The sequence below is a fragment of the Sphingomonas sp. genome, from assembly GCF_036388435.1.
GTDB lineage: Bacteria > Pseudomonadota > Alphaproteobacteria > Sphingomonadales > Sphingomonadaceae > Sphingomonas.
This window is the reverse complement of sequence record NZ_DASVRV010000046.1, coordinates 55,595-111,963: the sequence shown is the minus strand read 5'-3', so window position 1 is coordinate 111,963 and position 56,369 is coordinate 55,595. Positions and strand designations below refer to the sequence as shown.

At 69.6% G+C, this 56,369-nt stretch carries 50 protein-coding genes, 2 tRNA genes, 1 pseudogene and 1 riboswitch (2 of these 54 running past the window's edge); of the genes and pseudogenes, 29 read left to right on the top strand and 24 right to left on the bottom strand.

The genetic code is table 11. The features are described from left to right. Nucleotides 1-842, bottom strand: the 5' portion of a protein-coding gene (locus VF592_RS10360) for a DEAD/DEAH box helicase (RefSeq protein WP_331005547.1). It extends 562 nt beyond the left edge of the window; 842 of the gene's 1,404 nt are visible here — the first part of the coding sequence; its start codon is at nt 840-842; its stop codon lies off the left edge, out of view. A gap of 91 nt (nt 843-933) precedes the next feature. Continuing rightward, nucleotides 934-1,383: a hypothetical protein gene (locus VF592_RS10355; RefSeq protein WP_331005546.1), complete on the bottom strand. Its 450-nt coding sequence runs from the start codon at nt 1,381-1,383 to the stop codon at nt 934-936. 72 nt (nt 1,384-1,455) lie between these two features. Here VF592_RS10355 and VF592_RS10350 point away from each other — a divergent pair, with 72 nt between their 5' ends. Together VF592_RS10350 and VF592_RS10345 are read left to right on the top strand one after the other, a co-directional pair. Further along, nucleotides 1,456-2,904, top strand: a complete 1,449-nt coding sequence (locus VF592_RS10350; protein WP_331005545.1) for an FAD-binding oxidoreductase — start codon at nt 1,456-1,458, stop codon at nt 2,902-2,904. 53 nt (nt 2,905-2,957) lie between these two features. Then, nucleotides 2,958-3,728, top strand: a complete 771-nt coding sequence (locus tag VF592_RS10345; RefSeq protein WP_331005544.1) for a SapC family protein — start codon at nt 2,958-2,960, stop codon at nt 3,726-3,728. Nucleotides 3,729-3,944: 216 nt separating this feature from the next. Here VF592_RS10345 and VF592_RS10340 read toward each other — a convergent pair whose 3' ends face one another. Further along, nucleotides 3,945-4,787 carry an N-formylglutamate amidohydrolase gene (locus VF592_RS10340; protein ID WP_331005543.1) on the bottom strand — a complete coding sequence of 281 codons (843 nt, stop codon included), beginning with the start codon at nt 4,785-4,787 and terminating at the stop codon, nt 3,945-3,947. A 145-nt stretch (nt 4,788-4,932) separates the two neighbouring features. On the opposite strand from VF592_RS10340, the gene cpdR reads away from it, so the two are divergent. The 8 genes from cpdR to alr all read left to right on the top strand — a co-directional run bounded on the left by cpdR (nt 4,933) and on the right by alr (nt 13,008). After that, entirely contained in the window at nt 4,933-5,307 is a 375-nt protein-coding gene (cpdR, locus tag VF592_RS10335; RefSeq protein ID WP_331005755.1) for a cell cycle two-component system response regulator CpdR, read from the top strand. Between the two features lie 44 nt (nt 5,308-5,351). Beyond that, a tRNA-Val gene (locus VF592_RS10330) sits at nt 5,352-5,426 on the top strand. 100 nt (nt 5,427-5,526) lie between these two features. After that, nucleotides 5,527-5,726: riboswitch (cobalamin riboswitch) on the top strand. A gap of 102 nt (nt 5,727-5,828) precedes the next feature. Beyond that, entirely contained in the window at nt 5,829-7,739 is a 1,911-nt protein-coding gene (locus VF592_RS10325) for a TonB-dependent receptor plug domain-containing protein (RefSeq protein WP_331005542.1), read from the top strand. After that, entirely contained in the window at nt 7,739-8,533 is a 795-nt protein-coding gene (locus VF592_RS10320; RefSeq protein ID WP_331005541.1) for an ABC transporter substrate-binding protein, read from the top strand. Before VF592_RS10325 ends, VF592_RS10320 begins: the two co-directional genes overlap by 1 nt. Beyond that, nucleotides 8,530-9,498, top strand: coding sequence for an iron ABC transporter permease (locus tag VF592_RS10315; protein ID WP_331005540.1), 969 nt, complete (start codon nt 8,530-8,532; stop codon nt 9,496-9,498). The genes VF592_RS10320 and VF592_RS10315 overlap by 4 nt, the downstream gene beginning before the upstream one ends. Continuing rightward, the gene (locus VF592_RS10310; protein ID WP_331005539.1) at nt 9,489-10,256 is read left to right on the top strand and encodes an ABC transporter ATP-binding protein; all 768 of its coding nucleotides are present in this window, start codon (nt 9,489-9,491) and stop codon (nt 10,254-10,256) included. The genes VF592_RS10315 and VF592_RS10310 overlap by 10 nt, the downstream gene beginning before the upstream one ends. A 51-nt stretch (nt 10,257-10,307) precedes the next feature. Continuing rightward, complete coding sequence (locus VF592_RS10305; protein WP_331005538.1) at nt 10,308-11,945, top strand: MFS transporter; 1,638 nt, start codon at nt 10,308-10,310, stop codon at nt 11,943-11,945. Between the two features lie 28 nt (nt 11,946-11,973). Then, nucleotides 11,974-13,008 (top strand): alanine racemase, encoded by a 1,035-nt coding sequence (gene alr, locus VF592_RS10300; protein ID WP_331005537.1) that lies wholly within the window; start codon nt 11,974-11,976, stop codon nt 13,006-13,008. An 88-nt stretch (nt 13,009-13,096) separates the two neighbouring features. On the opposite strand, the gene VF592_RS10295 is transcribed toward alr, so the two are convergent. Next, complete coding sequence (locus tag VF592_RS10295; protein ID WP_331005536.1) at nt 13,097-16,384, bottom strand: TonB-dependent receptor domain-containing protein; 3,288 nt, start codon at nt 16,382-16,384, stop codon at nt 13,097-13,099. A gap of 354 nt (nt 16,385-16,738) precedes the next feature. On the opposite strand from VF592_RS10295, the gene phaR reads away from it, so the two are divergent. Beyond that, a complete protein-coding gene (gene phaR / locus VF592_RS10290) occupies nt 16,739-17,299 on the top strand; it encodes a polyhydroxyalkanoate synthesis repressor PhaR (RefSeq protein ID WP_331005535.1) in 561 nt (186 codons plus the stop codon). On the opposite strand, the gene VF592_RS10285 is transcribed toward phaR, so the two are convergent. The 3 genes from VF592_RS10285 to VF592_RS10275 form a co-directional block, all read right to left on the bottom strand. Next, on the bottom strand, nt 17,283-18,083 hold the full coding sequence (locus VF592_RS10285) for a methyltransferase (RefSeq protein ID WP_331005534.1): 801 nt from the start codon (nt 18,081-18,083) through the stop codon (nt 17,283-17,285). The two genes, phaR and VF592_RS10285, sit on opposite strands and share 17 nt — an antisense overlap. Before the next feature lie 65 nt (nt 18,084-18,148). After that, nucleotides 18,149-19,333, bottom strand: coding sequence for an aspartyl protease family protein (locus tag VF592_RS10280; protein WP_331005533.1), 1,185 nt, complete (start codon nt 19,331-19,333; stop codon nt 18,149-18,151). A gap of 44 nt (nt 19,334-19,377) precedes the next feature. Then, on the bottom strand, nt 19,378-20,910 hold the full coding sequence (locus VF592_RS10275; RefSeq protein ID WP_331005532.1) for a CpaF family protein: 1,533 nt from the start codon (nt 20,908-20,910) through the stop codon (nt 19,378-19,380). A 131-nt stretch (nt 20,911-21,041) separates the two neighbouring features. Between VF592_RS10275 and VF592_RS10270 the strand changes: the two genes are divergently transcribed. After that, nucleotides 21,042-22,565: a hypothetical protein gene (locus VF592_RS10270; RefSeq protein ID WP_331005531.1), complete on the top strand. Its 1,524-nt coding sequence runs from the start codon at nt 21,042-21,044 to the stop codon at nt 22,563-22,565. On the opposite strand, the gene VF592_RS10265 is transcribed toward VF592_RS10270, so the two are convergent. Further along, on the bottom strand, nt 22,566-23,597 hold the full coding sequence (locus VF592_RS10265) for a methylated-DNA--[protein]-cysteine S-methyltransferase (protein WP_331005530.1): 1,032 nt from the start codon (nt 23,595-23,597) through the stop codon (nt 22,566-22,568). It lies immediately after the preceding gene. A 207-nt stretch (nt 23,598-23,804) separates the two neighbouring features. On the opposite strand from VF592_RS10265, the gene VF592_RS10260 reads away from it, so the two are divergent. The 7 genes from VF592_RS10260 (at nt 23,805) to VF592_RS10230 (ending at nt 30,901) form a co-directional block, all read left to right on the top strand. Next, nucleotides 23,805-24,389 carry a F0F1 ATP synthase subunit delta gene (locus VF592_RS10260; protein ID WP_414714203.1) on the top strand — a complete coding sequence of 195 codons (585 nt, stop codon included), beginning with the start codon at nt 23,805-23,807 and terminating at the stop codon, nt 24,387-24,389. A gap of 2 nt (nt 24,390-24,391) precedes the next feature. After that, the gene (gene atpA / locus VF592_RS10255) at nt 24,392-25,921 is read left to right on the top strand and encodes a F0F1 ATP synthase subunit alpha (protein WP_331005529.1); all 1,530 of its coding nucleotides are present in this window, start codon (nt 24,392-24,394) and stop codon (nt 25,919-25,921) included. A 121-nt stretch (nt 25,922-26,042) separates the two neighbouring features. Next, complete coding sequence (locus VF592_RS10250; RefSeq protein WP_331005528.1) at nt 26,043-26,927, top strand: F0F1 ATP synthase subunit gamma; 885 nt, start codon at nt 26,043-26,045, stop codon at nt 26,925-26,927. Nucleotides 26,928-26,931: 4 nt separating this feature from the next. After that, nucleotides 26,932-27,525: a DUF6030 family protein gene (locus tag VF592_RS10245; RefSeq protein ID WP_331005527.1), complete on the top strand. Its 594-nt coding sequence runs from the start codon at nt 26,932-26,934 to the stop codon at nt 27,523-27,525. A gap of 51 nt (nt 27,526-27,576) precedes the next feature. After that, on the top strand, nt 27,577-29,028 hold the full coding sequence (gene atpD / locus VF592_RS10240; RefSeq protein WP_331005753.1) for a F0F1 ATP synthase subunit beta: 1,452 nt from the start codon (nt 27,577-27,579) through the stop codon (nt 29,026-29,028). Next, on the top strand, nt 29,029-29,283 hold the full coding sequence (locus VF592_RS10235) for an ATP synthase F1 subunit epsilon (RefSeq protein WP_331005526.1): 255 nt from the start codon (nt 29,029-29,031) through the stop codon (nt 29,281-29,283). A 175-nt stretch (nt 29,284-29,458) separates the two neighbouring features. Further along, nucleotides 29,459-30,901, top strand: coding sequence for a hypothetical protein (locus VF592_RS10230; protein WP_331005525.1), 1,443 nt, complete (start codon nt 29,459-29,461; stop codon nt 30,899-30,901). Here the strand turns inward: VF592_RS10230 and VF592_RS10225 are convergent. After that, nucleotides 30,898-33,066: a primosomal protein N' gene (locus tag VF592_RS10225; protein WP_331005524.1), complete on the bottom strand. Its 2,169-nt coding sequence runs from the start codon at nt 33,064-33,066 to the stop codon at nt 30,898-30,900. The two genes, VF592_RS10230 and VF592_RS10225, sit on opposite strands and share 4 nt — an antisense overlap. Nucleotides 33,067-33,141: 75 nt before the next feature. Here VF592_RS10225 and VF592_RS10220 point away from each other — a divergent pair, with 75 nt between their 5' ends. After that, entirely contained in the window at nt 33,142-34,032 is an 891-nt protein-coding gene (locus tag VF592_RS10220; RefSeq protein WP_331005523.1) for a tyrosine recombinase XerC, read from the top strand. Here the strand turns inward: VF592_RS10220 and VF592_RS10215 are convergent. From VF592_RS10215 to rsmI, 4 genes are all read right to left on the bottom strand, one after another. Further along, a complete protein-coding gene (locus VF592_RS10215) occupies nt 34,014-34,625 on the bottom strand; it encodes a DedA family protein (RefSeq protein WP_331005522.1) in 612 nt (203 codons plus the stop codon). The two genes, VF592_RS10220 and VF592_RS10215, sit on opposite strands and share 19 nt — an antisense overlap. 39 nt (nt 34,626-34,664) lie before the next feature. Next, complete coding sequence (gshB, locus tag VF592_RS10210) at nt 34,665-35,627, bottom strand: glutathione synthase (RefSeq protein ID WP_331005521.1); 963 nt, start codon at nt 35,625-35,627, stop codon at nt 34,665-34,667. Nucleotides 35,628-35,755: 128 nt separating this feature from the next. Further along, complete coding sequence (locus VF592_RS10205) at nt 35,756-36,124, bottom strand: YraN family protein (protein WP_331005520.1); 369 nt, start codon at nt 36,122-36,124, stop codon at nt 35,756-35,758. Beyond that, nucleotides 36,121-36,963, bottom strand: coding sequence for a 16S rRNA (cytidine(1402)-2'-O)-methyltransferase (gene rsmI, locus VF592_RS10200; RefSeq protein ID WP_331005519.1), 843 nt, complete (start codon nt 36,961-36,963; stop codon nt 36,121-36,123). Before rsmI ends, VF592_RS10205 begins: the two co-directional genes overlap by 4 nt. A gap of 67 nt (nt 36,964-37,030) precedes the next feature. Here rsmI and VF592_RS10195 point away from each other — a divergent pair, with 67 nt between their 5' ends. Beyond that, nucleotides 37,031-38,182, top strand: a complete 1,152-nt coding sequence (locus VF592_RS10195; RefSeq protein ID WP_331005518.1) for a penicillin-binding protein activator — start codon at nt 37,031-37,033, stop codon at nt 38,180-38,182. Here the strand turns inward: VF592_RS10195 and hemW are convergent. After that, nucleotides 38,179-39,339, bottom strand: a complete 1,161-nt coding sequence (hemW, locus tag VF592_RS10190) for a radical SAM family heme chaperone HemW (RefSeq protein WP_331005517.1) — start codon at nt 39,337-39,339, stop codon at nt 38,179-38,181. The genes VF592_RS10195 and hemW overlap by 4 nt on opposite strands. A gap of 110 nt (nt 39,340-39,449) precedes the next feature. Between hemW and VF592_RS10185 the strand changes: the two genes are divergently transcribed. Beyond that, a complete protein-coding gene (locus tag VF592_RS10185) occupies nt 39,450-39,971 on the top strand; it encodes a superoxide dismutase family protein (protein ID WP_331005516.1) in 522 nt (173 codons plus the stop codon). A gap of 32 nt (nt 39,972-40,003) precedes the next feature. On the opposite strand, the gene VF592_RS10180 is transcribed toward VF592_RS10185, so the two are convergent. The 3 genes from VF592_RS10180 to thpR all read right to left on the bottom strand — a co-directional run bounded on the left by VF592_RS10180 (nt 40,004) and on the right by thpR (nt 44,520). After that, a complete protein-coding gene (locus tag VF592_RS10180; protein ID WP_331005515.1) occupies nt 40,004-41,575 on the bottom strand; it encodes an MFS transporter in 1,572 nt (523 codons plus the stop codon). 529 nt (nt 41,576-42,104) lie between these two features. Next, nucleotides 42,105-43,892 (bottom strand): autotransporter domain-containing protein, encoded by a 1,788-nt coding sequence (locus tag VF592_RS10175; RefSeq protein ID WP_331005514.1) that lies wholly within the window; start codon nt 43,890-43,892, stop codon nt 42,105-42,107. A gap of 64 nt (nt 43,893-43,956) precedes the next feature. Then, nucleotides 43,957-44,520 carry an RNA 2',3'-cyclic phosphodiesterase gene (gene thpR, locus VF592_RS10170; RefSeq protein ID WP_331005513.1) on the bottom strand — a complete coding sequence of 188 codons (564 nt, stop codon included), beginning with the start codon at nt 44,518-44,520 and terminating at the stop codon, nt 43,957-43,959. A gap of 130 nt (nt 44,521-44,650) precedes the next feature. Between thpR and VF592_RS10165 the strand changes: the two genes are divergently transcribed. The 3 genes from VF592_RS10165 to VF592_RS10155 all read left to right on the top strand — a co-directional run bounded on the left by VF592_RS10165 (nt 44,651) and on the right by VF592_RS10155 (nt 46,555). After that, nucleotides 44,651-45,388, top strand: coding sequence for a Bax inhibitor-1/YccA family protein (locus VF592_RS10165; protein WP_331005512.1), 738 nt, complete (start codon nt 44,651-44,653; stop codon nt 45,386-45,388). A gap of 118 nt (nt 45,389-45,506) precedes the next feature. Next, the gene (locus tag VF592_RS10160; protein ID WP_331005511.1) at nt 45,507-45,806 is read left to right on the top strand and encodes a hypothetical protein; all 300 of its coding nucleotides are present in this window, start codon (nt 45,507-45,509) and stop codon (nt 45,804-45,806) included. A gap of 194 nt (nt 45,807-46,000) precedes the next feature. Continuing rightward, complete coding sequence (locus tag VF592_RS10155) at nt 46,001-46,555, top strand: hypothetical protein (protein ID WP_331005510.1); 555 nt, start codon at nt 46,001-46,003, stop codon at nt 46,553-46,555. Nucleotides 46,556-46,558: 3 nt separating this feature from the next. Here the strand turns inward: VF592_RS10155 and VF592_RS10150 are convergent, their stop codons facing one another. From VF592_RS10150 to VF592_RS10140, 3 genes are all read right to left on the bottom strand, one after another. After that, nucleotides 46,559-47,287 (bottom strand): extensin family protein, encoded by a 729-nt coding sequence (locus VF592_RS10150; RefSeq protein ID WP_331005509.1) that lies wholly within the window; start codon nt 47,285-47,287, stop codon nt 46,559-46,561. Beyond that, nucleotides 47,287-48,042, bottom strand: a complete 756-nt coding sequence (locus VF592_RS10145) for an NUDIX hydrolase (RefSeq protein WP_331005508.1) — start codon at nt 48,040-48,042, stop codon at nt 47,287-47,289. Before VF592_RS10145 ends, VF592_RS10150 begins: the two co-directional genes overlap by 1 nt. Before the next feature lie 154 nt (nt 48,043-48,196). Continuing rightward, nucleotides 48,197-48,272: transfer RNA gene (locus VF592_RS10140), tRNA-Ala, on the bottom strand. Nucleotides 48,273-48,431: 159 nt separating this feature from the next. Between VF592_RS10140 and VF592_RS10135 the strand changes: the two genes are divergently transcribed. Further along, on the top strand, nt 48,432-49,421 hold the full coding sequence (locus tag VF592_RS10135; protein WP_331005507.1) for an NADP-dependent oxidoreductase: 990 nt from the start codon (nt 48,432-48,434) through the stop codon (nt 49,419-49,421). A 165-nt stretch (nt 49,422-49,586) separates the two neighbouring features. Here the strand turns inward: VF592_RS10135 and VF592_RS10130 are convergent, their stop codons facing one another. Further along, nucleotides 49,587-51,182 (bottom strand): isocitrate lyase, encoded by a 1,596-nt coding sequence (locus VF592_RS10130; protein WP_331005506.1) that lies wholly within the window; start codon nt 51,180-51,182, stop codon nt 49,587-49,589. Between the two features lie 148 nt (nt 51,183-51,330). Continuing rightward, the gene (ypfJ, locus tag VF592_RS10125) at nt 51,331-52,272 is read right to left on the bottom strand and encodes a KPN_02809 family neutral zinc metallopeptidase (protein ID WP_331005505.1); all 942 of its coding nucleotides are present in this window, start codon (nt 52,270-52,272) and stop codon (nt 51,331-51,333) included. A gap of 86 nt (nt 52,273-52,358) precedes the next feature. On the opposite strand from ypfJ, the gene VF592_RS10120 reads away from it, so the two are divergent. After that, entirely contained in the window at nt 52,359-53,144 is a 786-nt protein-coding gene (locus VF592_RS10120) for a 3-hydroxybutyrate dehydrogenase (RefSeq protein WP_331005504.1), read from the top strand. Nucleotides 53,145-53,281: 137 nt separating this feature from the next. Beyond that, nucleotides 53,282-53,665: pseudogene (locus tag VF592_RS10115) on the top strand (DUF4893 domain-containing protein); the annotation flags it as partial. Nucleotides 53,666-53,685: 20 nt separating this feature from the next. On the opposite strand, the gene VF592_RS10110 reads toward VF592_RS10115, so the two are convergent. Further along, the gene (locus tag VF592_RS10110; RefSeq protein ID WP_331005503.1) at nt 53,686-54,348 is read right to left on the bottom strand and encodes a hypothetical protein; all 663 of its coding nucleotides are present in this window, start codon (nt 54,346-54,348) and stop codon (nt 53,686-53,688) included. Between the two features lie 183 nt (nt 54,349-54,531). Between VF592_RS10110 and VF592_RS10105 the strand changes: the two genes are divergently transcribed. Continuing rightward, nucleotides 54,532-55,947, top strand: a complete 1,416-nt coding sequence (locus tag VF592_RS10105; RefSeq protein ID WP_331005502.1) for a helix-turn-helix domain-containing protein — start codon at nt 54,532-54,534, stop codon at nt 55,945-55,947. A 48-nt stretch (nt 55,948-55,995) separates the two neighbouring features. On the opposite strand, the gene VF592_RS10100 is transcribed toward VF592_RS10105, so the two are convergent. Next, nucleotides 55,996-56,369, bottom strand: partial view of an EAL domain-containing protein gene (locus tag VF592_RS10100; RefSeq protein WP_331005501.1) — the final stretch only. The gene runs 1,693 nt beyond the window's last position; only the last 374 of its 2,067 coding nucleotides appear in the window; its start codon lies off the right edge, out of view — the gene reads right to left on this strand; its stop codon occupies nt 55,996-55,998.

The window sequence follows — 56,369 nt, the reverse complement described above, 5'->3', positions numbered from 1 at the left end:
GCCTGTTCCATGTCGCCGTGGATCTCGCCCGACTTGAAGCCATGCTGCCGCAGCGACTTGTTGAGCTCGCGCACCGTGGTCTTGCGGTTGCAGAAGATGATCGCGTTGGTCACCTCCTCCCGGCGCAGCAACTCGCGCAGCCGCACGCGCTTGTCCACCGCCGAGGCGGAGACGGGCACGATCAACTGCTTGATGTTGACGTTGGCGCTGGCGGGGCGCGCGACCTCGATCATCTTGGGATTGGACAGGAAACGGTCGGCGAGCTTCTTGATCGGCGGCGGCATGGTCGCCGAGAAGAGCAGGGTCTGGCGCGCGGTCGGCAGCTTGGTGCAGATTTCCTCGATCGCGGGGATGAAGCCCATGTCGAGCATCCGGTCCGCCTCGTCGATCACGAGGAGCGAGCAGCCGGTCAAGAGGATGTTGCCGCGCCCGAACAGGTCCATGAGACGGCCCGGCGTCGCGATCAGCACGTCGACGCCCTTTTCCAGCGCCTTGATCTGGTCGCCCATCGACACGCCGCCGATGAGCAGCGCCATGGAAAGCTTGTGGTTGGCGCCGTATTTCTCGAAATTCTCGGCCACCTGCGCGGCGAGTTCGCGCGTCGGCTCCAGGATCAGCGAGCGCGGCATCCGCGCGCGGCTGCGGCCTTGGGCGAGGATGTCGATCATCGGCAGCACGAAGGACGCGGTCTTGCCCGTGCCCGTCTGGGCGATGCCGATGATGTCGCGCATCATCAGCACGCTGGGGATGGCCGAGGCCTGGATCGGCGTCGGATCGGTGTAACCGGCGTCGGTCACGGTCCGTAATAGTTCGTCGGAAAGGCCGAGATCGGCAAAGCTCATGCAAATATTACCGGATAAGACCCGGGCGCGCGAACATGCGGCAACCCTAAGCGCGCTTACGCGCTTGCGGAAAAGGGCGCTAAAGTCAAGATCACGTCCGGGGTTGGAGCTTGCGGAACCGCTTCACCGGGCATTTGGCGCCCGAGCGCGACCGTACCACGTCGCGGCCGGCGCACACCATCCCATCGGCCGCGGGCTTCAGATAGAAGCCGCGGTAGAAATCGAGCCCGGGGCAGTCGTCGTCGAACTCCGCGCGGACGCGCCTGCCGCCGCGCAGAACCAGGTCGATCCGGTCGCGCGCGGTGACGATCGCGCCACCCAGATCGGCGATGGGGACGCACTTCGGCCCCTTCTTTTCTTTCCACTCGATCGCTTTTGGCGGGGCTACCGGAGGAGGCGCCACGCTCGGCACGCGGACGATCACCCGCTGGCGCAGGATCAGCTGCGCGAGCACGACCCGGTCCTCGCCGACGACGAAGGTCGGGGCGGCGAGCGCGGGCGCGGAGAGCGCGAGCAGGGTGAGGGGAAGGGCGGCGTGCATCTGGATCCCATGCCTCTAAGGCCGGTCGTTGAATAGGTGATGAACTCGGGCCCCCATGCTATCCGCGCCGCCATGAATCCCGCCCGATCCGCTTTCCTGGGTGCGCTCGCGCCCCACCTGCCCGCCGGCGCGATCGTCACCGACGCCGACGCGATCGCGCCATGGCTGGTCGACTGGCGTCGTCGTTATCGGGGGCAGGCGACGGCGATGATCGAGCCGCGCGATACCGCGCAGGTCGTCGCCGTCGTGCGCGCGGCCGCCGCGCACCGGGTGCCGCTGGTGCCGCAGGGCGGGAATACCGGCATGGTCGGCGGCGCGACCCCGTCGGTGGAAGGTGACGCGGTGATCCTGTCGCTGCGTCGGCTGAACAGGATACGGTCGCTCGACCCCCAGGCGAACCTGGCGGTCGCCGAATCGGGAGTGATCCTCCAGACGCTCAACGACGCCGCGCTGGAGCGCGGGCGGCGCTTTCCGCTGACGCTGGGCGCGCGGGGTTCGGCGACGATCGGCGGGCTGGTGTCGACCAATGCCGGGGGCACGCAGGTGCTGCGCTTCGGGACGATGCGCGGGCTGGTCGCCGGGGTCGAAGCGGTGATGGCCGACGGCACGATCCACGATGGCTTGGCCGCGCTGCCCAAGGACAATCGCGGCTACAGTCTCGACCAGTTGCTGATCGGGGCGGAGGGGACGCTGGGCGTGGTGACGGCGGCGACGTTGCGGCTGGTGCCCGCCGTCGCGGCGCGCGGGGTGGCGTGGGTCGGCCTGTCCTCGCCGGACACCGCGCTTGCGCTGCTCCGCAATCTCCAGGTTCAGAGTGATGCGGTCGAGAGCTTCGAGATCCTCCCCGCCGAATCGCTGCGGGCGGTACTTGCGCATCTGCCCGGCGCGCGCGCCCCGCTCGGCGGGGAACATCCCTGGCATGTGCTGATCGAGGCGACCGCCCCCGACGACCGGGCGGAGCGGCCCGACGCGCTGCTCGAACGGCTGCTCGCCGACGCGCTCGCGCACGGGCTGGGCGACGACGCGACGATCGCCGCGAGCGAGGCGCAGGCGGACGCATTCTGGCGCATCCGCGACTCGATCTCGGAAGCGGAGCGCGCGCAGGGACCCGCGACCCAGCACGACATATCGGTGCCCGTCCCCGCGATGCCGCGCTTCATGATCGACGCGGCCGCGGCATGCGACGCGCGCTTTCCCGGCTGCCACGCCAGCGGATTCGGGCATCTGGGCGACGGCAACGTCCATTTCCACGTTCGCGCGCCCGCCGGGGCCGATCCGGCGCGCTGGTATGCCGAGGCGGCGCCGGCAGTGACGCGTTTCGTCCATGACCTGGTGACCGAAGCGGGCGGGTCGATATCGGCCGAGCACGGGATCGGGCAGATGAAGCGGGACGAACTCGCCCGGCTGCTTCCGCCGGCGCGTGCGGGTGCGATGCGCGCGATCAAGGCGGCGCTCGATCCGCTGGGCATCCTGAACCCCGGAAAACTGGTCCCGCTTGCGCCGGAGCCGGACGGCAAATAGAGCGGCGCGCGATCTGGCGGCCGCGGCCGCCATTCCTCCTGGAGTATCACGACATGGCCAGCGCGCCGCTTCCGCTCTTCTATAACGGGCTCGAGCCGCTTTCGAGCGAGGCCCATGCCGATTACCGCGTCCGGCAACAGGACAGCGCGCCCTTTCTGGTCGGCCAGCACGCGGTGCCCGTGACGGTCGACGAGTTCCCGCTGGTCCAGCGTCACATGCCCATCGTCTTCTCGAGCGGCGACGAAAGCGTGCCGATCGCGCTGATGGGGCTGAACGAGGGCGTCAACGTCTTCATCGACGATGAGGGCAAGCTGCGCGACACCAATTTCTACGTTCCGGCCTATGTCCGCCGCTATCCCTATATGCTCGCCCGCCTGCGCCCCGACGCGCAGGAGCTGTCCTTGTGCTTCGATCCGACCGCCGACTCGATCGGGCCGTTCGAGGAGGGCGAGCCGCTGTTCACCGACGGCCAGCCGAGCGAGGCGACCAAGGCGATCCTCCAATTCAACGAGACGTTCGAGCAGGCCGGCGCGCGCACGGCACAGTTCATGAAGGAGCTGAAGGAGGCGGAGCTGCTGATGGACGGCGAGGTGTCGATCCAGCCCGACGGCGCGGCCCAGCCCTTCATCTATCGCGGTTTTCAGATGGTCAACGAGGAGAAGCTGGCCGACCTGCGCGGCGACCAGCTCCGCAAGATGGGCAAGTCGGGCATGCTCCCGCTGCTCTACGCGCACCTGTTCTCGCTGTCGCTCATGCGCGAGATTTTCGGCCGGCAGATGCAGCTGGGCCAGGTGCCGCAGCCGACCCCGCAATTGCCGAATTGAGACGGGGGGCGCCGACACCCGATCCGTTAACTTTTTTGGGAACGCTTGGCGGGTCGGCGGGTTGTAACAGGCAACACGGTCCCTAGATCGTGTTGGTACGGCTCCGTGTCCCCCCTTTCGCGGACTCCGTACGACGCGCTTTGAGCGCGTCTCCTCCCTGAACCTTGGCCACCCTGCGCGTTCGATCGTGCGGGGTGGTTTTTTATCGGCGGTCGTTCATTCGGCGGCCAAGGCCAGCCCGCCGGTCAGTGCCTCGTCCTCCAACGCCGCGATCACCGCCTCGACCAGCGCCACCGTCGCGGCCAGCCCGGCGCCGGGGCGGTCGAGGCGCCGGTCGAGATAGAGCGCGCGGTCGAGCTCGAGTTGCAGCCCGTGAATGTGCCGCATCGGCGCGGCGTGACGATCGAGCACATGTCCGCCGGCATAAGGGGTGTTGAGCGCGACGCGCAGGCCCCGCGCGAGCGCGGCCGCTTCCGCCCGCGCGACGAAGCGCCCGCCCGCCGCGCGCCCGAACCGATCGCCCAGCACGAGCTGCGCCGCGCCGCTTCCCAGGGGCGGCATCGAATGCAGGTCGAGCAACACCGCCACGCCGAAACGCGCGCGCGCCGCGATCAGCGCGGCTCCCAGCGTCTGGTGATAGGGACGATGGGCCTCTTCGATCCGCGCGCGCACATCGGCGTCGGACAATTTGCGCCGCCAGATGTCGCCTGCGGACACGCGCCGGGGCACCAGGCCAAGCCCGCTCCTGAGCTTGGCCGAGCGGGTCGGCTGGCGGGTGGGATCGGCGCCCTCGTCGACCGTCGGATCGCGCTCGTCCTCGCTCCGGTTCAGATCGATCCAGGCGCGGGGCACGCGTTGCAGCAGCATCGTCCGATCGCCGCGCGCGCCGAGCGCGACCGCGTCGACGAAGCGATCCTCCAGCGCGATCAGCCCGGACGGGGCGGTGCGCAGCAGCGGCAGGATCGCGGGCGGATAGTCGCGGCCGGCATGGGGAACCGACACTACGACCGGGCTGGCCGGTGCCGCCGTGTCGCCCCAGATATCGAAGCTCGCCTCCATGGACCGGGACGGTACGGTGCAACCACGGGCCCGGCAACGGTCGGGGACGTTGCGCACGCTGGAATTGTTAACCGGTTCGGGGCTAGGCGAGAGTCCTGGGCAGGGCCATGCCGTGCGTGACGAGCTTGGGGCGGGATTGGGTGCGATGATGCGGATATTGTTGGCCGAGGACGACCAGGTCATGCGCGAATATCTGACGCGCGCGCTGGAGCGGTCGGGCTATTCGGTGGTCGCGGTCGATCGGGGCACGGCGGCGATCCCGCTGCTGGAGCGCGAGCGTTTCGACCTGCTGCTGACCGACATCGTCATGCCCGAGATGGACGGGATCGAGCTGGCGCAAAAGGCGGGGGAGATGTGCGCCGACCTGCGTGTCATGTTCATCACCGGCTTCGCGGCCGTCACGCTGAAGGCCGGCAGGGCGATGCCACAGGCCAAGGTGCTGTCCAAGCCGTTCCACCTGCGCGACCTGGTGATGGAGGTGGATCGTCTGTTCGAACGAGATCAAGCCGGGCTCAACTAGATCGCTTGCGCCGCGCGCAGCACCCGGCTAGAGGCCGCCGTCTTGGGCGTGTAGCTCAGTGGTAGAGCACTGTGTTGACATCGCAGGGGTCGCAAGTTCAATCCTTGCCACGCCCACCATAAACCCCGGAAGCCGGCAGCGGTTTCCGGGGTTTTTGCTGACCGGCCTCGATCCGCCCAGGGCGCTGAGGTACTGTACAGCGGGGATGCCGCGGCCTAGAGTCGCGAATTCGTGAATGGTTCCCGGAGACGGGATCAAAAGGGAAGCCGGTGGCTGGACAGGTCCAGTGATCCGGCGCTGCCCCCGCAACTGTAACCGGATAGCGGTCTCCTCATCGAGCCACTGGGCCTAGGCCTGGGAAGGCGGGGAGGCCGCGGCGACCCGGAAGCCAGGAGACCTGCCCCTCACGGTCGATCCATTCGCGCGGGCGGGGTGCACCGGGCGGTCGAGGGAGTTTTCCTCGTGCGAGCGACGTCCGATCGCTCGCGATGGTGCGGGCGATCCCGTGAGGGACGTGCCTGATGTTCAAACACCTGTTTCTTTCCACCGCCGCTGTTGCGACTCCGATCGCGGCGCAGAGCCTGGACCAGCCTTCACCTGGCAATCTCGTCGAAAGCGTTCCGCTGATCGCGTCCGAGGATGTCGTCGTAACCGGCGTGCGTGCCGAGCAGGATCGGCGCGAGACGGGCCAGGCGATCACGATCATCGGCCGCGACGAGATCGAGCGCCGCCAAACCGTCGCGGTCGCCGACCTGCTCGCCACCACGCCCGGCGTGACGGTGACGCGCAACGGATCGGTCGGCGGCTTCACGGGCGTGCGGCTGCGCGGGGCGGAGGCGGAGCAGACGCTGGTCGTGATCGACGGCGTGCGCGTCAACGATCCCTCGTCGCCCGGTGGCGGGTTCGACTTCGCGAACCTGCTGTCGTCGAGCATCGAGCGGATCGAGATATTGCGCGGCCCCAATTCGGTGCCCTGGGGCAGTCAGGCGATCGGCGGGGTCGTCAACATCATCACCGCAACCCCGCCCGCCGACGGCGTCACCGCGCGCGCCAGGGCCGAATATGGCCACCGCGACCAGGGCTTCGCCAGCGCGGGCGTGAGCGGGGCGCGGGGCGCCGTATCGGCATCGCTGACCGGCGGCTATCTGCGTACCGACGGCATATCGGCGGCCGCGAGCGGAACCGAGCGCGACGGTTATCGCCAATATGGGGCGAACGGCCGCTTGGGACTGGAGATCGCGGAGGGGATCGGGGTCGATCTGCGCGGCTATTACGCCGACAGCCGGACGGAGATCGACGGGAATGCGGACGAGTTCCCGTTCGCCCCGGTGGACGACGCGCAATTCTCGACCGCACGGGAGCTGTATGGATATGCCGGGCTGCGCGCGGACCTGGCCGGTGGACGTTTCCGCAACCGCGTCGCCTTCACGATCGCCGACATCGATCGCGACAATTTCCGCACCGGCGTCGAGGAGCCGCTGTTCCTGGGTCGCGGGCGGAGCGAGCGATACGAATATCAGGGCGACTTCCGGCCGGTCGAGCAGGTCCGGCTGATCGCGGGCGTCGAGCATGAGGACAGCCGTTTCCGCGCCCAGAGTTTCGGCGATTTCGCGAGCACCGACATCGCGAAGGTCGGCATCACCTCCGCTTATGGCCAGCTCGTCGCCAAGCCCGTTCAGCACCTGACCTTGACGAGTGGCGTCCGCCATGACGATCACGAGCAGTTCGGGTCGGAAACGACCTTCGGCGGCGACGCCGCGCTGGCGCTCGATACGGGCACGACGCTGCGGGTGAGCTACGGGGAAGGCTTCAAGGCGCCGACCCTGTTCCAGCTCTACGCCGCCTTCATCGGCGACGCTGACCTGACGCCCGAGCGCGCACGCAATTACGGCGCGGGGGTCGAGCAGTCGTTGCTGGACGGCCGCGCGCGGATCGGCGCGACCTATTTCCGCCGGCGGACGCGCGACCAGATCGATTTCGACCTGGGGACGTTCACCTATGCGAACATCGCCCGCACCCGCGCCGAGGGGATCGAGCTGGAGATCGCGCTGCGGCCGGTCGACGCGCTGACGGTCACCGCCGATTATTCGTTCATCGACGCGGAGAATCGGTCGGCGGGAGCCAATTTCGGCAACGACCTCGCCCGGCGTCCGCGCGAGACGCTGAGCGTCAACGCGGACTACCGCTTTCCGTTCGGGCTGGGGCTGGGTGGCACCGTCACCCAGGCCGGTGACAGCTTCGACGATATGGGCAACACCGTCCGCCTCGACGGGTTCGTCCTCGCCTCGGTGCGCGCGGAGCTGCCGGTCGGCGAGCGGTTCGCGCTTTACGGGCGGGTAGATAACCTGTTCGACGAGCGGTATCAGACGGTGGGCGGTTACGGGACGTTCGGGCGGGCGGCCTATGGCGGTGTGCGGGTTCGGCTCGACTGATGCGCTGGGCGGCGGCCCTGCTGCTGCTGGGCGCCTGCGCCCAGCCGCCCGTGCGCGGCGGCGGGATCGTGTCGGTCAACCCGTGCGCCGACGCGATGCTGGTGCGGCTGGTCGCGCCGGAGCGGATCGCCGCGATCAGCCATTATTCGCGCGACGCGGGCGCGACGTCGATCCCGCTCGCGGTCGCGCGGCGGTTTCGCGCGACTTCGGGCACGGCGGAGGAGGTGGTGGCGCTCCGCCCCGACCTGGTGCTCGCCTCCACCTTCACCCCGCCCGCCACCCGCGCCGCGTTCGCGCGGGCGGGGTTGCGCACGCTGTATTTCGACTCGCCGACGACGGTGGCGGCGAGCCGGGCGCAGGTGATCGAGGTGGCGGCCGCGGTCGGGGCGCCGGAGCGGGGGTGGGCGATCGTCGCGCGGATGGATGCGGCGCTGCTCGCCCATGCGCCGGGACCCGGCGAGGCCCGGCCTGCCGCGCTGCTGTTCATCGCGGGCGAGCTTGCCAGCGGGTCGGGCAATCTGCTCGACGAACTCCTGACCCGCGCGGGGTTCGCCAACGCCGCCGCGCTCTACGGCCTGCGCCATACCGGTACGCTGCCCGCCGAGCTGATCGTGACGCGCCCGCCGCGCGTGATCCTGACCCCCGAGCCGGACGGGCGGGTCGCGGGGATGCGGCGGCGGCTGCTGCCGCGAACGCCCATCGCGACCTTTCCGCGCGCCCTGGTCAATTGCGGCGGCCCGAGCATCGCCCCGGCGCTGCGACGGCTCGCCGACATCAGGGGGCGCGTCGCGTGACCCGCTCCGCGCGCCTGTTGCTCCTCGCCGCGCTGGCGGGGCTGCTGTTCGCGGCGTCGCTGGCCTGCGGGAAGGTCTGGGTGCCGTTCTCGGCCTGGGGGTCGGGCGATCCGCGCTGGTGGATCATCGTCGAGCTGCGCCTGCCGCGCGCGGTGCTGGCGACGATGCTGGGGGCGTCGCTAGGGCTGTCGGGGGCGGTGCTCCAGGGTTATCTGCGCAACCCGCTCGCCGATCCGGCGGTGGTCGGGGTCTCCGCCTCGGCCGCGCTCGGCGCGGTGGCGGCGATCGTGCTGGGCGCGGCGACCCCGCCCCTGATGTTCGCCGCCGCGATGGCGGGGGCGGCGGGGTCGATGGCGCTGCTGGCGGCGCTGACCTGGCGCTCGACGAGCGCGGTGACCTTCATCCTCGCGGGAACGGTGCTGGCGAGCCTGGCGGGGGCGCTGACCGCGTTCCTGATCTCGGTCGCGCCCGACCCGTACGCGGTGGCGGCGGTGATCGACTGGCTGATGGGCGCGCTGACCGACCGGGGGTGGGAGGAGGTGCGCCTCGCCGCCGCGCCGATGCTGGTCGGCTGCGCGCTGCTCGCGCTCACCGCCCCCGCGCTCGACGCGCTCGCGCTGGGGGAGCCCGCGGCGCGGACGCTGGGGGTCCGGCCGGGGCGGCTGCGCGCGCTGATCGTGGTCGGCGTCGGGCTGACGGTCGGGGCGGGGGTGGCGGTAACCGGGGTGGTCGGGTTCGTCGGACTGGTCGTGCCCCACCTGCTGCGCCCCGTCTTCGGTCATCGGCCGGCGGCGTTGCTGCTGCCCTCCGCGATCGGCGGCGCGGCGCTGCTGCTCGCCGCCGACAGCCTGGTGCGGCTGGCGCCCGGCGCGGGGGAGGTCCGGCTGGGCGTCGCCATGGCGCTGATCGGGGCGCCCTTCTTCCTCGTGCTGCTGGTGCGTGAGCGGGGGCGGGCATGGATCTGATCTTCGATCGGCTGTCGGTCAGCCTGGGCAGGCGACCGGTGCTCGACGCGGTGGACGCGCGGCTGCAACCGGGTCGGGTCACCGCGATCCTGGGTCCCAATGGCGCAGGCAAGTCGACCCTGCTCAAGGCGGCAGCCGCGCTGGTGCCCCTGGCGGCGGGCGCGGTGCGGATCGGAGATTGGCGAATCCCCGCGCTCGACCCGCGCAAGCGCGCTCAACTGATCGGCTATCTGCCGCAGGACGGCCCGGTGCACTGGAACATGGTCGCGCGCGATCTCGTCGCGCTCGGGCGGTTGTCGCATCGTTCGCCCTTCGCGGCGCCTTCGCCCGAGGACGAGGCGGCGGTGGCGCGCGCGCTGGCCGCGACCGACACGGCAGCCTTCGCCGACCGGCCCGTGGGCGCGCTGTCCGGCGGCGAACGCGCGCGCGTGCTGCTCGCCCGCGCCCTGGCCGGGGAGCCGCGCTGGCTGTTGGCGGACGAGCCGCTCGCCAGCCTGGACCCGGCGCACCAGGCCGACCTGCTCGACCGGCTGCGGTCGTTCGCGGGGGAGGGGAAAGGCGTCGCCATCGTCCTGCACGACCTGGTCCATGCGCAGCGCGCGGCCGACGACGTGCTGCTGCTGCACCGCGGCCGCGTCGTCGCCTTTGGTCCGCCCGCGGAGGTGGTCACCCCCGACATCGTTCGGGCGGTGTTCGGGGTGCGCGTCGTCGCGGCGCGCGACGGCGAGCGCGACTTCTGGGTTCCCGCCGGGCGCTGAGCCGGACTTGCCCCCATCTTCCCGCCCGCTAAACCGGGCCGGGGAGAGAATATGACCGTAGCAGCATCTGGGTCCGCCACGTCGAACGGCGAGCCGTCGACCGAGGGCGACCCGTCGCCCTCCGACATCAAGCTCGTCATCACCGCGTCGTCGCTGGGGACGGTGTTCGAATGGTATGACTTCTTCATCTACGGGACGCTCGCCGCCAGCGGCATCATCGGCCGTGCCTTTTTTCCCGGCGACAATGCGGTCGTCCAGACCCTGCTCGCCTGGGCGGGGTTCGCGGTGGGATTCGGCTTCCGGCCGCTCGGCGCCGTGCTGTTCGGCTATCTGGGCGACCGGCTCGGGCGCAAATACACTTTTCTCGTCACCATCACGCTGATGGGCGTGGCTACCGCCGGCGTCGGGCTGGTGCCGTCGGCGGCGTCGATCGGCTTCGCGGCGCCGGTGATCGTGATCCTGCTGCGCATCGCGCAGGGGCTGGCGCTAGGCGGCGAATATGGCGGCGCGGCGATCTATGTCGCCGAGCATTCGCCGCCGGGCAAGTCGGGCTTCTATACCAGCTTCATCCAGGCGGGCGTGGTCGGCGGGTTTATTCTGTCGCTCGTCGTCGTGCTGCTGACCAAGGGCCTGCTGACGCCCGAGGCGTGGCAGGGCTGGGGCTGGCGGTTGCCCTTCCTGTTCTCGGTGCTGCTGCTCGCCATCTCGCTGTGGATGCGGGTGAAGCTGTCCGAAAGCCCCGTCTTCGCGAAGATGCGCGCCAGCGGCGAGACCGAGCGCAACCCGATCAAGGCGAGCTTCACCTATCCCGGCAATCTGCGCCGCATGTTCGTGGCGCTGTTCGGCATCGCCGCCGGACTGACGGTGATCTGGTACACCGCAATGTTCACCGTCCTGTCCTTTCTTCAGACGACCATGCGCGTCGAGGAGACGGCGGCGCAGATCCTGGTCGGGGTGGGGGCGGCGTTCGGGCTGGGCTGGTTCATCCTGTTCGGGCGGCTGTCCGACCGCATCGGGCGCAAGAAGCCGATCGTCTGGGGCTATGCGCTGACCTTGGTGCTGCTGTTCCCGATCTTCTGGGTGATCGGGCAGGCGGCCAATCCGGGGCTCGCCCGTGCCGCCGCGCGCGCGCCGGTGATCGTGTCGGGACCGGCCTGCGCCTATAGCCCATTCGCGCGCGAACAGGCCGATGATTGCGGGCGCTTGCTCGATTATTTCTCGAAAAAGGGCATCGCCTATGAGAAGCGCCGCACGCCCGCGACCGTGGTGACGATCGGGGGCGAGTCGATCGCCGACCGCAGCCCCGCGGCGCTGGACGCGGCGCTGGCGCGGGCGGGGTACGACCTGACCCCGGTTACTCCCGGTCCCGGCCGGACCGTCGTGATCCTGCTGGCGATCCTGGCGCTCGGCGCGCTGTCGGGCATTACCTATGGCCCGGTCGCGGCCCTGCTGTCCGAGATGTTCCCGCCGGCCATCCGCTACAGTTCGCTGTCCATCCCCTATCATCTGGGCACGGGCTATTTCGGTGGTTTCCTGCCCTTCATCAGCCAATATATCGTGGCACGGACGGGCGATCCGTTCGCGGGGCTGTGGTATACGATGGCGGTGGTGGCGATGGCGCTGGCGGTGACGCTGTTCGGGCTTCGCGAGGACGAGGCTTCGCGCGCGGTGGCCCCGATGGTGGCGTGAGCGGGGGCTTTGCGGTAGCGGCGCGCGGGTGACCACCGCGCCGCTTCGCCTCCAGCTCGACACCCAGGCCCTCCAGCATAACTGGCGCGCGCTCGACCGCATGAGCGGGCGCGCGGCGTGCGGGGCCGCCGTCAAGGCGGACGGTTACGGCCTGGGCGCGGTCGCGGTCGCGACGCGGCTGGCGCAGGCGGGGTGCCGCGACTTCTTCGTATCCAACTGGCTGGAGGCGGAGCAGCTCGCCCCGCTCGGCCTGTCGGTGTCGGTGCTCCACGGGGTGCGCGCCGAGGACATGGCGGCGGCGCTGAGCGGGATCGCCCGCCCCGTGCTCAACACCCCCGCCCAGGTCGCGCGCTGGCGCCGGGCGGGGGGCGGGGCGTGCGACGTGATGGTCGACACCGGCATGAACCGGCTCGGCCTGTCGACCGCGGAGATCGGGGAAGGGCTGGTCGACGGGCTGGCGATCGACACGCTGATGAGCCACCTGGCCTGCGCCGACGAGGACGGCCCGATGAACGAGCGCCAGCGCGCCGCGTTCGCGGGGCTGAGCGGACGCACCAGCGCGCGGCGGATGAGCCTCGCCAATTCGGCGGGGATCGCGCTAGGGGACGGGTATCGGTTCGACCTGACCCGGCCCGGTCTCGCCCTTTATGGCGGGGTGCCGCGCGCTGACATGGCGCCCGAGCTGCGTCAGGTGGTCCGGCCCGAGGCGCAGGTGATCCAGCAGCGACTGGTGCGAGCGGGCGAGACGGTCGGGTATGACGCTACCTGGACGGCGCGGGTCGACACGGAGCTCGCGATCCTCAACATCGGCTATGCGGACGGGTATCTTCGGGCCTTTTCCGACCGGGGATGGGCGAACCTGGACGGGACGTCGTTACCCGTGATCGGTCGGGTATCGATGGACCTGCTGGTGATCGAAACCGGTGGCGTCCCGCACCTGCGGGAAGGCGATTGGGTGGCGATCACCCTCGATCTGCCGAGCGCAAGCGATGCGACCGGCTTGTCGCAATATGAACTGCTGACGAGCCTGGGCGGGCGATACGACAGTTGTTGGTCGCCATAGGATCGGCGTTGGACTCCCATCGTCCGGGCCCGAACGAAAAAAGGCCTCTCCCGAAGGAGAGGCCCCAATTCGAACACTGTGCGTAGGCTTAAAGTTTGAACTCGACGCCCGCATAGAAGAAGCGCCCCGTATTCGGATAGATCGCGTCGTTACCCGTTCCGGTCAGCTCGAACGGCGGCAGCTCGTTGCTGGCATTGTCCACGCCCATGTAGAAGCGATATTTGTCGGTCGGGTTCAGCCCGATCCGCACGCTGTGATAGACGATCGGATCGTAGAACACGAACGGACGCGCGTCCGGGTTCAACGCCGGGCGGCCCTGAGACTCGAAGAAGGTCTCGTAGGACAGGCCGGAGGCGATCTGCTTGCCGACATAGCGCGCCTGATAATTGAAGTCGAACAGGCCGGCATTGCCGCCGATCGTCAACTGGCCCTGCCAGTTGGGATCGCCCAGTGTCCCGTTGATCCGGTCGTAGCGGTCAGGCTCGGCGATGTAGCTGTAGGACTCACGATCCATGACGTAGCTGACCACCAGGCGCAGATTGATCCCCAAATCGTCGCGGAACTTGTGCGCATAGCTCGCGTCCACATCGATGCCGCGGTTGCGGAGCTGCGCGAAGTTGAAGGGCTGGTTGATGAAGCCCAACCCGTTACCGGTCAGCGGGAAGGTGAACTGCGACTGATCGATCGTCCGGGTCGTCTGCCCGTTGAAGGTCAGGTTCTCCGCGGGATTGCCGCTGGTACGACGGAAGACGGCATCACAGAAATTGTTGTCGATACCGGTCGGATCATCATAGCAGCGGTTGATGATCGCCTGCCCGGTAAGGCCCGAAATGACGTTCTTCACGCGGATGTTGTAGTAATCGACCGCGATGCTCAGGCCCGGCACGAAGCTCGGCGCGAACACGCCGCCCACGGTGAAGCTGTTGCCCACTTCGGGAACGAGGTCGGGATTGCCCTGGTTGGATCCGGCGATGCCCGACGCCGACTGGTTGGTCCATGGCCGGACCAAAGTAGCACCCGAGGTCGGATCGGCAAAGGTGATGGTGGTGGGAATACCCGCCGCGGCACAGTTGCGCGTACGGTTGGGATTGGCGGTTATGTTGTTGCCGCCGTTCGTCCCTCCGGGCTGATCGCACGGATCGGTCAGACCATTGGCGAAGGTCACCGCCGCCGTGGCGAACAGATTGCTGAGGTTCGGGGCACGAACCGACCGGGAATAAGCGCCACGGAAGCGCAGGCCACGGAAGGGCGAATAGATCGCTCCCGCATTCCACGCCACGACCGAACCGGTCGTACCGCCATAGTCGGATACGCGCCCGGCACCCTCGATGGTCAGTTCGTGGATCAGCGGCAGTTCGCGGAGCAGGGGAAGGCGAAGCTCGCCATAGGCTTCCTTGATCTCCACGGCGGGCGGATCGAAGGTCGATGCCGCGTTCAGGAAGGTCCGGCCCGAAGCCGTCACCGGATCCTGCCCCGAGAACGCGTCCTCGCGGCGATACTCGCCGCCGACCGCGAAGCCGATCGGACCGCCGGGGAGCTCGAAGAACCCCGTCGTGTCTCCTGCGACAAAGGCGGTCGCATTGATCTGCTCGGCCCATTGGTCCCGGGTGGAGGTGTAGAGCACATAATCCGCGGCCCGTGCGTCGAAGTTGCGCTCGCCGAACAGATTGATCGGAACGCAACCTGCGTCGTCGTCCGCCGTGCTGGCATTGGCGTTGACACCGCAGACGACGCGCTGGCCGGTTGAGTTCAACACGAAGTTGCTGCCCGCGAACCCGGCTGGGGCGACCACGGCGTTGGTCGCGCGATTGAACTCGGCGATCAGCACGTTGCCGCCCGTGCGGTAGTAGTTTTCGGTCCGGCCGTAATTGCCGGCGATCTCGTACCGGACATTCCCGCGGTCGCTGATCTCGCCGGACACCCCGATCACGCCGCGATATGTATCGCGCGTGTGGAATTCGGCGCGGGTGCCGAGATCGTTGTTGAAGCGGTTGAGCATGAACGTCGTCGTGCCCGGCGCCAGGATGGTCGCCAGCGTCGAACGCGCGGCGGGGGTCAGGAATGCGTTGTTGACGCTGAAGCTGTTGGTCAGCGTACCGCCGGTGAAGCTCGGCTGCACCGACTGCTGCTCGACCTTGACGCGCGCATAGGTGAACTCGGCGAACGGCTTGAACGCCGAGGTCAGTTCGGCGTTGAGCAGGATGTTGCCGATGAAGCGGTCCTGGGCGGGCACCAACTGCGAGCCCTCGGTGCCCGACGCGGTGCCGCCGAACAGGAAGCCCCCGCCGATGGCGCGATTGTCCGTCAGGCCGGTCGTCGCAGGCGAGTCCCTCAGGAGCGACCCGTCACCACCGAAAAGATAGTTGTTGGCGAGCGCTCCGCCGGTGGGCGAAGTCTGGCCGGTGCAGACCGCCGCCCGCTGGGCCGCGTTTGCGGGCGTCGCCGTGCCGGGGCACGTCGTCACCACGGTGCCGCCGATCGAGCGGTTCCCGAACACGCTGCCGCGCGGCACGAACACGGTGTTCGGGATGCCGTCGAAGTTGCGGTTGGGGGCGGTGGTGATCTGGCTGGTGATGAAAGCCGGCCCGCCGCCATAAGCGCCCAGATAGGGCCGATCCGCGTAGAAGACCGATTCGGCGCGGCTATATTCGGCCGCGACCGTCAGATTGGCCCGGTCGTCCATGAAATTGGCGCCGGTGATGCCGGCGACCAGGTAGGTGCCGCGATCGCCATAGCCGGTCACGCCGCCCTGGGCACGCAGGCGGGTTCCCTCGAAGTCGCGACGCAGGACGAAATTGACGACGCCCGCGATCGCGTCGGAACCGTAGATGGCCGACTGGCCACCGGTAACCACGTCCACGCGCTCGACCAGATCGAAAGGAATGGTGCTGACGTCCGGGGTGTAGCTTCCGGGAACCGCCGTCACGACGCGCCGACCGTTGATCAGCGTCAGGGTGCGAGCGGTGCCCAGCCCGCGAAGATCGAGAAGGCTGAGCCCGGCGGTGCCGATGCTGGCCGTCGAATTGGCCTGGCTGAACGTGGAGCGAAGCTGGGGAAGCTGATTGAGCGCGTCGCCCAGCGACACATCGCCGCGCGTGCCGAGCAGCTCGGCCGCGGAGATCGTGGTCACGGGGATCGCGGCGTCGATGGTGTTGCGGATCGGAATGCGCGACCCGGTGACGACGATGTCCTCTCCGTCCGCCTCGTCCGCGCTGGCAGGATCAAGGTCGGGCTCGTTCGCGACCGGCTGGGTCGGGGAGACCGAGTCATTCTGCGTCGGAGCGGACTGCGGGGCGCTCGTCTGCGCCCAAGCGGCGGGTGCCACCAACAAAGAACCGGCGAGCGCAGTGGCGCCCAGCAAGCGACTTACCATCATTGTGCCTGTGTTCCCTCACGGCCGAGCGGGATGCCCGTTAATGTAAGGGAAAGGTTGTCGGCGCCGATCAGGCAACCGTTTTTGTATCAAATTCATCGATTACAGTCGGTTTCATTACCGGAGTGTTGCAATGCAGCGACAGTTCGCGAACGATTCGGTCAGCGAGCCTCCGCGCCCGTAGCGGGGTGGGATGGTCATCGGGGTGGTCCGTGCCGACGGGCAGCCGTGTCGCTCGAGCGACCGTCCGGGCGACCGCCGCCGCGTGTCATCGGAACGGTCCCGTCAGCATGGCGAGCTTGTTGCGGTGCAACGTCGTTCGGCCTAGGCTCGCGACATTACACCGAAAGGCACGCGATGAAGAAGCAGGGTGCCGGCGACGGCGTCGCCATCGTCAAGAAATACGCCAATCGACGGCTCTATAACACCGAGACCTCGTCCTACATCACGTTGGAGCATCTGGCGGCGATGACGCGCGCGGGGCGGGACTTCAAGGTCGTGGACGCCAAGACCGAGGAGGACATCACCCACAATATCCTCACGCAGATCATCATGGAGGAGGAGAGTCGGGGCGAGACGATGCTTCCCGTCGACTTCCTGCGCCAGCTGATCGCCATGTATGGCGGGTCGATGCATTCGGTGGTGCCGGGCTATCTGGCGGCGTCGCTCGACAGCCTGCGCCGCAACCAGGACCAGCTCCGCTCGGTCGTGGAGGGTGCCTGGGCCGGGTCGCCCTTCGCCGAGCTCGCCCAGCGCAACATGGCGATGTTCGAAGCGGCAACGGCGGCGTTCAAGCCGCCGGTCGCGCGGGCCGCCGGCGCGAGCGCGAAGGACCAGGAGATCGCCGCGCTCAAGGCCGAGCTCCTCCGCCTTCAGGCAAAGGTGGACAAGCTCGCCGGCCCTAGCGGCGCGGCTTGACGAATTTGAGCGTGAAGCGGTCGCTTTCGCCGATCGCGGCATATTTGGCGCGGTCGACGTCCTTGAGCCGGTAGGAGGGCGGCAGCGTCCACACGCCTTCGGGATGGTCGTGGGTGTCGCGCGGATTGGCGTTGACGGGCGATTCGCCCGCGAGCCGGAACCCGGCCTGGGTCGCCAGGCGGACCACGGTGGAGCGCTTGATGTAGCCGCTCGACTTCTCGCGCGCGGTGTCCATGTCCTCGGGCAGGCGGTGGTCGACGACGCCCAGCGTCCCGCCGGGCTTGAGCGCGGCGAAGAAGGTCTTGAACGCATTGCCCGCGACCGCCGCATCGTCCTGCATCAGCAGGTTGTGGACGTTGCGGAAGGTCAGCACGACATCGGCGGTGCCGGGCGCCATCGTCGTGGTCCCCGCGGCCATGTCGACCGTCTCGACGCGCGCCGCGCCGAACTGGGCGGCCTTGCCCGCCAGCATGGTGCGCGTGCGGTCGCCCTGCGCGGTCGGCACCAGCGCGACGTAGCGCCCGCGTTCCTTGACCATCGGTGCCAGGATCTCGGTGTACCAGCCGCCGCCCGGAATGAATTCGACCACCGTGTCGGTCGGCTTCACGCCGAAGAACGCCAGCGTCTCGGCGGGGTGGCGATAGCGGTCGCGCTCGCGGTTCGCCGGGGTGCGTGCGTCGGAAGCGACGGCGGTGGCGATCGCGCCCGTCGGCCGGGTGGACTGGGCGACGGCGCCCGCGGCTCCGACGGCGGCGATGCAGGCGAACGCGACGAAACGGGACATGGGCGAGGCTCCTTTGAAGACGGCCTGAGTCATGCCCGGCGACGGCCGGGCGCGCAACCGCGCCGCTAGTAGAAGCGCCGCAGCGTGAGCGACCGCTCCGCCCCGCCGCAGAGCCGCAGGCGGACCACCCGGCCCGGCTCGCCGATCGTCCACCGGGCGAGCGGGCTGGTCGGATAGGCGGCGGTGACCGCCGCGCCGTCGACCGCGCAGATCAGGTCGCCGTCCTTCCACCCGCTCGCGGCGGCCGGGCCGCTTCGCATCACGTGGAGAACGCGCAGCCGGTCGGGCAGGATGCCCAGCAGCAGCCCGCTGGTCGACCGGGGCGGCGGCGCGGCGGCGGTCGGGCTGGGGCCGAGCACCATGCGCCGCGCGCCGGGATCGAGCAGCACGCGGTAGCGCTGGAGGAATCCCGTGCCGATCCGCCCGGCGACGCCGACGGACTGGGAAAAGCCGTCGGGTCCCTCGATCCGCACCTCGACGTCGCGGGCCTGCAATGCGCCGAGCCCGAGTTCGGGGACCACCGCCAGATCGTGGATCACCGATCCCGCCAGCCCGAACGACAGCGCGGTGGTGGCCGGCAGCGCCGCGAGCCGGGTGGTCTGCCAATCGGCGCGCGTGACGGTGACCGACGACCCGTCGCCCGTGTCGACGATCACCGGGCGGACGCGTCGGCCGCCTAGCGTCAGCTCCGTCTCGTACACCAGCCGCGACGCCGACACGCTCAGCGGAGCCACCGCGCCCCGAAAGGGCAAGCGACCGGAGGGCAGCAGGCGAAAGCGCCTCGCGGCATGGTCGATGTCGAGCGCATAGCGGTCGAGCAGGTCGCGCCCGACGAGCAGGTCGACCCGCTCGGCGCTGCCGGTGGCGAGCGCGGGCAGGGTGGCGACGATCAGGCCGCCGCCGCGCCGTGTGAGGCCCCCCAGTGCCACGGTCGCGGTGGGCACCCATCCGATCGGCACCGCCCCGCCGATGGCGCGGGCTTCTCCGCTCGCCTGGACGCGCGCCGGGTCCAGCCCGGCGAAACCGCGCGACAGGACGGAGTAGCTGACTCCGGTGTCGAGGATCGCGGTCGCGGGCTTGCCGTCCACCGTCATGACGAAGCGGACCTGGTTGCCCGGCGTTAGCTCGAACGCCACCCAGCGCGCCTCCACATCCGCCGCGAGCGCGAAGCGGCCCGGGTCGCGGGTCGCGACCGGAACGGGCGATTGCGCGGCCAGCAGCAGCGGCGCGAGGAGCAGGAGGCGGTACATGCCGCGCCGCTGTAGGGCGCGTGCGCGCGGTGCCCAGCCCGAATCTAGAGGCAGGCTTCCAGATAGGCCTGGTCGAAGCCGAACTGCTTGGCCTTGTCGAGCGTATAGGGGCGCAGGCCCATGGCGCGGTACTCGCCGAGGATCTTGCCGTCGGCGGACTCGTCCATATACTCGAACTTGAAGAGTTCCTGGGTGACGATCACCGGGCCTTCCATGCCGATCACCTCCGTGATGTTGGTGACGCGGCGCGAGCCGTCGCGCAGGCGCTTGACCTGGATGATCAGGTCGACCGAATCGGCGATCTGGCGGCTGATCGCCTCCTTGGGCACCTTGATGTCGGACATCATGACCATGTTCTCCATCCGCGCCAGCGCCTCGCGCGGGGAGTTGGAGTGGAGGGTGCACATCGACCCGTCATGGCCCGTGTTCATCGCCGCCAGCATGTCGAAACATTCCGACCCGCGGATTTCGCCCAGAATGATGCGATCCGGGCGCATACGCAACGCGTTCTTGACGAGGTCGCGGATCGATATCTCGCCCTGACCCTCCAGGTTCGCGGGGCGCGTCTCGAGCGGCAGCCAGTGCGGCTGCTGCAGGCGAAGCTCGGCCGCGTCCTCGATCGTCAGCACGCGCTCGCCCGGGTCGATCATCTTCGACAGGGCGTTGAGCATCGTCGTCTTGCCCGAACCCGTGCCGCCCGAAATGACGATGTTGAACCGGCTGGCGCCCGCGACCTTGAGCGCGGTCGCCATCTTGGGCGACATGCTTCCGAAACCGGCCATCATGTCGAGCGTGATCGGCTTGGCGGAGAATTTTCGGATGGAGATGGCGGTGCCGCGCAAGGAGAGCGGCGGCACGATGACGTTGACGCGGGAGCCGTCCTTGAGGCGCGCATCGGCCAGCGGCGTGGTCTGGTCGACGCGGCGGCCGACCGAGTTGCAGATGCGCTGGGCAATCTGGAACAGATGCTCCTCGTCGCGGAACTGGATGGGGGCGAGCACCAGCTTGCCCTTCTGCTCGATATAGGTCTGCTCCGGCCCGTTGACCATGATGTCCGAGATCGTCGGATCGGCGAGCAGCTCCTCGAGCGGACCCAGGCCGAGCAGCTCGTCGACGAGCACCTTTTCGAGCGCGAACTGCTCGCGCCGGTTGAGCGTCAGCTTGAGCTCGGCGAGCACCTCGCCGATGATCGGGCGGAATTCCTCGGCCAGCTCGTCCTTGCCCAGCGTCGCCGCCGCTTCCGGGTCGACGCGCTCGAGCAGGCGGGGGAGGACCTGTTCCTTGATCTTGTGGATGGAGGTCTCGAACCCTTCCATCTTGCTATTGCCGGCCTCGCCGCTGGCGTTCTGGCGATCGGCGAGCCGCTGCATCGCATCGGGCTGAACGCCCGGCAGCGCGCCCAGGTCCTGATCCGAGCCGCCCGGAAGCGGCACCGAGTCGAGCGACGGGAACTGGTCGCCGCCCTCCGCGTCGGACCGGGCGGCGGGGCCGCTTCCCTGCATCGGCTTGGCGACGCCGAACGCGCTGCGGGACTGTTGCCCACCGCCCATGCCGCCGCGACGTCCAAACGCACTCATGTCAGCCCAATCCTTCCGATCGTCGATCCGGGTTAGGCCCGAAGGCTTTACATTTATCTAACCAAGCCGGGCTGGTGCCCGCGCGCGCGGAACGATAGCCTCCGGACGAAACGGGACGAGGGCAGGGGAACATGCGAGGGATCGCGGCCGGGCTGGCGATGGTGGCGATGGCGATGGCGGCGCCGCCGGCGCGGGCCGAATGGCTGAAGGCGAGCTCGCGTCACTTCACCATCTATTCGAACACCAACATGGCCGAGATCACCGCCCTCGCCACAAGGCTGGAGCGCGTCGACGGCGCGTTGCGCCGCCTTTTCTCGACGGTCGCCACGGAGGACGCCGGCGCCAGCCCCGTGACCGTGTTCGTGGTCGACGATCTGGCCGCGATCCGCCGACTGGTGCGCGCGGGCGGCGTGGCAGGCTTCTATCTCGGCCGCGCGGACGGGGCGGTGGCGTTCACGCCGCGACGGGGCGAAGGTTCGGGGCCGGGGGCGCTGGAGCCGCAGATCGTGCTCTTTCATGAATATGCGCACCATTTCCTCCTCAGCAATTCGTCGGTGGCCTATCCGGCCTGGTTCTCCGAGGGCTATGCGGAATTCGCGGCGACCGCGCGGATCACGGAAGACGCGGTGACGGTCGGTGGCGCGGCGCAACACCGCGCATGGGGATTGTTCGCCCCGAACGAGCTGTCGCTCGAGACCTTGTTCGCGCCGCCGGCCAGGATGTCGCTCCAGCAGCGGGATCAGCTCTACGGCCGGGGCTGGCTGCTCACCCATTATCTCCTCATCGATCCCGCGCGGCAGGCGAGCCTGCGCCGCTACATCGTCGCGCTGAACAGCGGTATCCCCTCGCTGAAGGCGGCGACCGATGCGTTCGGCGACCTGGGGCAATTGAATCGCGATCTCGGTCGATACCTCAACGCCCGCCGCCTGTCCGCCTACATGATTCCTGTCGCCAGCCTCGGGCCGGTGAAGGTCGATGTGCGCCCGTTCACGCCGGGCGAGCGCGCGCTGATCGACATGCGCATGATCTCAACGCGCGGCGTCGACGCCAAGAGCGCGGCGACCCTGTACGCCCGCGCGGTGAAGGCGGCGGCCGCGTATGGCGGCGATGCCGTCGCGCAGGGCTGGCTCGCCGAGATGGCCTATGACGCCGGGCGCGACGACGAGGCGGAGGCCGCCGCCGACCGCGCGCTTGCCGCCGATCCCCGGTCGATCCAGGCGCTGCTCTATAAAGGGCGGGTGCATCTGCGCCGCGCCGCGATCGCCAAGACCCGCGACCCCGCCATCTGGAAGGAGGCACGGTCCTGGGTCGTCAAGGCGAACCGTGTCGATCCGGAGGGCGCCGCGGCGCTGCAGCTATACTATGACAGTTTCGGCATGGAAGGCGCCAAACCCAACAGCAGCGCGGTTGCGGGCCTTCATTACGCCCTGATGCTCGCGCCGCAGGACGAGGCGCTCCGCTTTCGTTCGGCGACACAGCATCTGATCGACGGCAAGCTCGCGGAAGCCCGCCTCGCGCTGCGACCGCTCGCCTTCGATCCGCATGGCGGCGCGGACAACCCCGCCGCCAGGCTCATGGCGCTGATCGACAAGGGGGCGACGGGCCCGGCCGCGCTTGCCGCGCTCACTAAGTCCGAACCGGCACCGGCGCCCTGATTAGCCCCGCTCGCGCTCGCCGAGCGCGCGCTTGCGCTCCAATCCCCAGGCATAGCCGCCCAGTCCGCCGCCGCTGCGCAGCACCCGGTGGCAGGGGACGACCACCGCGATCGGATTGGCGCCGCACGCCGATCCGGCCGCGCGCACTGCCCCCGGATTGCCCGCCGCCGCCGCCAGCTCGCCATAGGTGCGTGTCTCGCCCGGCGGGATGGCCTTGAGCGCCGCCCATACGGCTTCCTGAAACGCGGTGCCGCGCACGTCGAGGGGCAGGTCCCCCACGGTCTCCGACGGGCGTTCGACCAGCGCGACGACGCGTGCCGCCAGCGTCGCCAGTTCGTCGCCGCCGGGGGCGATCGCGGCCCGGGGAAAGCGCCGCGCCAGTTCGTCCGGCGTGTCCTCGAACGCGACGCGGCACAGCCCCCGCTCGGTCGCCGCGACGAGCAGCGGTCCCAGCGTCGTGTCGACGACCACCCACCCGATCGCCACCCCCGCGCCGCCGCCGCGCGACCGCGCCGGCGTCATCCCCAGCCGTGGCGCGGCATTGGCGTAGAAGCCGCTCGGTCCGGCATAGCCGGCCTCGTAGACGGCGTCGGTCACGCTTTCCTCCCTCACGAGCGCCGCGGCGCCGCGCGCCGCCAGCAGGCCGCGCCGATAGGCGGCGGGGCTGACCCCCAATGCCCGCGTGAACAGGCGCTGGAAATGGTGGGGCGCATAGCCGACCCGATCGGCCAGGACCGCCAAAGGCATCGCGTCCGCCGCCCCCTCGATCAGCCTTGCGGCCCGCGCTACCGCCTCCACATCGCGCGCCACCTCGTCGGGCCGGCAGCGCAGGCAGGCGCGATAACCGGCGGCCCGCGCCGCGGCACCGTCGGCGAGCACCTCGACATTCTCCCGTTTCGGCCGGCGCGCGGGGCAGGAGGGCTTGCAGTAGATGCGCGTGGTCCGCACCGCGACGACGAAGCGTCCGTCGGCGGATCGGTCGCGGGCGTCGAAGGCGGCCCAGGCGGCATCGGGGTCGAATGGCTGCGTCATCCGACACCTTTGCCGGACGCGGCGCCCGGGCGCATCCCGGTCCTTGCGATCAAAGCGCCGGACGATCGAAGCGCGGGGCCGCGTCGGCCCGCATTGTTGCAACATCCGCCCCCCCATGCTAGCCGCCCGCCAACTCATGCCGAGGCGCGCTCGCGCGCCCCGTCCGCATGAAACCAAACCTTTTGGTGATACAGGGAATCGAATCGCGTGGAGGCATCCGGCGGTAATCTTGGCGGCGGTAATGTGGGCGGCGATATCCAGGCCAGCCTGGGCGGACGCTATGCCGTCGCTTTGTTCGAACTCGCGCGCGAGTCGAAGTCGATCGACAGCGTCGAGCGCAGCCTGCTCCGCGTCCGCGACACCGTCGCCCAGTCGGAGGATTTCCGCCGCCTGACGATCAGCCCGGTCATCTCGCGCGTCCAGGCCGGCCGCGCGGTCAAGGCGGCCGCCGAGCCGATGGGCATCGACGCGACGACCGCCAATTTCCTGGGCGTGCTCGCCGCCAATCGCCGGTTGGCCGAACTGCCCAGGATCGTCCGCGCCTTCCGCACGCTGGCGTCGCGCCATCGCGGCGAGACCAACGCCGAGGTGACCTCGGCCCATCCGCTCACCGACGAGCAGGTGATCGAGCTGAAGCAGCAGCTCCGCCTGCGCCTGGGTCGCGAAGTCTCCGTCGATCTGCTGGTCGATCCCGAACTGCTGGGCGGGCTTGTCGTCCGCATCGGTTCGCAGATGATCGACAGCTCGATCCGCACCCGTCTGAACACCCTCGCAAACGCGATGAAAGGCTAATCATGGATATCCGCGCCGCCGAGATCTCGGCGATCATCAAGGATCAGATCGCCAATTTCGGCTCGGAGGCGCAGGTCTCCGAGACGGGGCAGGTGCTGTCGGTCGGCGACGGCATCGCGCGCATCTACGGCCTGGACAATGTCCAGGCGGGCGAGATGGTCGAATTCTCCAACGGCGTGCAGGGCATGGCCCTGAACCTGGAGGCCGACAATGTCGGCTGCGTGATCTTCGGCTCGGACGCGCAGATCAAGGAGGGCGATGTCGTCCGTCGCACCGGCACGATCGTCGACGTGCCCGTCGGGCGCGGGCTGCTCGGCCGCGTGGTCGATGGCCTGGGCAATCCGCTGGACGGCAAGGGCCCGATCGTGTCCGACCAGCGCAGCCGCGTCGAGGTCAAGGCGCCGGGCATCATCCCGCGTACCTCGGTCAACGAGCCGATGCAGACCGGCCTCAAGGCGATCGACGCGCTGGTGCCCGTCGGCCGCGGCCAGCGCGAGTTGATCATCGGCGACCGCCAGACCGGCAAGTCGGCGGTCGCGGTCGACGCCTTCATCAACCAGCGCGGCGTCAATGCCGGGACGGACGAGTCGAAGAAGCTCTACTGCGTGTACGTCGCGGTCGGGCAGAAGCGGTCCACCGTCGCCCAGCTCGTCCGCACGCTGGAGGAGAATGGCGCGATGGAATATTCCATCATCGTCGCCGCCACCGCGTCCGATCCCGCGCCGCTCCAGTTCCTGGCGCCCTATACCGGCTGCGCGATGGGCGAGTATTTCCGCGACAACGGGATGCACGCCCTGATCGTCTATGACGACCTCTCCAAGCAGGCGGTCGCTTATCGCCAGATGTCGCTGCTGCTGCGTCGCCCGCCGGGCCGCGAGGCCTATCCCGGCGACGTCTTCTACCTCCACTCGCGCCTGCTCGAGCGCGCGGCCAAGATGAACGACGCGCATGGCGGCGGCTCCTTGACCGCGCTGCCGATCATCGAGACGCAGGCGGGCGACGTGTCGGCGTACATCCCGACCAACGTCATCTCGATCACCGACGGCCAGATCTTCCTGGAAACCGACCTGTTCTTCGCGGGTATTCGCCCGGCGATCAACGTCGGGCTTTCGGTGTCGCGCGTGGGCTCGGCGGCGCAGACCAAGGCGATGAAGAAGGTGTCGGGCTCGATCAAGCTCGAACTGGCCCAATATCGCGAGATGGCGGCGTTCGCGCAGTTCGGCTCCGACCTCGACGCGTCGACCCAGCGTCTGCTGGCGCGGGGCGCGCGGCTGACCGAGCTGCTGAAGCAGGCGCAGTTCAACCCCATGCCCTTCGAGGAGCAGACGGTGTCGATCTTCGCCGGCACGCAAGGCTATCTGGACAAGGTGCCCGTCGAGCGGATCGTCCGCTACGAGGCGGCGATGCTGTCGGACATGCGCGCCAATCATGCGAGCGTTCTGGCCGACATCCGCGACAAGCGTGACCTGTCCAAGGACACGACCGAGGCGCTGAAAGGCGCGCTCGACCAGTTCGCGAAGTCGTTCGCGTAACGTGAAACTCCCTCTCTCCGCTGGGGAGAGGGCAGGGGAGAGAGGCGGTTTTCGTCGTCTTCCCTGAACAGCCCCTCTCCCCGACCCTCTCCCCGATGGGGAGAGGGAGAAGAAGGCGAATATGGCCAGCCTCAAGGCGCTAAAACTCCGCATCGGCTCCGTGAAGTCGACGCAGAAGATCACCAAGGCGATGAAGATGGTCGCCGCTGCCAAGCTGCGCCGCGCGCAGGAGGCGGCGCAGAGCGGGCGCTCCTATGCCGATCGGCTGGAGGCCGTGATGGCCAGCCTCGCGTCCAAGGTCGGGTCGTCGGCCAACGGCCCGCTGCTGCTGTCGGGCACCGGGCGCGACCAGAACCACCTGATCGTCGTCGCTACTTCCGAGCGCGGGCTGGCCGGCGCGTTCAACACCAACATCGTCCGCGCCGCGCGCCGCAAGGCCGAGGAGCTGACCGCTGAAGGAAAGACCGTCCGCTTCCACCTGGCGGGCAAGAAGGGGCGGGTTCTCAAGCGCTTCTACCCGCAAGCCGTCACGGGCGATCACGACCTATCGGGCATCAAGACGGTCGCGTTCGAGAATGCGCAGGGCCTGGCCCAGGACCTGATCGCGCGTTACCAGGCCGGCGAGTTCGACGTCGCGCACCTGTTCTACGCGAAGTTCGTCTCCGCGCTGGTCCAGGAGCCGGTCGGCGTTCAGATCATCCCCGTGCCGCTCGCCTCGATCGTGTCGACCGGAACGACCCCGGCCGCCGATGCCGTCGTCGATTACGAGCCCAGCGAGGAGGCGATCCTGGCCGAGCTGCTGCCGCGCAACGTCGCCGTCCAGCTTTTCCGCGCGCTCCAGGAGAATGCCGCGTCCGAACAGGGCAGCCGCATGAACGCGATGGACAATGCGACGCGCAACGCGGGCGACATGATCAACCGCCTGTCGATCCAATATAACCGTACTCGTCAGGCCGCGATCACCACCGAGCTGGTCGAGATCATCTCGGGCGCCGAGGCGCTCTGATCCGATGCGCGGCGTGGCTATCCTGCTCTGCGCGACGCTCGCGGCTTGCGGGTCGGGCGAGCCCGCGGCCGTGCGCGAGGAGCGTGGCTCGGTGCGCGAGCGCGAGGTGGCGCAGGTCGCGGCCGCGCGGACGCTGTCCGGCTGGGACCGCGTCTTCGCCTCTCCGGCCGAGACGGTGGGGTCGATCAACCAGGCCGGGTTCGGCCTGCCGGACTACGCATCGGCGAAGGTCGGCGCCGCGCACAATGCGGCCGGGATCGACCGGCTGATGTCGCGGTCGACCGCTCCGACGCCGAACATGGCGACCGCCAGCGTGAACGGCTCCGCCGACGATCGCATCGACCAGATCAGCTATGTGCTCAAGCTCGACGATCCCGGGGACGCGGCTACCGCGCGCGCCCGGTTCGCCGGGCTGATCGGTGAGTTCCTGACCCGCGCGAAGTTCGGCGACGCTGCTCCGCTGCTGGATGCGGTCCGCGCGGGACGCTCGGCCGAGGCCGTGATCGGCGGCCAGCGCGCCGCCGTCACCGCCACCTCCAACCGCATCGACGTGACTTTTCTCCGCCCCGCCGCTACCGGCGCTTCGACTAACTCGTAAAAGGCTAGACCCATGGCGACCGCCGCTGAAATGATCCGCTCCGCGCCCGATATGAACAGGGGGGGGCTCACCAACAATGTCGGCCGCATCGCACAGGTGATCGGCGCGGTGGTCGACGTGCATTTCGACCAGAACCTCCCCGCCATCCTGTCGGCGCTCGAAACCGACAATAACGGCAACAAGCTGGTGCTCGAGGTCGCGCAGCATCTGGGCGAGAACACCGTCCGCACCATCGCGATGGACGCGACCGAGGGTCTGACCCGCGGCCAGGTCGTCCGCGACACGGGCTCGCAGATCACCGTGCCCGTCGGCCCGATGACGCTGGGTCGCATCCTCAACGTCGTCGGCGAGCCGATCGACGAGCGCGGCCCCGTCATGACCGACCTGCGCGCGCCCATCCACGCCTCGGCGCCGCTGTTCATCGACCAGTCGACCGAGAGCGCGATCCTGGTGACCGGCATCAAGGTCATCGACCTGCTCGCCCCCTATGCGCGCGGCGGCAAGATCGGGCTGTTCGGCGGCGCGGGCGTCGGCAAGACCGTGCTGATCCAGGAACTGATCAACAACATCGCCAAGGGTCATGGCGGCGTGTCGGTGTTCGCGGGCGTGGGCGAGCGCACGCGCGAGGGCAACGACCTGTATCACGAGTTTCTCGACGCGGGCGTCATCGCCAAGGACGCCGACGGCAACGCCACGCCCGAGGGGTCGAAGGTCGCGCTGGTGTTCGGCCAGATGAACGAGCCGCCGGGGGCCCGCGCCCGCGTCGCGCTGTCGGGGCTGACCATCGCCGAATATTTCCGCGACCAGGAGGGGCAGGACGTGCTCTTCTTCGTCGATAACATCTTCCGCTTCACCCAGGCGGGCGCGGAGGTGTCGGCGTTGCTCGGCCGCATCCCGTCGGCGGTGGGCTACCAGCCGACTCTGTCGACCGACATGGGCCAGCTGCAGGAGCGGATCACCTCGACCAACAAGGGGTCGATCACCTCGGTCCAGGCGATCTACGTGCCCGCCGACGATCTGACCGATCCGGCGCCCGCGACCTCGTTCGCTCACTTGGACGCGACGACGACGCTCAACCGCGCCATCTCGGAACTCGGCATCTACCCCGCCGTCGATCCGCTCGATTCGACCAGCCGCGTGCTCGAGCCGCGCACCGTCGGCCAGGAGCATTACGACACCGCCCGCGCGGTCCAGTCGCTGCTCCAGCGTTACAAGTCGCTCCAGGACATCATCGCGATCCTGGGCATGGACGAGCTGTCCGAAGAGGATAAGCTGACCGTCCAGCGCGCCCGCAAGATCCAGCGCTTCCTGTCCCAGCCCTTCCACGTCGCCGAGGTCTTCACCGGCATTCCCGGCAAGTTCGTCCAGATCGAGGACACGATCCGCTCGTTCAAGGCGGTCGTCGACGGCGAATACGACCACCTGCCCGAGGGCGCCTTCTACATGGTCGGCGGCATCGACGAGGCGGTCGCCAAGGCCGAGAAGATGGCGCAGGAGTCCTAAGTGCCTCTCCACTTCGAACTCGTCACCCCCGAACGCCTCGTCCGGTCGGAGGAGGTCCATATGGTCGTCGTCCCCGGTACGGAGGGCGATTTCGGCGTGCTGGAGGGTCATGCGCCCTTCATGTCGACGATCCGCGACGGCGCGCTGGCGGTCTACCGCACCGAGCGCGGCGAGCCGGAGACCGTGGCGATCTCCGGCGGTTTCGCGGAGGTCAATGCGCGCGGACTGACGGTGCTGGCGGAACGGGTGGGCTGACGGACCGGGCCGTCTCATGAATCGGTAACCATTTGTTGGTCCGGCGAGCCTAGTCTCGCCGACCATGGCCGTTCAGAGCGCTTTCACCGACTTCCGCCACGTGATCGCGCCCGGGCGATCCGAAGGGTCCGGAACGCGTGGCGGGAACCGGCACGTTTCGCCGGCGGCGCTTGCCTTGATCCTGATCGGCGGGCTGCTGATCGACCAAATATTGTTGTGGCGGTTCCTGGGGTGGATCTCCGACCTGGGGGCGCTCGCGCTTTCGCTCGGCGCGTGCGGCGGACTGATACGGGTCGCCGCGCATTTGCCGATGTCGGGTCGCGGGCCCGGCTTGCGTGTGCTCGGGGGCGGATTCGCCGTGGCGCTCGCGGTCTTCATGCTCGGTGGAGAAGGGCGGTTCTTCTACGCCACCGCCGACTGGCAGGTCCGCGGCGCCGTGCTGCGCGACCTCACGCTCTATCCCTGGCCTTATCTCTACGCCGATGGCGACGCGCGGCTGTTGCTCCGAGCGCCGATCGGCATCTATCTGGCGCCCGCATTGGTCGGGAAACTGGCGGGACTCCGCGCGGCGGAGATCGCGCTGCTTTTGCAGAACAGCGCCATGCTCGCCATCCTGTTCGGGCTGGGCGCGACCTTGTTCGGCAGCGCGCGGGCACGGTGGCGCGCGGTGGTCGTCTTTCTCGCGTTCAGCGGCATGGACGCCGTGGGCCAGCTATTGGCCGCCCAGCCGCTGACCATGAACGCCGAACGCTGGGTGATGCCGGTCTTTTCGGCGCACATCACCCAGGCATTCTGGGTTCCGCAGCACGCACTGGCGGGATGGTCGGCGGCGATCCTGTTCCTGTTGTGGCGTGAAGGAAAATTGCCGCCGGAACTATGGTTGTCGGCCGTGCCGCTGCTGGCGCTATGGTCTCCCCTGGCGGCGATGGGCGCCATGCCGTTCGCGGCCTTGACGATCTGGGAAGCCGCGCGCCGTCGCGAGGTGACGCGACACGCGATCGGCTGGCCGGCGCTGGCGTCGTTGATCGCCGCCCCGGGGCTCGCCTATCTGGCGACCGGGAGCGCCGAGGTGGGCAGCCGCCCGCTGGCCGTGCCGTTCAACCATTATGTGCTGTTCGAACTTTTGGAAGTCGGCCCCTATCTGCTGGCGCTCGCCTTCGCCGGATGGCGGGGGCGCTTCGGTGGCCGGCTCCTCGTGACGTTCACGGCGATCCTGCTCGCGATGCCCTTCGTTCAGATCGGCCAGCTGGGCGATTTCGCGATGCGGGCGTCGATCCCGGCGCTCGCGGTGCTGGCGATCGGCGTGGCCGACCTGCTCGATCGGCCGGTCGCCGATCGGCTCTGGCCGAGGCTGGCGATGGGCGCGCTCGCCATCGGCGCGATCACGCCGGCGTTCGAGATATGGCGTGCCTTGGTCTTGCCGCGCGCTCCGGCGATCTTGTGCAGCTATCTCGGCGTCGTGCCGGGCGGCTACAACACCTATGTCGCCGCGGTCGAACGGGTGCCCGTTTTCCTCGCGCCGAACCGCGCGACATCGATCCGGCCGCGGGACCCGGCGACGTGCTGGGACGGGCCCTGGCCGGGGCCGATCCTGTTCGCCGACGGAGGGAACGGTTAGAGAAAGCTGTACGGGTCGACGTCGACCGCGACCCTGACCTTGCTCGGCCAGACGAGGTTGCCGAGCCAGTCGCGGATCACGTCCTGCACGTCGAGCGCGCGCCGGGCATGGACCAGCAACCGGAACCGGTGTCGCCCCCTCAGCATCGCCAGCGGCGCGGGCGCGGGGCCGTATACCGCCATCCCGTCCGCCTCCGGCGCGGCGCGGCCGATCAGCCGGGCGGTCTCCGCCGCTGCAGCCTGATTCTCGGACGACACGATGATCGCGGCGTAGCGGCCGAAGGGCGGGGCGCCCGCCTCGCGCCTGGACTCGGTCTCCGCCTCGTAGAAGGCGTCGGCGTCGCCCGTGACGAGCGCCTGCATGACGCCCGCCTTGGGGCTGTGCGTCTGGATGAAGACCTGGCCGGGCTTGCTCCCCCGTCCGGCGCGGCCCGAGACCTGCCTGATCTGCTGGAAGGTGCGCTCGGCCGCGCGCAGGTCGCCGCCCGACAACCCCAGATCGGCGTCGACCACGCCGACCAAGGTCAGGTTGGGGAAGTGATAGCCCTTGGTGACGAGCTGCGTCCCGACGACGATGTCGATGTCGCCCGCCTCCATCCGCCCGACGAACTCGGCCGCCTTGGCGGGGGACCAGATCGTATCCGACGTGACCACCGCCGTCCGCGCCTCGGGAAAGCGCGCGGTGACCTCGTCGGCGATGCGCTCCACGCCGGGGCCGCAGGGGACAAGCATGTCCTCCGCCTGGCATTCCGGGCAGACGCGCGGAACGGGTTCCAGATGACCGCAATGATGGCAGGCGAGGCGCCGCGTCAGCCGGTGCTCGACCATCCAGGCGGTGCAATTGGGACATTGGAAACGGTGACCGCACGCCCGGCAGAGCGTCAGCGGGGCGTAGCCGCGGCGGTTGAGGAACAGCAGCGACTGTTCGCGCCTTTCCAGCCGCTGTTCCAGCGCCTGGACCAGACGGGGGGACAGCCAGCGCCCGCGCTCGGGTGGTTCGGCGATCAGGTCGATCGCCTCGATGCTCGGCATCTCGGCGGCGCCGTAGCGGGCGGGGAGCTGGACCTCGCGGTAGCGGCCTAGCGCGACCTGCTGGCGCGTCTCGATCGCGGGCGTCGCGGAGGCCAGGATGACCGGGCAGCCCTCGAACCGTCCCCGCATGACCGCCACGTCGCGCGCGTGGTAATGGACGCCTTCCTCCTGCTTGAAGCTCGTCTCATGGGCCTCGTCGACGACGATCAGCCCCAGCCTGGCATAGGGCAGGAACAGCGCCGAACGCGCCCCCACCACGACGCGCGCCTCTCCGCCGGCGATCGCGCGCCAGGCGCGGCGGCGCTGGGTGGAGCGCAGCCCCGAATGCCAGGCCACGGGCTCGCACCCGAACCGGTCGTGGAAGCGCTTCAGGAAGGGTTCGGTCAGCGCGATCTCCGGCAGCAGCACCAGGCATTGCCGCCCGGCGCGGATCGCTTCGGCGACCGCCTCGAAATACACCTCGGTCTTGCCCGATCCGGTGACGCCGTCGAGCAGCGTCGGCTCGAACGCGCCCGATCGCACGCCCGCGACGAGCCGGTCGGCGGCGACCCCCTGTTCGGGCGACAGCTCGGGCGGGGCGTGCGCCGGGTCGGGGACGGGATAGGCGCTGTCGATGTCGAGCTCGATCGCCTCCATCGCGCCGACCTTGACCAGCCCGCGGATCACCGCCTCCGATACGTCGGCGATCGTCGCGAGCTCGCGGATCAGACCCTGGCGATCGCCGATCCGCTCCAGCGCCTGGCTGCGCTGCGGGGTCAGGCGGGGCGGTATCTCGCCCGTCGCACGGTACTCGATGACGGTGCGCGCGCCCTCCAGCGCGGAAGTGGAGGCGAGCGTCATCCGCATGACCGAAGCCGGCGGGGCGAGATAATAATCCGATGTCCACTCGATCAGCCGCCGCAACGGCGCCCCGATCGGCGCGACATCGGCGACCGCGAGCAGGTTGCGCAGGCGATTGTCGCCGACCTCTGCGTCCGAGGGCAGCCGATCGGCCTCCCACACCACGCCCAGCAGCTGGCGCGGCCCCAGCGGCGCGACGACGACCGACCCCGGCTCCACCGCCATGCCGTGCGGCACGCGGTAATCGAGGGGCCCGAGGGCGGAGTTCAGGACGAGAACGCGGACGCGCGACATGCGCGCCTATATGGGGATGCTTCGACTCGGCGTGAACCGCTTTCGTTCTCCCCGTGCACTGCTAGGCTGTCCTGAGTGACCGAGCCTCTGCCCATCGCCTTTGCCGCCCATCTGTCGCGCGACCGGCGCCGGTCGATCCACACCGTCCGCGCCTATCGGTCGACGGCGGAGCGGCTGCTCGCCTTTCTGCAGGCGCATTGGGGCGACGTGGTCACTCGCGCGCAGCTTGGCGACGCGACGACCGCCGACCTGCGCGCCTTCCTCGCGCATCGGCGCGGCGAGGGGCTGGGCAACGCCTCGGCCGCGCGCGAGCTGTCGGCGGTGCGCGCCTTTCTCGCCTGGGCGGGGGAGGGAGCGCCCGGCCCACGCTTGAAAGGGCCGCGCGCTAAGCCGGGCATCCCGCGCCCGATCGCGCCGCATGAGGCGGTGGCGCTGGCGCAGGAGGTGGCGGAGGACGCCGCCGAACCGTGGATGGCCGCGCGCGATTGGGCGGTGCTGATGCTGCTCTACGGGGCGGGATTGCGGATCGGGGAGGCGGTCGGGCTGACGGGTGCGGTCCTGCCGCTCGGGCGGACGCTGAGCGTGACGGGCAAGCGCGCCAGGACACGGGTCGTGCCGCTGCTGCCCCAGGTGCGGGGCGCGATCGAGGCCTATGCGGCCGCGTCGCCTTGGCCCCCGCACCGCGAGGCGGCACTGTTCCGGGGGGCGAAGGGCGGGCCCCTGTCGCCGGGCATCATCCGTACCTCCGTCCGGCGCGCGCGCGCCAGGCTCGGCCTGTCGGACCGGACCACGCCTCATGCGCTGCGGCACAGCTTCGCGACGCATCTGCTCGGGCGCGGCGCCGACCTGCGCGCGCTCCAGGAACTGCTCGGCCATGCCAGCCTCAGCTCGACCCAGGTCTATACCGCGGTCGACGCCGCCCATCTGCTCGACGTGTACCGGAACGCTCACCCGCGCGCGGGGTGACGCGGCTTCCAGGTCAGGACGCGGTAGACATAGCCGATCACGACCAGCACCGCCGTCGCGACCGCCACCGGGCCGACATAGCGATCGAGCTCGCCGAAGCGGCTGCCCAGGATCACCCCCGCCTGCGCCAGCACGAAATTCCAGATCGCCGCGCCCGCCGTGGTCCAGATCAGGAATTTCCACCGCGGCATCGCCGCCATGCCGGCCGGCAGCGAGACGATCGTGCGGAACACCGGCAGGAAGCGGAACACGAACACCACCCAATGCCCGCGGCGGTGGAAGAAGCGGTTCATCCGCTCGACATCGTCCCATTCCAGGGTAAGCCAGCGGCCCCAGCGGTCGACGAAGGGCTTGGATCCCCGATAGCCGAGCCGCCGCCCGAGCGCGTACCAGAAATAATTGCCGACCGTGGTGCCCAGCGTGCCGATCGCGACCAGCGGCACCAGCGCCATATGCCCGCGCGCGACCGCCATTCCGCCCAGCCCCATGATCAGCTCGGACGGGATCGGGGGGACGACGTTCTCCAGCGCCATCAGCAGGAAGATGCCGAAATACCCGCCCCAGGCGATCGCGCGGATGATCAGGTCGGTCATGGAAGCGTTCAGCGCGGGGGGCGAGGGGTTGTTCCCCGATCAGGTCCGCGCGCGCGCGGCTACCTTGGCCTCGATGGCGTCCCAGATCATCCCCGCCACGTCCGTTTCGTCGAATTTCCGGATGGCGACGATGCCGGTGGGCGAGGTGACGTTGATCTCGGTCAGCCACTCGCCGCCGATCACGTCGATACCGACGAACAGCAGCCCGCGCCGCTTGAGTTCGGGGCGGAGCGCGTCGCAGATCTCGCGCTCGCGGCTGGTCAGCACGGTCTTCTCGGCCGATCCGCCGACCGCCAGGTTCGATCGGATCTCGCCTTCGCCCGGTACGCGATTGATCGCGCCCGCGACCTCGCCGTCGACCAGCACGATACGCTTGTCGCCCTTGGCCACGGCCGGGAGGAAGGCCTGGACCATATGCGGCTCGCGATAGGCGGCGTTGAACAGCTCGATCAGCGCGGACAGGTTCTCGCCCGTCTCGCGGACGTGGAAGATCGCCTTGCCGCCATTGCCGTGGAGCGGCTTGACGACGACCTCGCGGTGCTCGGCCAGAAACGCGCGCGCCTCGTCCAGCTCGCGCGTCACGAGCGTGGGCGGCATGAAGCGGGCATAGTCGAGCACCCATAGTTTCTCGGGCGCGTTGCGGACGCTGGCCGGATCGTTGACCACCAGGGTCCGGTCGGCGATGCGCTCCAGTAGGTGGGTGGCGGTGATATAGCCCAGGTCGAAGGGCGGGTCCTGGCGCATGAGCACCACATCGGCCTCGGCGCCCAGATCGAGCGGGATCGCGTCGTCGAAGCGGAAATGCGCGCCCTGGACGGGCTGGACGGTGACCGGATCGACCCGCGCCCAGACGCGGTCCGCCGAATAGTTCAGCCGGTCGGCGGTGTAGTGGAACAGCTTGTGCCCGCGCTCCTGTGCGCTGAGCATCAGGGCGAAGGTCGAATCGCCCGCGATGTCGATGCCCCCTATGGGGTCCATCTGGACGGCGACGTTCAGGGGCATGGGCGTGGCACTCCGGCTTCGTCACCCCGGACTCGTTCCGGGGTCGGTGCCGGACCTACCCGGCGGACGCCGCGTTCGCACGCCGACCGATGCCGGAACAAGTCCGGCATGGCCAGGCGAGAGAAAGATCAGCCGATCCAGGCATTCTCGATATGCCGGGGCCGTGTGCCCGGCGCGAGGAGGATCACGTCGACGCGGATGTCGTCGCCCGGCCCGGCATAGTGCGGCATCAGCATCTCCGCCGCCGCCGCGACGCGGGCGAGCCGGCGTTCGTCGACCGCGAAATCGAGCTCGGCCGCGGTTGCGCGCGTCTTGACCTCGACAAAGGCGACCAGGTTGCCGCGCCGGGCGACCAGATCGACCTCACCGGCGGGGGTGCGCACGCGCCGATCGAGGATGCGCCAGCCCTTGAGCCTGAGCCACCAGCCGGCGATGCGCTCCCCGCGTCGGCCGACCGCCTCGGCGGCGCGGCGTTCGCCGGGCGTCCTGGCTCTCACGCCTTCAGCTCAAGCGCGCGCGCATATAGAGCGCGTCGATCGAGCCCGAGCGCCTTGGCGACCTCGCCCGCCGCCTTGGACGCCGGGAGGCGGGTGAGTGCCTCGACCAGCGCGGCGTCGGCATCCGCCTCGCTCGCCGCTTCGGGCTCGCCGGGCGGGGCCACGACGATCACGATCTCGCCCCTGGGCGGTGCGTCGGCATAGCGGGCGGCGAGTTCGGACAGCGTACCCGACACGGCTTCCTCGAACCGTTTGGTGATCTCGCGCGCGACCGACGCGTCGCGGTCGCCCAGGTCTTTCGCCAGCGCGTCGAGACAGGCGGCGAGACGCGGGCCCGATTCGTACAGCACCAGGGTGGCGCGGATCGGGGCGAGCTCGGCGATGGCGGTCGCGCGCGCCTGCGCCTTGGAAGGAAGGAAGCCGACGAACAGGAAGCGGTCGGTGGGCAACCCCGCCAGCGTCAGCGCCGCCACCGCCGCGCAGGGGCCGGGGACCGTCACGACGGCGTGTCCCGCGGCGCGGGCGTCGCGCACCAGCTTGTATCCGGGGTCCGAGATGAGCGGCGTGCCCGCGTCCGACACCAGCGCCACCGCCTGAGTCGCCATGCGCGCGACGAGGCCGGGCCGGACGCCCTCGGCATTGTGGTCGTGATAGGGCGTCATCGGCCGCCTGACGCCGATATGGCGCAGCAGCCCGGCGGTCACGCGGCTGTCCTCCACCGCCACCAAATCGGCGCGCGCCAGGATGTCGGCGGCGCGGGGAGAGAGGTCGCCGAGATTGCCGATGGGGGTCGCGACGATGTAGAGGCCTGGCCCAAGAGGTTCGAGGGGAGCGTTCATGGGTCATGCGGTAGTTGCTTGCGGGGGCGGCGTCCACGCGCGGCCGAGAGCCGTCCGACATTGGGGGATGCTTGCCGTCGCGCTTCTGCTCGGCGCGTGCCAGACGATCGTGCCGCGCGGCCCCGCGCCGGCACCCGTGCAGGACCGGCCCGTGGACCGGCCCGCCCCCGTCGAGCGACCGGTATTCGACGCCGACATCCCGCGCGATACCCAGCGCCACCGCGTCGCCTTGCTGTTGCCGCTGTCGGGCGGCAATGCCGGAGTCGGTCAGTCGATCGCCAACGCCACCCAGCTCGCGCTGCTCGACACGCAGAGCCAGCAGGTGCGGATCACCAATTACGACACCGCGCCGGGCGCGGCCGCGGCCGCTCGCCGCGCCATCGCCGACGGGGCGCAGTTGATCCTGGGGCCGCTCCTCGCCGACGACGTCCGCGCGGTGGCGCCGATCGCGCGGGCCGCGGGCGTGCCGGTGATCAGCTTCTCGAACGACAGCAGCGTCGCGGGGAACGGCGCCTATCTGATGGGTTACGCCCCGGCCCAGTCGATCGCGCGCGTGGTCGAATTCGCGCGCGGGCGCGGCGTCACGACCTTCGGGGCGCTGGTCCCCAACGGCCTGTACGGCGAGCGCGCCTCGACCGCGTTCCTGCGTTCGGTCGAAGGAGCGGGGGGGCAGGTCGTCTCGCTCCAGACCTATGGCCGCCAGCCGGGCGGTATCGCGCAGGCGGTGGCGCGGCTCAACACCAAGGCGCCCTATGATGCGGTCATGATTGCCGATGGCGGGAACCCCGCGGCCGTCGCCGCGCCGCTGGTCAAGCGGGGCGCGGGCGCCGCGACGCGGCTGCTGGGCACCGAATTGTGGAATTCGGAAGCCGGGGTCGCCGCCAAGCCGCAGCTGAACGGCGCCTGGTTCGCGAGCGTGTCGGACACCTTCTATCGCCAATATGCGACCAAATACCGTACGCGGTTCGGCACCGCGCCCTATCGCCTGTCGAGCCTCGGCTATGACGCGGTGCTCCTGACGGTGCGGATCGGGCGCGACTGGCGGATCGGTACGGCCTTCCCGGAAAGCCGGTTGCGCGACGCCGGCGGCTTTTCCGGGATCGACGGCGCGTTCCGCTTCGGGCGCGACAACGCCGCCGAACGCGCGCTGGAGGTGCAGGAGATACGCGGCGGGGCCAGTGTGGTCGTCTCGCCCGCGCCCAGCGGCTTCGGACGCTAGACGGCGACCGCCGTCTGGGCGCGGACCACCGCGCCGAGGATGCCGTCGAGCAGTAGCGCTCCCGCATCGGTGACGCGCAGGTGCGCGCCGTTTCGCGCGAGCAGGCCCTGGCGCTCCAGCAGCGCGACCGCGCGCGAGTCGACCGGCGCCTCGCCCCCGGCGAGCCGGGCGATGCGGTCGAGATCGATGCCCTCGGTCAGGCGCAGGCCCATCAGCAACGCCTCCACGGCGCGGGTGTGCGGGTCCAGCGGGTCCTCGCGTTCGATCCCGTGGCCGTTGCGCGACACGGCCGTCAGCCAGTTCTCCGGCTTGCGTCGGCGGGTCGTCGCCAGGCGCCCGCGCCGGCCATGCGCGCCGGGGCCGATGCCGGCATAGTCGCGGTAGCGCCAATAGGCGAGATTGTGGCGGCTTTCCGCGCCGGGGCGGGCGTGGTTCGACGTCTCATAGGCGGGGAGCCCGGCCGCCGCCGTCATCGCGCGGGTCAGCTCGAACAGGTCGGCGGCGGTGTCGCCGTCGGGGATGACGATCCGCCCCGCCGCGGCCTCGGTGGCGAAGCGCGTGCCGGGTTCGATCGTTAGCTGGTAGAGCGACAGATGCTCGGTCCCGAACGCCAGCGCGCGGGCGAGCTCGGCCTTCCAGGCGCGCATCGCCTGGCCGGGCAGCGCATAGATCAGGTCGAAGCTGACGCGCGGGAAGACGCGCTGTGCTACGTCGAGCGCGGCCAGCCCCTCCCGCGCGTCATGCGCGCGGCCGAGGAAGCGGAGCGCGTCGTCGTCGAGCGACTGCATCCCCAGCGACACCCGGTTGACCCCGACGCGCGCGAGATCGGCGAAGCGCGCCGCCTCGACCGAAGAAGGGTTCGCCTCCAGCGTCACTTCCAGATCGCCGGCCGGGGTCCAGGCCGCGACCGCCGCGTCGAGCACCGCCGCGACGGTGGCGGGCGGCATCAGCGAGGGCGTGCCGCCGCCGAAGAATACCGAGCGCAGCCGCCGTCCGGGCAGCAGCGCGACCTCGTGACGCAGGTCGGCGAGCAGCGCGTCGCGCCACGCGGCCTGGTCCACCTCGGCGCGGACATGGCTGTTGAAGTCGCAATAAGGGCATTTCGACACGCAGAACGGCCAGTGGACGTAGAGCGCGAGATCTTCGGGAGCGGTCATGGATATGGCAGCCCATAGAGCGTCGCAGGCGATCCGCGAAGTCCGCCCGCCAGGGAACCGCGCCACGCGCCCTGTCGTTCCTGCATCGAAACGGAGAACAGCAGATGCGCATGGGAATGTTGATCGCGGGCGTCGCCCTGCTCGGTGCCTGTGGCGAGCGGGAGCCGATCGTCGGCGAGGTGGTGCCCGGCGGCGCGATGGCAACCGCGACGATGCGCACCGCGTCGGGGGCGGAGGCGGGCCGCGCGACGGCGCGCGAGGTCGCGGGCGGGGTGCGCTTCACGCTCGACGCGCGGGCGGTGCCGCCGGGCATGCACGGCGCGCATGTCCACACCACGGGCCGCTGCGATGCGCCCGGGTTCGAGAGCGCGGGGCCGCACTGGAACCCCACCGCCATGAAGCACGGCCCCAACAATCCTCAGGGGCCGCATCTGGGCGACCTGCCCAACATAACGGTCGGCGCCGACGGGCGCGGCACGGTGGCGATGACCATGCAAGGCGCGACCATGGCCGGCCTGCTCGACGCGGACGGGTCGGCGATGATGATCCACGCCGCGGCCGACGATCTGGTCACCGACCCGTCGGGAAACAGCGGCGCGCGGATCGTCTGCGGGGTGTTCCGGGCGGGCTGAGGTCGGGCGGGCTGACGTCGGGCGGGCTGGGGTCAGATCACCTCGCCCGCCGCCCTGGCCCGCGCCTCGCGCGTGGCTTCGGCGGCGGGGACGAGGCGGATCGCCGCGACCGCGGCCAGCACGGTGATCGGCACCGACAGCAGCAGCGACAGCATCCCCGTCGACAGGCTGCCCGACAGCGTCGACACGCGCCCCGCCAGATAAGGCCCGAGCGCGAGCCCCAGCAGCGTGGTGCCGATGAAGAAGGTCGCGGTGGCGGTGCCGCGCATCCGGGGCATCACCAGATCCTGCGTCGTGGCGGCCGCCGCGCCGAGCGACGTGCTGGCGAGCAATTGCGCCAGGAAGATGCCGACGAAGAAGATCGCGGGCGACTCGGCGGTGAAGGCGAGCGCCAGCAGGGGTGGCTGGGCCAGGGCGCCGAACAGGACGACCCACAACCGGCCCGATGCGTGTTTCCGGCGCAGGCGGTCGGCGACCAATCCGCCGATGGTCACGCCCAGGAACCCCGACAGCGCGCCGCTCGCCCCGATGAAGAACCCCGCATCGGCGGGCGACATGGCCAATGTCCGCAACGCGTACGGCGCCGCCCAGAAGCTCGCGGCATAGCTGAGGAACGCGTTGAGGCCATAGGCGACGACCGTGCACAGAAAGGCGGGGGTCGCGACGATCAGCGCGAAGGTCGGCGGGTCGCGCAGCCGCAGCGCCGCGGCCCAGGAGAAGACGGCATAGACGCCGATGCCGATCGCGATCCATTGCGGCGCCGGCTCGCCCGCGCCGATCATCAGCCGCACGACGAGCACGGTCAGCCCGGCCGCGAGCAGGTTGATCAGGAACGCGCGCCGTCCCTGACGCGCTGCGCCGATCAGCGTCAGCGGGGGGACGATCGTCAGCAGCTCGTCGACGAAGGTGCGGAACGGCGCGGGGTGGGGCGGCTGGGCCAGCCCCTCCGACTGCCCCCTGATCGGCTCGCGCAGGGTGGCGATCCACAGCGCCAGCAGCAGGCCGGGGATGCCGACCGCCAGGCACGCCGCCTGCCAGCCCGCCAGGCCGAGCGGCGCATCGGTCGGGTAGGCCGCGTTCCAACTCTGGGCGATGGTGCCGCCGAGATAGAGCGACACGCCGCCGCCCACATACAGCCCGGCCGAATAGATCGACAGCGCGGTCGCGCGCAGCCGCTTGGGGAACCAGTCGGAGATAAGCGAATAGGCGGCGGGGCTGGCGGTCGCCTCGCCGATGCCGACGCCCACGCGCGCGGCCGCCAATTGCGTTCCGTTGGACGAAAAGCCCGACAGCGCGGTCATCGCCGACCAGAGGGCGAGGCCGCCCGTCATCAGCTTCACCCGGTGCCAGTTATCGGCCAGCCGCCCGAGCGGGATGCCGAACAGCGAATAGAAGACCCCGAAGGCGGTCCCGTAGAGGAAGCCGAGATCGGCGTCGGTGAGGTCCAGGTCGCGCTTGATGTCCTCCGCCAGGATCGAGATGATCTGGCGGTCGACGAAGTTGAGGATGTAGACGAGGAACAGGATCGACAGCACGTACCAGGCATAGCCCGACGCCTGGGCGTCGCTGCTCGGGGGAATGTCCGCGGGGGCGGTGCTGGCCATGTGCTCTCCGGTTTCTCGTTATGGTCCGGTGATGCGGGGCGTGGGAGGGCGCGTCAACGGGGCGGGCGTTCCGTCGGATGCTCGGCGGGCGCGGGCGGGGTCGGAAGGTCACTAAAGGTCATGCCAAGGACGCTGGCGCGCGCGGTCGACCAGGCGTTAACGATGCTGAACAAGTTTAGGAAAGTATAGGCGTGGACGCGGACATGATCGTCGTCGACGGCCCCCGATGCGAGGCCGATGAGGTCCGCGAGCCGGAGCGGTATCGACGCCGCCCGGTACTTCCCGGCGGATGCTGGGGCCCGGTCACACCGCAATGGCGATCTTCCGTCCGGCCTTTTCCGCAACGGCTGTAGGGACCGGACCCCGACCACCGCCGGGCAGGCGCTCGATATGGGCGCGGTTGCGGGACGGGCGTTCGAGGCGGTTGGGTTCGGCAACGGCGAGCTTGGAGCAGAAGTAGGCCGTGTAGGACAGGGAGCTTGTTCGTCCGCCTTCCACCAATGACGGACATCCACGCCTAAGCCACGCCCTAGAACGCCAAACTCAACCCCGCGAACGCCGTCACATTGTCCATGTCCCGGCGGAGGACCTGGCCCGATACGCCGCCGCGCACCGATAGGCCCGAACCCATGCTACCGTCCGCCGTGGCGGCGAAGCTCATGTAATCGCGGTCGGCGCGTTCCACGGTGGTGGTGTAGGAGATGGGGGCGCCGGCGGGGGTGATGGTGAAGGCGCGGGCGTCGTCGTCGAACTCGCGTTCGTAACCGGCGCGCGCGGCGAAGCGGACGAGGTTGTCGGGCGTCGAGTGGACGGCGGCGCCGAAACGGCCGGTCAGGCTCTTGATCCGCTGGCGCCCGAAGGCCGCGTCGGTCGAGCGGGTGCCCCGTTCGGCATAGGCGTCGAGGGTCAGGCGCTCATAGGCGACCGCGACATCGGGGCCGAGCGCGAGCCCGCCCGCGGTGAGCAGGTCGGCGCCGAGCGTGGCGCGGGCCGCGCGATAGCCGCCGTCGGTCTCGCCGATCGACTCGCGGGTCGTCAGCCCCAGCACCGCGCGGCGGCGGATGTCGTCATTGGCGATCTCGCCGTACGTGCCGTCGACGAGCAGCTGCACGGGCCCGACGCCCAGGCGCGCATAGGCGCTGCCCGACCAGGCTTCGGAGTCGTAGCCGCCCTGTCCCGCCGCGAAGTCGCCTTTCACGTCCGAATAGCCGCCGGCGACGCCGATGCCGGTCGTGTCGGTGAGCGCGAGGTCGACGCCCAGCGTGCCCGACACGCCGCGCTGCGCCAGCCCGATCCGCTGCGGGCCGCCGTCTCGCGAATGATAATGATAGCCGACGCCGCCGAACACGGCGAGGCGGCTGCCGTCGCGGGCCACGGTGCCGCGCTCGGCACCCTCGAACAGGTCGCGCTGCGACCGGAACAGCGCCTGGGCGGCATAAGCGAGCCCGGCGATCTGTTCGGGCGCCTGGACCATCGACGCGATCGCCTGGCCCTGGATGCGCTGGGTGACGCCGGCGGGGTGGACGCTGTCGGCGAGCAGATAGGTCTCGTTCGCATTGGGGGTGACGAGCGTCGAGCGGTTGCAGTTGAGCGAGGAGGCGACGGTGCAGGCCTGGCCGGTGACGTTGGTGATACCGAAGGCGACGCGGTCGGCGACGATCTCGTTGAACAATTTGTCCGTGTCGAAATAAAGCGCGTTGACGTTCGCGGCCGCCAGCGCGCTCGCGAAGGTGGCATTGAACACCTGCAGTCCGACATTGCCCCCGGTCTGGACCGCCAGGGTGACGATCCGCTGCGCGCCCGCATTCTGTATGCGCGACACGGCGCCGGCGAGCTGGGTGGCGGCGTTGGTCAGGATGGTGTTGTCGCGGCCGCCCAGCGCCTGGAAGGCGAAGAAGTCGTTGCCGCCGCCCTGGATGTACACCAGGTCGCGCGGGCCGAAGCTGCCCGTCGCCAGGAAGTTCGACACCTGGGTCGCGATCGGGATGGTGATGCCGTTGGGCGCGGTCACGCGCGCGCCGCCGATCGCGTAGTTGGTGCCGCCGCGGCCATAGACGGGCTGGAGATCGATGCCGAGCCGCGCGGCGAAGACCTCGGGCGCGACGGGGTCGGGGTTGGTGGTGAAGCTGCCCGCGTCGCGCGGGATGCGCGGGTCGAGCGGCAGGTAATAGCCGCCGTCCGCCAGGCTGTCGCCGAACACGATCACGCGGGTGACGGGAGCATTGGACGCGGTCGCGCCGGCGCTGGTCTGCGCCAACGCCGGGGCGGCGAGGGCGATCGTGCTGGCGGCGACGAGCGTGGCGATCCGGTGGCGCATCATTCTCTCCCTGGGCCGCCGATCGCATGTGAGCTCCGCGATTCGGCGTGTGACGGTTTGGTGACTAGTCGGATCGGTCGCCCGCGCAAAGCGGAATGGCGAGCAACGGCTCATAGGTCGCGCCGTCGCGGCCGAGCCGGCTGGCATAGAGGATCGCGCGCTCGAGCGTGAACGCGTCGCTGGTCAGCGCCGCGTGCCGCTGGAGCCAGCGCGTCACCTCGGGGCCGCCGAGGGGTACGCGGCGCGACAGCCGCGCGACGGTGACGTGCGGCCTGAATGCCCGGTGCTCCGGGGCCAGGCCGGCGCGCACGCAGAGCTGGTCGACCTTGCGGTGAAGCGCGGCGAGCGGCTCGCGCGGCTCGACCCCGGCCCACAGCGATCCCGAACGCCCGCGCCCGCCGAACGCGCCCACGCCCGCCAGACGGACGATCGGCGCGGGGGCGTGGAGCCGCCCGAGCAGGTCGGCCAGGTCCTCGGCAACCGCCCGCTCCACCTCGCCGATGAAGCGGAGCGTCAGGTGCAGCTGATCCTCGTTCTGCCAGCGCGCGTCGTCGACATCGGTCTCCAGATCGAGGAGCAGGTCGCGGACGGGGGCGGGCGGACGCAGGGCGACGAACAGGCGGATCATCGGGGCGGCTCCGGCGTTTGATACGGCACACGTGGGTAGACCGGTTTCGCTTGTAAACGGTCGTTCCACCCCCGATATCCGCATCATCCCGGCATCCATTCGGTCCGGGGCAAAGGAGCTGGTTTTCACCATGGCTAATTGGTCTGACCCCCGGCCCGCTGCTACCGCTTTCGGCGCCGCGCGTCCGGGCGTGCGCACGGACGCGTATGACGCGGGTCTCCGCCGGTACATGCTGTCCGTCTACAACTATATGGCGTCGGGCGTGCTGCTGACGGGCATCGTCGCTTTGCTGTTCGCGCAGAGCGGGATGGCGGCGCAGGTGTTCCTGTCGCCCGGTGCGCTGAAATACATCATCATGTTCGCCCCGCTGGCGTTCATCCTTGTGCTGAGCTTCGGCATCCACCGCCTGTCGACCCCCGCCACCCAGGCGACCTTTTGGGCGTTCGCGGCGATCATGGGCCTGTCCATGTCGACGATCTTCCTGCGTTATACCGGCGGCTCGATCGCGATCACCTTCTTTGCGACGGCGACGGCGTTCCTGGCGCTCAGCCTCTACGGCTACACGACCAAGCGCGACCTGTCGGCGTTCGGCACGTTCCTGATCATGGGCGTGGTCGGGTTGCTGGTCGCGTCGCTGCTGAACATGTGGCTGCAGTCCAGCGGGTTCAGCCTGGTCATCAGCGCGATCGGCGTGCTGCTGTTCGCGGGGCTGACCGCGTACGACACGCAGCGGATCAAGAGCATGTATGCCGCGGTCGCGGGCACCGACATGATGGGCAAGGTCGTCATCATGGGGGCGCTGTCGCTTTACCTCGACTTCGTGAACATGTTCCAGTTCCTGCTCTCGTTCATGGGCAGCCGCGACTGAGCTTTCGCGTCATCGCGAAGTCGGGAAGGCCCGGCGGGGAAACTCGCCGGGCCTTTGCGTTTTCGGAACGGCGGCCGGGCTGCCTCGTTCTAGAAGCACATAAAAGGGAGCGGAAAGCATGAGCGACCAGACGAAACAGGGTATGGACGACGCGATGGACGCCATGTCCGTCGCTCCCAATGCATCGAACAACGCCGAACGCGATCCGCGCCAGGACGCGGGCCAGGATCGGTCGATCGAAAAGCGGCTCCGGAAGAACCCCGACTCGGTCGAAGCACGCCTCGACTCCGGGCTCGACGAGACGATGGACGGCTCCGATCCCGTGTCGATCACCCAGCCGGGCACCTCGGGCAGCGAGCCGGCGCCGTCGTCGGGCTTCGATGCCGAGGCCGAGAAGCGACTGCGGGACGGCCAATAGCTGCGGCAGCGCCTTTGTTGCGCAAATGGCGCAGCGCGGCATGTTTTCACCCATCCGGCATCGCTTCGTCGCAACGGACATTGCGGTAGCGCCTATTTCGGTGGTTCCTCTCGCCACGGGGCGGTTTCGTTAACGCTGGGGTTAACCATTCCAGCGTAAACGCCGTTGGTGGGTGTTCGAGTGGGGTGAAAATCATGACGGGCAAGACAAGGGCGGCTGAGGGCGTGATGACGCTGGCCGAGATGAAGGAATTCGCGGGCTTCTCCGCGGCGACGCAGCGTTACATCCGGCGCTCGCTCGATATCGGGCTGGACCGCGACGACGCGATGACGCGCTGGGGCCGCGACTTGGTCGAGGCGGCGAGCATCCGGGCGCAGGCACGCGTGTACCGCAACCTGCCCGAAATCCGCGAGATGGTGCCCGAGGCCTGCGGCCTGGACGCGGTGGAGCCGTTCCTGGCTCCGATCGTGACGCTGGCGGCGTTCGACCTGGGGCAGGGGCGGATCACCAGCTTTTCCGCCTTCCGCTTCCTCTACGAACGGCTCATCGGGGCCGAAGTACGGCCCTGGCTGCCCTCCGCCTTCTGCTCGGCGGCGGCGCTGCCGCACCTCCATCCCGAGCTGCGGCGCAAATTGCTCCAGTCGATCAGCGAGGCGGCGGCGACCGCCAGCGGCTGGTCGAACCGCCAGCCGGCGTTCTTTCCCTATTGGGTCGAGAAGGTCGATATGTCGGCACCGATGGCGCACTGAGACCTAGCGACAGGCTCGCCAGCCCGTCGCGCCCCGCGCCGCCTGGTCGAGGTGGAGATGGTCGCGGTGGGCGGCGTTATAGTCGGGCGACAAGGTGGTCGCGAACAGGTCACAAGCCCCGTCGCGGACCGCGTGCAGGAAGCGCGCCTCGGCATCGTCGCCCGTCCAGTCGCGCACCACGCTGATCCGCCGTCCGTCGGCGAGCCGGAAGCCGGCGATGTCGACCGCGTCGGCGGTGGAATGCTCGCTCCAGGCGCCGGCGTCGCGCCCGTAGAGGCGACGGCAGCTATAGCTCCCGAAATGCTCGACCCTCGTTACTCGTGCACCCAACAGCCGCTCGGCGGCGGGCTGGACGATGTTCCACTCCCACATCGCCAGCGCCGCCGCGACGGGGCAGGATGTCCCCAGCCCGGCGGGCGTATAGGCGATGCTCCGCGATCCGCCCGATCCGAGGCGCACCCCGTCGGCATAGCCGCACCGCGCGTCGCCGCGCGCGGGCAGGGCGGTATAGGTCACCCCCGCCCGGTCGAGCAGCGCCCGGCACCCCGGCGCGTCGCCCGTCAGCGCCGTCAGCTTGCGCCCGGTGAACAGGCCGACCGGCCGGCCCAGGTCGAGCGGCGTCCAGGGTAGGTCCTGCGGTCGCCCGCGCGTGGCGGCGTACAGCAGCAGGCCCGCCACCCCGGTCAGCACCAGCGCGACCAGCCCGCCGACGATACGGCGGATCGAGCGCATCAGCCGCGTATCGCCCCGGTCATCGGCTCGCTGGTCACGGGATAGCCGAGGTCGCTCGGGATGCAGAGATGGTCCACGCCGTCACGCGCCTCGATGAACGGCGTGACCGGGCGTATCGGATGGGCCTTCGCCTGCGTCACAGCTTCCTCGAACGACGCGAACAGCGCCAGCCGCTCCAGATTGCGCCGCGTCGGATAGATGATCGTCGCGCGACCGTTATCGGCCTCGTCCAGCAGCGCCCGCGCGGTCGTCCAGGTCAGGCGGACATTCTCCGTCCGGTCGACCGTCGCGACCGCCGCCTCGGGCGCGCGGGCGAGGAAGAACAAGGTATCGAAGATCCGCATATGCGCGTGCGCCGGCAGCCAACGCGCGAAGGGGGTCAGCTGCGCGAGGTCGAGCACCAGGCCGGCCGCGTCGAGCGCCTGCCCGAACGGGGTGCCCGCGTGCAGCCGGCGCCGAAGCTCGGCCAGCGTCTCGCGCGTGGGTAGGGGCGAGAGCCCGATCGCCAGCCCGGCTTCCTCGACCGTCTCGCGGATCGCGGCGATGCGGGCCGCGGCGTCCGCGTAGGTCGGATGGAGCGTGGCGAGCTGGCGATCCTCGGGATCGATGCGGCCACCGGGGAAGACCATCGCGCCGCCCGCGAACACCATCGTCTTGGACCGTTCGACCATCAGCAGCTCGGGCGGGCCGGCCGCCTCGCGGAAGACGACCAAGGTGGCGGCGGGGATGGGTTGCTGGGGGGCGGGGTCGGTCATCGGGAGGGATGTAGCGCTTGCGGCGCGTGTTGCCAGCGCCTCTGTCCTAACCCCGCGCCGCGGCGAAGCCGCGTCGTCGAACGGTGCCGGGGCACCGTCGGCCGCGCTTGGGCATCGGCGTAGGCGGCTATGCCGCTTCGCCGTGCCCGCGCGGTGGTGGAGCCGAAGGGAATCGAACCCTTGACCTCTGCAGTGCGATTGCAGCGCTCTCCCATCTGAGCTACGGCCCCGTGCGGAAACGGGCCTCTAGCGAGCATCCCGCCCCGATGCAACACGCCCCGTTCGAAACCCATATTCCCGCGCCGATGGGCTCGGGGCGACGGGGTTTCGCTTGCGCCGCGCCCCGCCGCGCCCCTAGCTCCCGCCGGCAACCAATCGGAGAATTCCACATGCCCAAAGCCTGGACGCTCGCCGCTCGCCCGCAGGGCAATCCCAAGCCCGGCGACTTCGCGCTGATCGATGTCGACACCGGCCCGCTCGCGCCAGGCCAGGTCCGTGTCGCCAATCGCTGGCTGTCGGTCGACCCCTATATGCGCGGGCGCATGAACGACGTGAAAAGCTATGTGCCACCCTTCGCGATCGGCGAGCCGATGCAGGGCGGCGCGGTGGGCGAGGTGGTCGAGAGCGCCGATCCGGCGTTCGCGGCCGGCGACATGGTGCTCCACATGGGCGGCTGGCGCGACGAGGCCGTGCTGCCCGCCGCCGAGCTGCAGAAGCTGCCCGCGCTGCCGATCGACCCGCAGGCGTTCCTGGGCCAGTTCGGGATGCCGGGGATGACCGCCTATTGGGGGCTGCTCGACGTCGCCGCCGCCAGGGAGGGGGACACGGTGTTCGTCTCCGCCGCCGCGGGTGCCGTCGGGTCGACTGTGGTCCAGATCGCCAAGGCCGAGGGCATGACGGTGATCGGATCGGCCGGCGGCGCCGATAAATGCGAATGGGTCCGCTCGCTCGGCGCGGACGCCGTGATCGACTACAAGTCCTGCGGGTCGCTGCCCCGCGCGCTGGGGGCGGCGGCGCCGGGCGGGATCGACGTGTATTTCGACAATGTCGGCGGCGACCACCTCGACGCGGCGCTCGCGGTCGCCCGCGCCAATGCCCGTTTCGCGATCTGCGGGATGATCGACGTCTACAATGACGGCAAGGCGACCGAATTGCGCTTCCTGGCCCGCCTGATCGGGATGCGGGTGCGGATGCAGGGCTTCATCGTCAGCGATTACATGGCGCGCGGCGCCGAGTTCTACCGTGACATGGGCGGATGGCTGGCCGAGGGAAAGCTGCGCCGCGAGGAGACGGTGCATGACGGCTTGGCGGCGATGCCGGAGGCATTCATGGGGCTGTTCACCGGTGGAAACACAGGAAAGATGTTGGTCCGCGTCTGAGGACATAAAAACACCCGCCGGACGGGCCGGCGGGTGTTCCTTTTCCTCCCCAGGAAACTCGGGTGGGCTGCGCCCCGGCAAAGCCGGGGCGTCGGTCGCGGCGATAGCCGCGCCGGCCGGGCGTGACGCCGAAAGCGGGCCGCAGCTAGGCTGCGGCCGCGCGCGTCACGCCGCGAATTGATTCATCGTGTTATGCGCGCCGCCGGCCTTGAGCGCGGCCTCACCAGCGAAATATTCCTTGTGATCGTCGCCGATGTCGGAGCCCGACATATTCTGGTGCTTCACGCAGGCGATGCCCTCGCGGATCTCCTTGCGCTGGACGCCCCTGACGTAGCCGAGCATCCCCGCCTCGCCGAAATATTCCCTGGCGAGGTTGTCGGTCGACAGCGCGGCGGTGTGATAGGTCGGGAGCGTGATGAGGTGGTGGAAGATGCCCGCCCGCGCCGCCGCGTCGCGCTGGAAGGTGCGGATGCGATCGTCCGCCTCGTCGCCCAGCTCGGTGCCGTCATAATCGACCGACATCAGCCGCGCGCGGTCATAGGCGGACAGGTCCTTGCCCTGGGCGGCCCAGGCGTCGAACACCTGCTGGCGGAAGTTGAGCGTCCAGTTGAACGAGGGCGAGTTGTTGTACACCAGCTTGGCGTTGGGGACGACCTGGCGGATGCGGTCGACCATGCCGGCGATCTGCTCGATATGCGGCTTTTCCGTCTCGATCCACAACAGGTCGGCGCCGTGCTGGAGCGAGGTGATGCAGTCGAGCACGCAGCGGTCCTCGCCCGATCCGGCGCGGAACTGGTAGAGGTTGGAGGGCAGGCGCTTGGGGCGCATCAGCTTGCCGTCGCGGTTGATGACGACGTCGCCGTTGATCGAATTGAGGTCGGTCACCTCCTCGCAATCGAGAAAGGCGTTATACTGGTCGCCCAGGTCGCCCGGCTCCTTGGAAAAGGCGATCTGCTTGGTGAGGCCGGCGCCCAGCGAGTCGGTGCGCGTGACGATGATCCCGTCCTCTACCCCGAGTTCGAGAAAGGCGTAGCGGCAGGCGCGGACCTTGGCGAGGAAGTCCTCGTGTGGGACGGTGACCTTGCCGTCCTGATGGCCGCACTGCTTCTCGTCGGACACCTGGTTCTCGATCTGGAGCGCGCAGGCGCCCGCCTCGATCATCTTCTTGGCGAGCAGATAGGTCGCTTCGGCATTGCCGAAGCCCGCGTCGATGTCGGCGATGATCGGCACGACATGGGTCTGGTAGCTGTCGATTGCCTTGAGCAGTCGCTGCTCCTCGACCTGATTGCCCGCCTCCCGCGCGGCGTCGATGTCGCGGAACATCATGCCCAGCTCGCGCGCATCGGCCTGGCGCAGGAAGGTGTAGAGCTCCTCGATCAGCGCCGGAACGCTCGTCTTCTCGTGCATCGACTGATCGGGCAGCGGCCCGAATTCGGAACGGAGCGCCGCGACCATCCAGCCCGACAGGTACAGATAGCGCCGCTCGGTCGAGCCGAAATGCTTCTTGATTGAGATCATCTTCTGCTGGCCGATGAACCCGTGCCAGCAGCCGAGCGACTGGGTATAGTTGGCCGGATCGGCGTCATAGGCGGCCATGTCGCGGCGCATGATCGCGGCGGTGTAGCGCGCGATGTCGAGCCCGGTCTGGAAACGGTTCTGCACCCGCATCCGCGCGACCGACTCGGGGTCGATGCCGTCCCAGGTGCCGTTATGGTCCTGGATGAGCTTCGAGGTCTGCGCGATATGATCCTGATAGGCCAAATTCGTGTCCTTCACGTGCTTCGTTGCAACGATCCATACACGACGAGGCGCGAATAACCCTCCAATCACCGGCGACTATCGGGTGAGCAGGTACGAACTTCGCAGCTGCTGCCCGTGCGGTTGTAAATCCATGACCGATCCGGGCAGGTCAGATCGCTCCCGAAAATGTGTCGCACGCCGCGGGATCGCCGCGCTCCAGGCCCTGTCGCAGCCAGCGCATGCGCTGTTCGGAGGTGCCATGGGTGAAGCTGTCGGGCACGACGCGGCCCTGCGCCTTGCGCTGGAGCGCGTCGTCGCCGATCGCCTGGGCGGCGCGCATCCCCTCCTCGATATCGCCGGGATCGAGCCGCTCGCGGTTGCGCGCGGCCCAGACGCCGGCGTAGCAATCGGCCTGGAGTTCGAGGCGGACGGAAAGCTGGTTGCCCTCCGTCTCCGACGCGCGCGCCTGGGAGCGGCGCACCTGATCGGAGGTGCCGAGCACGTTCTGGATGTGGTGGCCCATTTCATGGGCGACGACATAATATTGGGCGAAGTCGCCGGCCGCGCCGAAGCGGGTGGCGAGTTCGTTGAAGAAGCTGGTGTCGATATAGATGCCCTGGTCGGGTGGACAGTAGAAGGGCCCCATCGCCGCCTGCGCCGCGCCGCAGCCAGACCGGCCACTGCCCTCGAAGAAGACGAGGCGGGCTGGCTGGAATTGCTGGCCGCCCTGCTGGAACAGCGCCTCCCAGGTATTCTCGGTCGAGGAGAAGGCGTTGCAGGTCGCGCGGCGCTCGGGGGTGAGGCTGCATGCCGCGGTCGCCCCGCCTTCGCCGGACGGTGCGCCGCCGCGCTGGGCGACCTGCGTCGTCGGCGCCACCCTCTGCCCGCCGCCCAGGATGCTCCCGAGCCCGCCCAGGCCGCCGCCGAACACGGCGAACAGGATCAGCACGACGACGATCCCGCCACAGCCGAAGCGGCTACCGATCAGCGGCAGCAGCCCGAGCAGCAATCCGCCGCCGCCGCCCCCGCCGCCCAGCCCGCCGAAACCGCCGCCGCCCGAGCCGCGCTGGTCCTCGACATTGATGTTGGGATCGAAATCGTCGAGCCGCATGGGTTGCTCCCTCGTTACCGGTGCGTAAGGAATGTTCGGGGGTGCGGTAGGTTGCACCCGTCGTAATTCGAGCCGAAGGACAGGCCATGTTTCTGAAGGGCAGGACCGCGATCGTCACCGGATCGACCTCGGGGATCGGGCTCGCTTATGCCCGCGCTTTCGCCGGAGCGGGGGCGACGGTGGTGATCAACGGCTTCGGTGAGGCCGGCGCGATCGCGGCGATCCGCGCCGAGCTGGCGGCGGCGAGCGGGGCCGACGCGTATCATGATCCGGCCGACATGACGCGCGGCGAGGAAGTGGCGGCGCTGGTCGCGCAGGCGGCGGCACGGACGGGTCGGGTGGACATCGTCGTCAACAATGCGGGCATCCAGCATGTCTCGCCGATCGAGGATTTCCCGCCGGAGAAGTGGGACGCGGTGATCGCGATCAACCTGTCCTCGGCCTTTCACGTCATGCGCGCGGCTGTACCGCACATGAAGATGGCGGGGTGGGGGCGGATCATCTCCACCGCGTCGGCGCATTCGCTGGTCGCGAGCCCCAACAAGGCGGCCTATGTCGCGGCCAAGCACGGGCTGGTCGGCCTGAGCAAGACGGTCGCGCTGGAGACGGCGGCGCACGGCGTCACGGTCAACTGCATCTCGCCGGGCTATGTCTGGACCCCGCTGGTCGAGAACCAGATCCTCGACACGATGCGCGCGCGCGGGCTGACGCGCGAGCAGGTGATCGACGACGTGCTGCTCGCCGCCCAGCCGACCAAGAAGTTCGTGACGCCCGAACAGGTCGCGGCGCTGGGACTGTTCCTGTGCCGGTACGAGGCGGCGTCGATCACGGGGGCGAACCTGTCGGTCGACGGCGGCTGGACGGCGGCGTGAGCGGAAAGCGGATCGCCGCGGCGATCGCGATCGCGCTGGTCCCGGCGACCCTGCCCGCCCGCGAAGACCCGCGCGGCTGGCGGGCGGTGGCGACGTCCGACGACCGTCGCCGGCTGCGCGGTTGGCGCGACGCGTGGATGGCCGCGTTGCCGGCGGCGCGGGCGGGCGGGGGCGCGGCGACGATCACCGCCGACCCGGCCCTGTTCGATCCCGACCGGGCGCTGCGCGACGCGATGCCGCCGGCGGGAAGCTATCGATGCCGGACGTTCAAGCTGGGGGCGCAGGGGGCGGGTGGGCTCGCCTTCGTCGCCTATGACCCGTTCCGGTGCCGCGTCGGCGAGGACCGCCGGTTCACCAAGATCGACGGGTCGCAGCGCCCTGTCGGGCAACTCTACCCCGACACCACCGGGCGCGCGGTGTTCCTGGGAACGCTGGCGATCGGCGAGGAGCGCAAGGCCATGCGGTATGGCCGCGATCGGCAACGTGATATGGTCGGCGCGGTCGAGCGAATCGGCGCGGCGCGGTGGCGGCTGGTGCTGCCCTATCCCCGGTTCGAATCGCTGCTCGACGTGATCGAGCTGGTGCCCGAGCGCGTGGGAACGACCGGTGGAGGCACCACGGCCAGCCGGGGCGCGACGGCGGGCGCGGGCAGGGGCGGCAATCCCGCGAAATACTCGTCGCCGTCCAGCGCCACCCGCGTGACCCGGCCCGTATTCGCGGCGGCAACCGCTTCGAGATAGCTGCGCGGCTTCTTCATGAGCCGGGGCTGGTCGACCCCGGCGAGCCCCAGCCGCCGCGCCGCTTCCTTGGTGAAATGAACGCAGTTGCGGGTGCCGATGTCGTAAAGGATGTCCGGCTGACTCCACTCATAGGCGAGCGAGACCATGGCGCGATATTGCGCGTCGGTCAGCATCATCGAGAAGCGCGCGTCGCTGCGCCGCATATATCCCTGCGTCGTCAGGTCGAGCCGGGCGGGAACGGGGCCGAACAGCGCGGCCGGGCTGACCGTGCGCAGCGTGTAGCCATAGCTGATGTCAACCGGCGGGCCGCCAGCATCGGGCACCCCGCGCAGGGTGAAGAAGGCGTGCGGGAAGTCGTTGCCCAGTTCGTGCGACCAGAAGGTGATCGTCACCGCCGCCTGGGCGGAGGGAGCGGCACCGAGCCACAGGGCGAGCGCGGCGAGGGATGTCACGATGATACGCATGGGCTTGTCCGTCCGGTACAGAATCGCGATCTGGCGCAAAGGCCGCGCGGAAGACAGCCCAAAAAATCGGGCGATGCGCGATGCGCGTCTCGGCCGACGGTGGCGTTGGTGGAATGTGAACTGTTTACAGACATGGGCGGGGACGGCATTCGTCGCACGCACATGGATCGGACTCCGTAGGACATGGCCGAACGCAAGATCTTCGCGGGCCATGCGGTACGCCGGCTGCGGCATGAGGTCGGTCTGAGCCAGGCGGCGTTCGCCGAGGCGCTGGGCATCTCGGCCAGTTACCAGAACCTGATCGAGCGCAACCAGCGACCCGTCACCGCGGGCGTGCTGATGAAGCTGGCGGAGCGTTTCGACCTCGACCCGCGCGCGCTGGCGGCCGCGGAGCCGGGGGGCGGAGCGGAGGCGATGCGGCGGCGGCTGGCCGACCCGATGTTCGCCGATCTGGGCGTGGACCGCAACGAGATGGCCGAATGGTTGGCCGCCGCGCCGGGCGGCGCCGAAGCGTTCGCGCGCGTCTATGACCGGCTGGGCGGAAGCGCCGACGGTCCCGCCGGGGCGGGGCGACCCGACGCCGACGACCCGGTCGCGAGGGTCCGACGCGAGATCGAGCGGTGGCGCAATCACTTCGCCGATCTGGACGAGCGCGCGGAGGCGCTGGCGGACGAATTGCGGCTGCGATCGGGGGACCTGTACGGGGCGATCGGCGAGCGGCTGCGCGTCAAGCACGGGCTGACGATCCGGGTACTGCCGGTCGACGTGCTGCCCGACGTGCTGCGCCGGCTCGACCTCCATGCACGGCAATTGCAATTGAGCGAATTGCTCGACACCGCGTCGCGCACCTTCGCGGCCGCCTATCAACTGGCGCTGACCGAGGTGCGCGGCGAGATCGACGCGCTGGTCAAGGGCGCGGGGATGACCGACCGCGCCGCCGAACGCCTTTATCGCCGTCACCTGCTGAGCTATTTCGCGGCGGCGCTGATGATGCCCTATGCCCGCTTCCTGCGCGCGTGCGAGGCGACGGGCTATGACCTGGAACTGCTCCAGCGCCGATTCGGCGCGGGGTTCGAGCAGGTGGCGCACCGGCTGACGACGTTGCAGCGGGTAGGCGCGCGGGGCCTGCCTTTCTTCATGATCCGGGTCGACCGCGCGGGGCAGTCGTCCAAGCGTTATGGTGGCGCGAGCGGCGCGGCGCTGGTCGAGGCGGAAGGACGTTGCCCCTTGTGGCGGCTGCACCACGCGTTCGATCGGCCGGGGACGCTGGCGGTGCAGTTGGTCGAGCTGGAGGGCGTCGGTTCGGAACCGGGAGCCCGCTGGTTCACCCTGGCGCGCACCGTCACCCCGCAGGGGCGGCGCTATGGGGGCATCGCGGCGGAATTCGCGGTGGGATTGGGTGTGGAGGCGGCGTCGGCGGGCGTGCTCGCGGCGGCGCGCGGTGTAGACATGGACGGCGACGCGACCCCGATCGGGCTGGGTTGCCGCGCGTGCCTGCGCCCGGACTGCCCGCAGCGCTCCGCCGCGCCGGCGGGCAGGGCGTTGGTGATCAACGAGCGCGAACGCCGGGTGAGCGCACTGACCTTCGTGGCCGACTGAGGGGCAAACTCCGGTGCCGGCGGTCCGCCGGGCGCCGGGCGAACGATGCTAGCCGCGCCCGCCCGGCCGGATCGCGCTCAGCCGGTCCGGGTTGAAGCTTTCGACGAAGCCGATGCCGGCGCGGCCGTCCCCGACCCAGCGCAGATGCCCGTCGACCATCTGATCCTCGACGAGTTCGATCCGGAGCGGGGTGCCGATGGGGCAGCCGGTCAGGTCGATATTGTCGACCATCGCGCCCGTCGCGGACAGGTTGCGGATGCGTACGGTGACGCTTCCGCTCCCTATTTCGAGGCGTACCTGACGGAACATGCGGACACGGGGCGGCCGGCTGATCTTGAACCCTGCCGCGCTGGCATGACCGCCATCGGCCGCGACGAGTTCGAGCACCTGATCCTGCCGCATCGGTCGGCCATAGACATAGC

Coding starts and splice junctions, on each gene's coding strand:
- VF592_RS10215 (WP_331005522.1), bottom strand. CDS start 34,625: ATGACCGACCTGATCATCCGCGCGATCGCCTGGGGCGGGTATTTCGGC.
- atpD (WP_331005753.1), top strand. CDS start 27,577: ATGAACAGGGGGGGGCTCACCAACAATGTCGGCCGCATCGCACAGGTG.
- VF592_RS10185 (WP_331005516.1), top strand. CDS start 39,450: ATGGGAATGTTGATCGCGGGCGTCGCCCTGCTCGGTGCCTGTGGCGAG.
- VF592_RS10110 (WP_331005503.1), bottom strand. CDS start 54,348: ATGCGTATCATCGTGACATCCCTCGCCGCGCTCGCCCTGTGGCTCGGT.
- atpA (WP_331005529.1), top strand. CDS start 24,392: ATGGATATCCGCGCCGCCGAGATCTCGGCGATCATCAAGGATCAGATC.
- VF592_RS10355 (WP_331005546.1), bottom strand. CDS start 1,383: ATGCACGCCGCCCTTCCCCTCACCCTGCTCGCGCTCTCCGCGCCCGCG.
- cpdR (WP_331005755.1), top strand. CDS start 4,933: ATGATGCGGATATTGTTGGCCGAGGACGACCAGGTCATGCGCGAATAT.
- VF592_RS10320 (WP_331005541.1), top strand. CDS start 7,739: ATGCGCTGGGCGGCGGCCCTGCTGCTGCTGGGCGCCTGCGCCCAGCCG.
- VF592_RS10160 (WP_331005511.1), top strand. CDS start 45,507: ATGAGCGACCAGACGAAACAGGGTATGGACGACGCGATGGACGCCATG.
- VF592_RS10175 (WP_331005514.1), bottom strand. CDS start 43,892: ATGCGCCACCGGATCGCCACGCTCGTCGCCGCCAGCACGATCGCCCTC.
- rsmI (WP_331005519.1), bottom strand. CDS start 36,963: ATGAACGCTCCCCTCGAACCTCTTGGGCCAGGCCTCTACATCGTCGCG.
- VF592_RS10155 (WP_331005510.1), top strand. CDS start 46,001: ATGACGGGCAAGACAAGGGCGGCTGAGGGCGTGATGACGCTGGCCGAG.
- ypfJ (WP_331005505.1), bottom strand. CDS start 52,272: ATGCGGCTCGACGATTTCGATCCCAACATCAATGTCGAGGACCAGCGC.
- gshB (WP_331005521.1), bottom strand. CDS start 35,627: ATGCCCCTGAACGTCGCCGTCCAGATGGACCCCATAGGGGGCATCGAC.
- VF592_RS10285 (WP_331005534.1), bottom strand. CDS start 18,083: ATGTCCCGTTTCGTCGCGTTCGCCTGCATCGCCGCCGTCGGAGCCGCG.
- VF592_RS10325 (WP_331005542.1), top strand. CDS start 5,829: ATGTTCAAACACCTGTTTCTTTCCACCGCCGCTGTTGCGACTCCGATC.
- VF592_RS10345 (WP_331005544.1), top strand. CDS start 2,958: ATGGCCAGCGCGCCGCTTCCGCTCTTCTATAACGGGCTCGAGCCGCTT.
- VF592_RS10265 (WP_331005530.1), bottom strand. CDS start 23,597: ATGACGCAGCCATTCGACCCCGATGCCGCCTGGGCCGCCTTCGACGCC.
- VF592_RS10225 (WP_331005524.1), bottom strand. CDS start 33,066: ATGTCGCGCGTCCGCGTTCTCGTCCTGAACTCCGCCCTCGGGCCCCTC.
- VF592_RS10295 (WP_331005536.1), bottom strand. CDS start 16,384: ATGATGGTAAGTCGCTTGCTGGGCGCCACTGCGCTCGCCGGTTCTTTG.
- VF592_RS10195 (WP_331005518.1), top strand. CDS start 37,031: ATGCTTGCCGTCGCGCTTCTGCTCGGCGCGTGCCAGACGATCGTGCCG.
- VF592_RS10150 (WP_331005509.1), bottom strand. CDS start 47,287: ATGCGCTCGATCCGCCGTATCGTCGGCGGGCTGGTCGCGCTGGTGCTG.
- VF592_RS10280 (WP_331005533.1), bottom strand. CDS start 19,333: ATGTACCGCCTCCTGCTCCTCGCGCCGCTGCTGCTGGCCGCGCAATCG.
- thpR (WP_331005513.1), bottom strand. CDS start 44,520: ATGATCCGCCTGTTCGTCGCCCTGCGTCCGCCCGCCCCCGTCCGCGAC.
- VF592_RS10340 (WP_331005543.1), bottom strand. CDS start 4,787: ATGGAGGCGAGCTTCGATATCTGGGGCGACACGGCGGCACCGGCCAGC.
- hemW (WP_331005517.1), bottom strand. CDS start 39,339: ATGACCGCTCCCGAAGATCTCGCGCTCTACGTCCACTGGCCGTTCTGC.
- phaR (WP_331005535.1), top strand. CDS start 16,739: ATGAAGAAGCAGGGTGCCGGCGACGGCGTCGCCATCGTCAAGAAATAC.
- VF592_RS10145 (WP_331005508.1), bottom strand. CDS start 48,042: ATGACCGACCCCGCCCCCCAGCAACCCATCCCCGCCGCCACCTTGGTC.
- VF592_RS10120 (WP_331005504.1), top strand. CDS start 52,359: ATGTTTCTGAAGGGCAGGACCGCGATCGTCACCGGATCGACCTCGGGG.
- VF592_RS10180 (WP_331005515.1), bottom strand. CDS start 41,575: ATGGCCAGCACCGCCCCCGCGGACATTCCCCCGAGCAGCGACGCCCAG.
- VF592_RS10305 (WP_331005538.1), top strand. CDS start 10,308: ATGACCGTAGCAGCATCTGGGTCCGCCACGTCGAACGGCGAGCCGTCG.
- VF592_RS10105 (WP_331005502.1), top strand. CDS start 54,532: ATGGCCGAACGCAAGATCTTCGCGGGCCATGCGGTACGCCGGCTGCGG.
- VF592_RS10270 (WP_331005531.1), top strand. CDS start 21,042: ATGCGAGGGATCGCGGCCGGGCTGGCGATGGTGGCGATGGCGATGGCG.
- VF592_RS10165 (WP_331005512.1), top strand. CDS start 44,651: ATGGCTAATTGGTCTGACCCCCGGCCCGCTGCTACCGCTTTCGGCGCC.
- VF592_RS10250 (WP_331005528.1), top strand. CDS start 26,043: ATGGCCAGCCTCAAGGCGCTAAAACTCCGCATCGGCTCCGTGAAGTCG.
- VF592_RS10275 (WP_331005532.1), bottom strand. CDS start 20,910: ATGAGTGCGTTTGGACGTCGCGGCGGCATGGGCGGTGGGCAACAGTCC.
- VF592_RS10135 (WP_331005507.1), top strand. CDS start 48,432: ATGCCCAAAGCCTGGACGCTCGCCGCTCGCCCGCAGGGCAATCCCAAG.
- VF592_RS10245 (WP_331005527.1), top strand. CDS start 26,932: ATGCGCGGCGTGGCTATCCTGCTCTGCGCGACGCTCGCGGCTTGCGGG.
- VF592_RS10310 (WP_331005539.1), top strand. CDS start 9,489: ATGGATCTGATCTTCGATCGGCTGTCGGTCAGCCTGGGCAGGCGACCG.
- VF592_RS10350 (WP_331005545.1), top strand. CDS start 1,456: ATGAATCCCGCCCGATCCGCTTTCCTGGGTGCGCTCGCGCCCCACCTG.